This is a genomic window from Plesiocystis pacifica SIR-1 (assembly GCF_000170895.1).
Classification (GTDB): Bacteria; Myxococcota_A; Polyangia; order Nannocystales; family Nannocystaceae; genus Plesiocystis; species Plesiocystis pacifica.
Genome location: NZ_ABCS01000007.1, coordinates 1 through 57,671 on the forward strand (window position 1 = coordinate 1; position 57,671 = coordinate 57,671).

Genomic DNA, 57,671 nt, shown 5'->3' on the forward strand with positions numbered 1-57,671 from the left:
GTTACGAGGGCGGGCTCGCGTAGGCCGCGAGGACCCAGACGGCGTGCTCGCTGCCGTCGGCGTGCCGACGCGTGTGGGCGGCCTGGCCCTCGCGCACGAAACCGAGCTTTTCGTGGAGCCCGATCGAGCGCGCGTTCCAGCCCGGCCAGTAGCCCCACAGCCGCCGCCAGCCGAGGGTCTCGAAGGCCAGACGCAGGACCTCGGCGGCGGCCTGCTTGCCGAGGCCGCGACCCCAGTACTCGGGCTCGCCGATCGCCAGGCCGCAGTACTGCCCCTCGTCGGGCCCGGGGCCGTGGGCGAGCTTGGCGTAGCCGATCGCCCGACCGTCGAGGGTGATGGTCATGAGCGTGATCCTCGGGTCCTCGCGCTGACCCGCGAACCATCGCCGCGTGCCCTCGAGGTCGACGCGCTCGAGGAAGCCGATCCACTCGTTGACCCGGGGGTCGTTGGCCCAGCGCACCTTCGCCGGCAGATCAGCCTCGATCATCGGGCGCAAGGCCAGCCCAACATCCAGCTTGGCGTTCATCGCTCGAGCTCCGCCGTGGGCAGCAAGGCGTGGAGGCTCCGGCGCACGCCGAGCTCGTCGGCGGCTCGGGCCGCGCCCAGCAAGGTCTCCAGCCCCGCCCACAGCGAGCTCGACGAGGGCCCCCGGCTCGCGTCCTCGCGCTCGACGAGGATCGCCGGGTGGCTGGTCGGGTCCAGACCCGCCTCGCCGCACAGCTCCTCGCTCAACTTTTCCCCGGGCCGCAGCCCCGTGAACTCGATCGCCACGTCCTCGCCCGGGATCAGCCCCGAGAGCCGGATCAGGTCGTGGGCGAGGTCGACGATGCGCACGGGCTCGCCCATGTCGAGGATGAAGATCTCCCCGCCGCGGCCCATGGTCCCGGCCTGGAGCACGAGCTGCGAGGCCTCGGGGATGGTCATGAAGTAGCGCTCCATGTCCGGGTGGGTGACGGTGACCGGGCCGAACTTGGCGATCTGCGCCTTGAAGATCGGGACCACGCTGCCGTTGCTGCCCAGCACGTTGCCAAAGCGGACGGTCACGAAGCGGGTCGAGCCGTGGCTGCGCGCCCCCAGATCGCGGACGATCAGCTCGGCGCAGCGCTTGCTCGCGCCCATGACCGAGCGCGGGCGCACGGCCTTGTCCGTCGAGATCATCACGAAGGTCTCGGCGCCGTGCTCCGCCGCGAGCTCGGCGATGTTGCGCGTGCCCTCGACGTTGTTGAGCACCCCCGGCCCGGGGTTCCACTCGAGCATGGGCACGTGCTTGTGGGCGGCGGCGTGGAACACCAGCTGCGGGCTGCGCTCGGCGAAGGCGCGGTCGAGAAAGGCCCGCTCGGTGATGTCGATGAGCAGGGGGACGAGCTCGATCTCCGGGAAGCGCTGGCGCAGCTCCCGGTGGATCTCGAACAGCGCGTTCTCGGCCCGCTCGACCAGGAGCACGCGCCGGGGGCCAAAGCGGCACAGCTGCCGACACAGCTCGCTGCCGATGCTCCCGCCCGCGCCGCTGACCATCACGACCTTGGCGCGGACCGTCGCGGCGATCGCCCCCTCGTCGAGGCGCACGGGCTCGCGGCGCAGCAGGTCTTCGATGGCGACCTCGCGGATCCGGCTCAGCGCGACCCGGCCGTCGACGAGCTCGCCGACGCCGGGGACGATCTTGACGGGCAGGCCGAGGGCCTCGGCGGACCGGCTGACCCGGCGAACCAGGGCGCCGGTGGCCCGGGCCACGGAGATCAGCACCTCGTCGACGCCCTCCCGGGCGCAGACCTCCGCGAGCTGCCCGACGGCCCCGAGCACGCGCAGGCCGTGGATGCTCTGGCCGCGCTTGGCCAGGTCGTCGTCGAGGAAGCCCACGGGCTCGAAGCTGGGTCGACGGGCCAGATCGCGAGCCACGGCGACGCCCGCCTCGCCCGCGCCGATCAGCAAGACCCGCCGCGGACCTCGGCCGGTGCCCGGGGCTTGGGTCCACGCCCACGCGCCCTCGCGCTCGCCGAGCATGCGCCACGCCCCGCGGGTGCCGACCAGGCCGATGAACACCAGCATGACGTCGGCCGCGATCGCGCCGATCGGCACCAGGGTGTGCTGGGCGAGGGGCAGCGCGGGCGTCAGCGCCGGGGCGAGGAAGCGGACGACCAGCAGCCCCACCCCGGACACGCCGGCCGCGGCCGCGATCCGCCGCGCCTCCGGGAAGCCGAAGTAGCGCCACGAGCAGCGCGGCACGTCGAGGGCGAGGAGCACCAGGTACTGCCAGATCATCACCCACGGCAGGACCAGGAGCAGGCGCTTGGGCCACGGGCGCGGGATGGCCCAGTCAAAGCGCAGCGCGAAGGCCAGCCACAAGGCCGCGGCGAGCACGGCCAGGTCGAGGAAGACGCGCACGAGCTGGCTCAGCGCCCGGCTGCGGGCCGCGCTCGCCGCAGTCGGCGGAGCGACGGCGACGGCCTCCTCGCCCTCCGTCTCACTGGCGCGCCTCCGAGGGAGCGAGTCCGCGTAGCTGTTCAACGCAGGCCTCCGGCCGCTGCCGCTGCCATCGCAACCTGCGGACGCGCCCGGCGATGGAGCTCGCGGAACACCGCGATGACCCGCTCCCGATCTTCCGCGCGCAGGGTCGACCCGCTCGGCAGGCACAGGCCGCGCGCGAACAAGTCGTCCGTGACCCCCGCGCCGATCATTCGACAGCCCGCGAACACCGGCTGCAGGTGCATGGGCTTCCACACCGGGCGGGCCTCGATGTTCTCGGCCGCCAGGGCCACGCGCAGGGCCTCCCGGTCCACGCCAAAGCGATCCGGATCGACGAGCAGCACGCTGAGCCAGCGCGTCGACGCAAAGCCCTCGGGCTCGGGCATGAACTGGAGCCCCGGGAGCGCGCCCAGAGCTTCGGCGTAGTGGGCGTAGTTGGCCCGGCGCGCGGCGATCAGCGCGTCGAGGCGACCGAGCTGGGCCAGGCCCACGCCCGCCAGCAGGTTGCTCAGGCGGTAGTTGTAGCCGAGCTGCTCGTGCTGGTAGTGGGGCGCGGGCTCGCGGGCCTGGGAGGCCAGCCAGCGCGCGCGCTCGATGAGCTCGGGGTCGTCGCCCACGAGCATGCCGCCGCCGCTGCAGGTGATGATCTTGTTGCCGTTGAAGGACACGGCCGAGAGCGCGCCGAAGCTGCCCGCGGGGCGCCCCCCCACGCGCGCGCCGAGGGCCTCGGCGGCGTCCTCGAGGATCGCCACGCCGTAGCGCTCGCACGCCGCGGTGATCCGCGGCCAGTCCGCGCACTGGCCGTAGATGTCGACGACGATCAGGACCTTGGGCAGGCGACCCCGGGCCGCGGCCTCAGCCAGCGCCTGCTCGAGCAGCTCTGGGTCCAGGTTCCAGGTCCGCGCCTCGCTGTCGAGGAACACGGGCTCCGCACCGAGCCAGCGCACCGGCGAGACCGAGGCCACGAAGGTCAGCGTCGACAGCCACACCGCGTCCCCCGGGCCGACGCCGAGCAGGCGCAGACCCAGGTGCAAGGCCGCCGTCCCGCTGTTGGTCGCGGCTCCGCAGCGCCGCTGCACGCGGGCCGCGAGCGCCTCTTCGAAGGCGTCGACCTGCGGCCCCAAGGGCGCGATCCAACCGGAGTCGAATGCGGACGCGAGCGCATCGCGCTCGGCCGCACCCACGTCCGGCGGCGACAGGTAAACCCGCGCTGCGGTGGTCGTGCAGTCCATCCCGAACGGCGACTCCATGCCGCGACGGATCCGTCGCCTTCACGTTTTTTCGCCCGAGGATTTTTTTGCCCGCGCCGTGAAGGACCCGCGCGCCGGTGCCATGCAATCACGAAGGCCCCCTCATCCGCGCGCGCCGAGCGTTTCCCCATGCACGCCCGTGAGCGGGTCCCCGCTCGGGCCAATCGGGGCTAAGATCAGCACCGGATGAAAGCGACGACGATGGACCCGACCGCCCCCCTGGCCAGACTCGGCCGAGCTGCTCGCAGCGCGAGCGTCACGGGAACGCTAACCACCGCGGGACTCGTGGGGATGCTGGCCGCGGCCGGGTGCTCTGGCGACGACCTCACCGAGGTCGTCGGCGACGAGGCCTCGACCACGGGCACGGACACCGCGGACACCGGTACGGAGACTGACACCGAGACGGACACCGACTCCGAGTCCGAGTCCGAGACCACCGGCATGCCCTGCCCCGCCGGGACCGAAGACTGCCCGTGCACCGCCCAGGGCGAGTGCGACCCCGGGCTGAGCTGCGTCGGCGGCACCTGCACCCCAGAGGTCCCGCCGCAGTGCGGCAACGACATCGTCGAGGGCGACGAAGAGTGCGACGACGGCAACTTCGTCGACGACGACGGCTGCACCAACGCCTGCACCCTGCCCGCCTGCGGCGACGGCGTGGTCCAGGCCGGAGAGGGCTGCGACGACGGCAACACCGTCGACGAGGACGAGTGCACCAACGCCTGCGCCCTGCCCACCTGCGGCGACGGGATCCTCCAGGCCGGGGAGGAGTGCGACGACGCCGACCCCGTCGACGAGGACGAGTGCACCACCGCCTGCACCCTGCCCGTGTGCGGCGACGGCTACATCCAGCTCGGCGAGGGCGAAGAGTGCGACGACGGCAACTTCGAGGACGACGACGCCTGCCCGAGCACCTGCCTCCCCGCCACCTGCGGCGACGGCTTCGTGTGGGCCGGGCAAGAAGAGTGCGACGACGGGGACAACGGCGTCGAGACCGACGCCTGCCTCAGCGGCTGCGTCGCGGCGAGCTGCGGCGACGCGCTGGTCTGGGAGGGGGTCGAGGCCTGCGACGACGGCAACGACGCGCCCGCCGACGGCTGCAACCCCGACTGCGTCGAGAGCGGGAGCGTGCGCTGGGAGCAGGTCCTCGACACCGGGCCCGACAGCTGCGACTACTTCCTGGGCGTCGCGTCCGCGAGCCTCGACGGCGTGGTCGCGGTCGGCTCGACCAACAAGGTCTCCGACGTCCTCGCCGACTGCCAGATCGTCGTGCGCAGCTACACCGCCGACGGCACGCTGATCTGGACCGACAGCCCGCTGACCGGCCCCAACTGCGACGAGGCCTGGAGCGTCGCCGTCGACGACGACGGCCGGGTGTGGGTCGCGGGCTTCGTCTACGACCCGGTCAACGAGCGCGACCAGTGGCTGGCGGTCTACGCCCCCGACGGCGAGCAGCAGTGGTCGCAGACCTACGACAGCGGGCTGTCCGACTGGGCCTACGGCGTGGCCATCGACAGCGCCGGCCGGGGCGTGATGGTCGGCGCCGAGCAGTCCGCGACCCTCGGCTTTGACCTCCGCGTCCGGGTCGTGACCGACAGCGGCGTCACGGCCTGGACCTCGCTCATCGACGACGCGACCACGGACTTCGCCCGGGACGTCACCACCTTCGGGGACACCACCTACATCGCCGGCTTCGCCGGCCCCGCGGGCGACGAGGACGGCCTCGTGCTGGCGCTCGACCTCGAGGGCAATTCGCTGTGGAGCCAGCTCCACGCCGGGGCGGCCGCAGGCACCGATCGCTTCGGGGGCGTGGCCGTCAACGCGGGCGGCGAGGTCGTCAGCGTCGGCTTCGAGACCGGGCCCGTCTACCACGACGTCGTGGTCAAAAAGCACGCCCCCGGCGGCGCGCCGGTGTGGACCGAGGTCTGGGACAACCCCGACCTCAACTGGGGCGACCGGGCCCAGGAGGTCACCATCGACAGCCTAGGAGCGATCGTCGTCGCCGGCCAGACCTGGACCGCGGGCCAGGACTTCGACGACTACGACACCTGGCTGCGCAAGTACGACACCGACGGCAACGAGCTGTGGACGCGGACCGAGGCCGGGCCCGTCGACGGCGAGGACGTGTGGTGGGCCGTCGCCGCCGCGCCCAACGACGACCTGCTCGTCGCCGGGACCATGACCTCGGAGACGGGCTGCAAGGACGCGGTCTTGCGCCGCTACGCCCCCTGACGAGGACCATGCCGAGGATCGATCCACGCAGCGCTCGAGGGCGAAGGCCCGCCCACGCCCGAGCGCGACGTGGATATGGGCATCGACGCGCCCGCGGACCGGTGAGCGCGCTGCGGGCCGAACACCTCGCGGGGGTCGCCCTCGCCCTCTACCTGCTCTCGGGGACCTGGAGCGTCGATCGCATCCTGGCCGTGGAGCCCTCGATCGCGTGGCAGCCCCGCACCTGGGCCGTCGCGGCCTTGCTCGTCCTCGCCTTCCGACCGGGCTCGGGCTCGCGCCGCGGCGGCGGGGTCCGCCCGCCGAGCCCGACCTTGTTCGCCGCCGAGCTGGGCTGGCTGGGGCTCTCGCTCGTCGCGTTGGCCTGGGCGCCGGAGCTCGAGCTGGGCACCCGCGCGGCGATCGATCTGGCCCTGATGATCGCCGTCGCCGTCGCCCTCCGCCGGCTCCTGGTTCACGGTCGCGTCGACGCCCTGCTACAGGGCTTCGAGCTCGCGCTCCTGGGTCTGCTCGGCCTGCTGGCCGCGGCCGCCGTGGCGGGCGGCCTCGGCTCGGGTCGCCTCGCCACGCTGGGCGGCGGCCCCAACGTGTTCGGGCGCAACATGGGCCTGCTGTGCGTGTTCAGCTTCGAGCGCGCGCTCCGGAGCCCCTCTTCCACGACTCCCCGCCGCGCCAGCGCGCTGTGGCCCCTGCTCGCCGTGTTCGCGGCCATGCTCATCGCCCTCTCGGGCTCGCGCGGCGCGATGATCTCCACGGCCGTCGCCCTGTTCGCCCTCCTCGCCCTGGGCCACGCGCGCCCCAGCCGGCGGCTGCTCGTGCTCGCCGGCGCGGTCATCCTCGGCCTCGCCGCGGTCACCTTCACGGAGCTCGGCGCCAAGGTGGCCGAGAGCTTCGCCACCCGGGTCCTCGACCTGCTGCTGCGCGATCGCTACGTCAGCAGCCGCGACGAGATCTACGCCATCGCCCTCGAGCAGGGCGCCCGCCGCCCGGTGCTCGGCCACGGCCTGGCGAGCTTCGCCGCCAACACCCTGTGGCCCTACGCCCACAACATGATCCTCGACGCCTGGTACGAGACCGGCGCCCTCGGGGTCGCGTGCCTGGGCCTGTACCTGAGCCTGTGGGGTCGGGGCGCGTGGGCGTCCTGGCGCTGTCCTCCGGCGCGCCAACCCGGCCTCGCCGGCCTCGACGCGCTGCGGGCCGCGGCCCTGCTGATCCTGGTCGCGTCCCAGTTCAGCGGCGGCCGCTACGACCTCCGCGGCCTGCTGGTGTTCGCCGCCCTCACCTGCCTACGGCCCGCAGCGAGCTCGCCGTGGCGCCGCCCTTCGCCATGAAGATCCTCTACCTGCACCAGTACTTCCTCACGCCCAGCGACCGCGGGGGGACGCGCTCGTGGGAGCTCGCCCGCCGCCTCGTCGACGCCGGGCACGAGGTCACGGTGATCACCAGCGACCGCTTCGTCGATCGGCCCACCTGGGAGGTCCGCGAGCAGGCCGGCATCGAGGTCCACCGCCTCGGCGTGCGCTACGACAACCGCCAGAGCTACCGCGAGCGCGTCGCCGCCTTCCTGCGCTTCGCCACGGCCGCGGGCGCCCGGGCCCACCGAGCCGGCGGCGACCTGGTGTTCGCCACGAGCACCCCGCTGACCATCGCCATCCCCGGCCTCTACGCCGCCCGCCGCCTCGGCGTGCCCTTCGTCTTCGAGGTCCGCGACCTGTGGCCCGACGTGCCCATCGCCATGGGCGCCCTGCGCAACCCCGCGCTGATCGCCGCGGCCCGGGTGCTCGAGCGCACCGCCTACCGCGAGGCCGCCCACGTCGTCGCCCTGTCCCCGGGCATGCGAGCCGGCGTCCTCGCCCAGGGCGTGCCCGCGTCGCGGACCAGCGTGATCCCCAACGCCTGCGACTTCGAGCTCTTCGAGGTCCCCGCCGCCGCCGGGCGCAGCTTCGCCGAGACCCACCCCGAGCTTGGGGTTGGGGACGATGGCGCGCCGCTGCTGGTCTACGCCGGCACCCTCGGCAAGGCCAACGGCGCCAGCTGGCTCGTCGACCTGGCCGCGGCGCTCGCCCACGCCGCCCCCGAACGCGGCGCCCCCACCCCGGTCATCGCCGTCGTCGGCGACGGCTGGGAAGAGCGCGAGATGAACCGGCGCGCCCGCCAAGCCGGCGTCCTCGGCCGCAACTTCCACATGCTCGGGCCCAAGCCCAAGGCCGAAATGCCCGCGATCCTCTCGGCCTCGACCGCCGCGCTCTCGACCTTCATCGACGTGCCCGCGCTGCGCGACAACTCGGCCAACAAATTTTTCGACGCGCTCGCGGCGGGGCGGCCCGTGGTCGTCAACCACGAGGGCTGGATCGCCGACCTCATCCGCGAGCGCGCGTGCGGCCTGGTCCTGCCCCGGAACCCCGAGCGCGCCGCCGCGGCCCTGCTCGACACCCTCGCCGATCCGAGCTGGCGCGAGCGCGCCGGTCAGGCCGCCCGCGAGCTGGGCAAGGCCCGCTTCGACCGCGACGCCCTCGCCCGCGAGCTCGAGCAAACCCTGCGGAGGGTCGCCGCCGCGTGAACGAGGGGGCGCAGTCGGGCGGCGGCTACGGCCGCAGCGTGCTCGTGTCCGTGGCCACGGTCGCGACCATGAGCGCGATGGCGCTGGCCAACAACGTCGCCATCGCGCGCCTGGCCGGGCCCGAGGCCCGCGGGCTCTACGGCGTGGTCGTGGCGATCGGGGCCCTGGCCGTGCCCGCGGCGTCCATGGGCCTGGGGCCCGCCGCGACCTGGCAGCTGGGCAAGCGCGCCGACTCGGAGCCCGCGCAGCTCGGGCGAGTCGTCGCGCACCTGCGCCGCGTGGTCTTGCTGAGCCTCGCCCTCGGCATGGGCCTCGGCGCCCTCGCCCTCGGCGTCCGCAGCTTCGCCCCCTCCCCGACCCACGCGACCTTGCTGGCGATCGGCTGCGCCGCGTTGACCCTCCCGGCCCAGGTCACCAACGAGCTCGGTCGCGGGGTCGCCCTGGGCCGGCGGCGCGCGCTGACCTACAACCTGCTCGCCGTCGCCGTGCTCGCCGGGCTGCTGAGCCTCAACCTGCTCACGGCCCAGCGCGGGCCGGCGCAGGTCCTGGTCAACCTCGGCGTCGCCAACTGGATCGTCGCGCTGGCCGTGATGGTCCGCGGCTCCAGCCTCGCGCGCGCTCCCGAAAAAGAAGAAGACCCCGGGCCCCTCGACGCCCTCCGAGCCTACGGCGCCCGGGCGACCCTCGTCGCCCTCGGCGACGCCGCCCTGCTCCGCGCCGACTACCTGCTCGCCGCGCCCATCATCGGCCTGACCAAGCTCGGCATCTACGCCATCGCCGATCAGATCAGCCACCTCATGGCCATGGTCGGCCTGCTCGCCGGCAAGATGATGCTGCCCGAGAGCGCCGCGGACTCCGAGGGCGGGCGCAGCCTCGCCAAGCTCGGCCTGGCCTGCCGCCTGCTCGTCCTCGCGTTGAGCCTCGGCAGCCTCGTCGCCATCGCCGTGGGTCCGTGGCTGATCCCGGCCCTGTTCGGCCCCGAGTTTGCCCCCGCCTACGCGGCCATGCTGATCCTGCTTCCGGCGGCCCTACTCAAGGGACTCAGCGCGCTGATCTCCACGTGGCTGGCCGGGCGCGGCGTCCAGCGACCCACGGTCCGCGCGGGCGCCCTGGCCCTCGGCGCCCAAGCCCTCGGCGTCGTCGCCCTCGGCCTGAGCCTGGGCTGGCTCGGCGTGGCGATCGCCAAGACCCTCGGCTACCTGGTGCAGTTCGTCGCGGTGCTCCGCGCCCTCGAGCGCCACCGCCCCGGGGCCGCCGCCAGCCTCGGCTGGCGCCCCCGCCTCGACGATCTACGCGCCCTCAGCCGTTGGCTCGCTGCCCGCCTCGGACGCTGAGTCGTGGACGTGGGGTAGGGAGGGCGTGGCGTCGTCCACGACGGCTAAAATAGTCAGAGACTGTGAGTTACTCACAGTCTCTGAGCTCGAGAACCACCCGAGGTCGTCGACCTCGGTCATGGCCTGGCCCGTCTCCTGCCCCGAGCCGACCACGACCTGGGCGACCGTGCGCGCGAGGATGTCCAGGTCGACGCGCAGGCTGTGGTGGTCGACGTACCAGACATCGAGGACCAGGCGGCGAGAGAAGGGGATGGCCTGGCGCCCGTTGACCTGGGCCCAGCCCGTGATCCCCGGGCGCACCTCGTGGCGCCGCGCTTGCTCCGGCGTGTACTTGTCGAGGTACTCCATGAGCAGAGGCCGCGGGCCGACCAGGCTCATGTCGCCGATCAGCACGTTCCACAGCTCGGGCAGCTCGTCGATGCTGGTCTTGCGCAGCGCTCGGCCCACGGCCGTGACCCGGGCGCCGTCGCTGTGCCAGCGATCTTCGCCAGGGCGCGGCTCGACCATGGTGCGGAACTTGTAGATCGTGAACGGCCGACCGCCGCGGCCGGGACGGCGCTGGCGAAACAAGATCGGCCGGCCCATGGTCGCCCAGATCGCCAGCCCCGCGCCGACCAGCACCGGCGCGCCAGCGACCAGCCCCGCGCTCGCCCCGAGCACGTCCATGCCGCGCTTGAGCCCAGGCCACAGCCGACTCACGCCTCGTCCTCCACTTCTTTTTCAGAGGGAACGACCGGCACCTGGCGATACGCCGGGAAGAAGCCGCTCGTCGCGTCGACGCCTTGGGCCCGACACAGCGCCGCGTAGGCAGAGGGATCGGCGATCCACTCCCAGGTCTGGAACACCCCGCGGCGCTTGGAGAAGCCGCGCTTGAAGCGGAGCAGCTCGTCCTCGGCCGAGCCCAGGCCGCCGCCCAGGTTCAACTTCGAGAGCCCCGCCGCGGCGCAGCGCTGGCGCACGGCGTGGATCAACGGGCGCGTCGGCGCGGCCCGGCGGTGGGCGCTCGCCGTCCCCGAGAAGTGGTACTGGACCATGCCGCAGCTGCGCGTGAACAGGGCCCCGGCGGCGACCTGCCCCTCGTGCTCGACGAAGGCCAGGAAGGCGCGAGAGCCCAACGCCGCGAGCAGGCCCTCGAGGTAGGGCCGAGCGAAGCCCGACCAGCTCGCGTCGAGGCGGGCCATGGTCTCGGCGTAGACGGCGTAGAAGTCGTCGAAGCGGGCGCAGTCGTCCTCGACCACGGCGACGTAGCCGGCCTCGACGCTGCGCCGGATCTTGCGGCGATCCATGCTCCGGTACTCGCCCCACTGCGCCTCCTCGGAGCCCTCGAGGTCGATCCACACCAGCGGACCGCGCTCGCGCAGCTCCTCGCCCAGCGCAGGCGCGAGGGCCTCGTTCAAGAAGGGGTGCAGGCGCACGAAGGCGCTGGCCAGGCCGAGCTGCGCCATGCCCCGGCGCCAGGCCGCGAGCAGCTTGGCGACCACCGCGGGCGCGTCGCTGCTCATCAGCGGCCCCGGGTAGCCGTAGGGCGAGAGCGCGTCGTGGCTCGCCGAGCTGACCGCGCGCAGGGGCTCCGGCAAGGGCCGGCGAATCAGGGGCAAGAGCCCCACCTCGCCGTCCACCTCGACGCGCAGCGCCCCGCCCTCGCCGCCGAGGCGCGCGGCCTCGAGGGCGACGTAGTCGGGGAGCTGGTGAAAGTCGTGCACGCAGCGCGCGAGCACCTCGTCCCAGCGGCCGCGATCGTCGGCTGCGCTCGCGTCGAGCCATGCCAGCTGGTCTAGCTGAGAAGCGGGCGCGCTCACCCGCGACGCGACCCTCCGCGACGTGCCATCCACGGCCCCAGGCTAGCACGCAGCTCCCGACCGGGCGCCGGGTCCTCGCCGTGCGCAGACACCAAAAAATTCCGTGAAGGTTCGGGCCGCGATCGCCATGGACGAGGACGACGGCTGCGCTGCGCCGCCGCACCCGACATGACCGAGCACCGCGACCTCGGGCCTGTGGCTGGGCCGCCCGGCCATCCCAGTCACCTGGCCACGGCGAGCGCCCCGAGCTGGACCGCCCCGCCCCCTGGCTGGGGCCCCTCGCGCCCCGGCTGGCCGAGCCACCGCCCGCCGCCCTACGCCGCCTACGAGCTCGACGAGTCCGCGCACGATCCGGCCATCACGTCCATCTTCGACGTGCTCGCGATCTTGCGTCGGCGCTGGCTCCTGGTCGCCAGCGCCACCGCGTTGTCGCTGACCGTCGGCGTGCTCTTGCTGACCCTGCTGCCCAAGCAGTGGCGCGCCGAGGTCAGCCTGCTGCTCAACCCCTCGGGCCCGGAGGTCCTCGACGAGGTCGACGGCGTCGAGGAGGAGCTCGACAGCTTCGGCTACCGCCAGTACTACCGGACCCAGCGCGAGGTCATCTCGAGCCGGACCGTGGCCGAGGCCTCCATCGCGCGCCTGGGCCTGGCCGAGGACCCGGAGTTCCTCGGCGTCGACCACATCCACGACGCGAACGAGCGGGCCGAGGCCGCGGCCGAGATCGACCCCGTCGAGCGCCTGCGCGAGATCGTCTCGATCCGCGAGGTCAACGAGTCCCGGGTGGTCCGCATCCGCGTCGAGTACCCCGACCCCGAGCGCGCCGCCGAGATCGCCAACACCCTCGCCGCGACCTACCTCGAGTACATCACCGGCGAGCGCGTCGACGACGGCGCCCGGGCCCAGCGCGACCTGAGCAAGGAGCTCGGAGAGGCGCGCACCCGCCTGCGCGCCGCCGAGCGAGCCCTCGCCGACTTCAAGACCGAGCACGCGATCACGACCATCGCCCTCGAGGACCGCCAGAGCGTGGTCACCACCAAGATCCTCGAGCTCAGCGAGCAGGCCCAGGCCGCCCAGGCCGCCCGCATCGCCGCCGAGGACCTCTACGACGAGGCCAAGCGCCTCCACGCCAAGGGGGCCTACTCCGGGGCCGCGGCGCTCCTCGACCCCAGCCAGCAGACCATCTTCGACGACCTGCTGCGCGAGCGCCTGGCCGCGCAAAAAGACTTCCTGGCCCTCGACCTGCGCTACGGCGATCAGCACCCGCGCTGGCGCGAGGCCAACGAGCGCCACGCGCTCATCGACGCGACCATCGAGGCCGAGGCCGACAGCCACCTGGCGACCTTCGCCGCCCGCTACCGCGCCGCCAAGGCGACCCAGGTCAAGCTCGAGGCCGCGCTGAAGGCCGAGCAAAACCGGGCCCTCGAGCTCAGCGAGCTCGAGCCCGAGTACCGCGAGCTCGCCCGGACGGTCGCCGACGCCGAGGACATCTACGGCGTGCTCGCGCGCCGCGACACCGAGGTCGGGCTGACCAACCGCGTCGAGGGCCGCCCGCCCGTCGAGATCCTCGATCCGGCCACGGCCGGGCGCGAGCCCGTGCGCCCGCGCATGGCCCTGGGCCTCGCCGCCGCCGGGCTCATCGGCCTGGTCCTCGGCGGCCTCGGGGCCGTCGCCGTCGACCTGCGCGACTACACCATCCGCGAGCTCGGCGACCTCGAGCTCGCCGTCGCGGGCTGGGACCTGCCCGTGCTCGGCCAGCTCCCGCGCATGCCGCTGGACCCCAAGCTCGGCGGCGCCAACCACCGCGACCAGCGACGCCACCGCGACCTCCACACCCACGCCCATCCGCAGTCGCCCATGGCCGAGCAGGCCCGCGGCATCCGGGCCGCCGTGGGCTTCGCGCTCTCGCGCCAGGAGCAGCACTGCCTGCTCGTGACCTCGCCGGCGAGCTCCGAGGGCAAGAGCTCCACCGCCCTCAACCTCGCCCTGAGCTGGTGCCAGGCCGGCAAGCGCGTGGTCCTGGTCGACGCCGACATGCGCCGGCCTCGGCTCCACGAGGTCTTCGCCATGCCGCTCGCCAGCCTCGACCACGGCCTGGCCACGGTGCTCACCGGCGGCTCCTCCCTCGACGACGCCCTGGTCCCCGGCGAGGCCCTCGACGGCGCCCCCGAGAGCCTGAGCATCCTGCCCTGCGGCCCGCTGCCGGCCACGCCCGCCGAGCTCCTCGACGGCCACGGCTTCCGCCGCACCCTCGCCGAGCTGCGCCAGCGCTTCGACGTGGTGATCTTCGACACCCCGCCGCTCATGCCCGTGGTCGACGCGCTGATCCTCGCCCGCCAGGTCGACGGCGTGGTGCTCGTGGCCCGCTGCGGCGCGAGCTCCCGCGCCGACGTCCAGCGCAGCCTCGGGCTGCTGCGACGCCACGACACCAACTTGCTCGGTCTGGTGCTCAACGACGTCGAGCTGCGCGAGCGCAGCGGCTACTACCGCTACGGCGAGTACAGCGCTCCCTCGGCCTGAGCGTTCTTGGGCCTCAGAGACTGTGAGTTACTCACCGTCTCTGTCGATTTTAGCCGTCGTGGACGACGCCACGCCCTCCCCGCCCCACGCCCACGACTCAGAGACGGTCAACGAATCCACGCCCCCGCTCGCGGGGGCGACCACCAGCCTTCTCGAAGGCACGAACCCCATTGCCCACCAAGCCATAGCGGAGGAGCGGATAGCGACGAAGCGCCCCCGGTCTTCAGATGCCTGTGGGGGTAGAGCAGAACTCAGTTCTCCAGCGCTCGCAAGCGCCGCTCGAGGTAGCGCCGCTCCGCCGCGTTGCTGACCAGCTCCAAGGCCCGCGCGTAGGCCTTCGCCGCCCCATCCAGCACGCCTTTGCGGCGCAGCAAGTCCGCCCGCGCGGCGTGCAGCAGGTGGTAGCGCGTCAGCGATCCGTCCGCCTCGATCGCGTCGAGCTCGCGCAGGCCCGCGTCGAGGCCAAAGTGGGGCCCGCGGGCCATGGCGATCGCCGCGGCCCGGTTGAGGCGCACGATCGGGCTGGGCTCGAGGCGCATCAACAAGGTGTAGAGCCCGACGATCTGCGGCCAGTCCGTGTCCTCGGGGGCGCGCGCGGTCGCGTGCAAGGCCGCGATCGCGGCCTGGAGCTGGTAGGGCCCGGGCGCGCGCAGGCGCATGGCCGCCTCGAGGGCCGCGGCCGCCTCGGCGATCTCCCCGTGGTGCCAGCGCGTCCGGTCCTGGTCCTCGAGCAGGACCAGATCCCCCGCGGCGTCGACTCGGGTGTCGCGGCGCGCGTGGTGCAGCCGCAGCAGCGCCCACAGGCCGACGACCTCGGGCGTGTCGGGCAGCAGCCGGCGGGTCACCGCGGCCAGCCGGATGGCCTCGCCGCACAGCTCCCGGCGCAGCAAGGCGTCCCCGCTCGTCGCCCGGTAGCCCTCGTTGAAGATCAGGTAGACCACCCGCAGCACCCCGCGCAGGCGCTCGGGCAGCTGCTCGGGCGTGGGCACGGCGTAGGGGATGCCGGCGCGCTGGATCTTCTTCTTGGCCCGGACCAGGCGCTGGGCCATGGTCGCGTCGGGGACCAGGAAGGCCCGGGCGATCTCCACGGTGCTCAGGCCGCCCAGGGTCCGCAGGGTCAGGGCGACCTGGGCCTCCGTGCCCAGGGCCGGGTGGCAGCAGGTAAAGATCAGCGCGAGGCGCTCGTCGGGATAGGCCGGCGCGGACTCGGGGTCGTCCCGCTCGCTCCGCTCTTGCGCGCTGAGCTCGGCCAGCTGCGCGACCGCGGGGGCCTTGTCGCGGGCCGTCCGCTCCCGGCGGTGTCGATCGAGGATGCGATTGCGTGCCACGGTGGTCAGCCACGCGCCCGGCCGAGCGGGCACGCCTTCGGTAGGCCAGCGCTGGATGGCGAGGGCGTAGGCCTCCGCGGCCGCGTCCTCGGCCAGCTGCAGGTCGCGCTGGGTCAGTCGCATCAAGCTCGCGATGATCCGTCCATGCTCGGACTTGAACGTCCGAGCGATGGCAGCCTGCGTGGGATCATCGGCGCGCGCGCTCACGGGGCGCGGAGATCAGTTCCAGACCATGACGGGCCGGACCTCGATGCAGCCGGTCTTGGCCGCCGGGATGCCCGCGGCCAGCTCGATCGCCTCGTCGAGGTTGGCCGCCTCGACCATGTAGTAGCCCCCGAGTTGCTCCGCCGTCTCCGCGAAGGGTCCGTCGGTGATGGTCCGCTCCCCGCCGCGGATGCGCACGGAGGTCGCCGTCGCCACGGGCTCGAGGGCGTCGCCGCCGACGTAGTTCCCGCTGTCTTTGATGTTCTTGGTGTACTCGGCGTAGGCCTGGATCACCTGAGCCTGGCTCTGCTCGTCGCGGTTGGCGATGATGGATTCGTTCTCGTAGATGAGGAGGAGGAACTGCATGACGGGGTCTCACCAAGGCGACGATCGGGCGACGGAGAGATCGACAGGGCCCAGGCCCGATCGACAATTTTTTTCCTGGGCGGATCGGGGGCCGAGTGTGCCACACGCGCACACCCACCGCCGGACGAGGTGTAGGATCCGCTCAGGTGTCCTCCATCGCCTCCACGCGCCCACGCAGGCGCATCTGCGTGCCCTTGGCGCTCGCCCTGCTCGCCGCGGGCTGCCCGGCGGCGACGGAGGAGGATCCCGCGAACACCCCGCCCTCGCTGGTGCAGCAGTGTGAAGCGGGGCGCGGCGAGGCCTGCATGCTGCTGGCCGCGGACCTGCGCGATCGCCAGGGCGAAGCGGCGGCCCTGCCCTACTCGATCCGAGCGTGCGACGCCGACGTGGCCGAGGCGTGCGAGGCCCTCGCCGCCCACTGCCCGACCACGCCAGCGGCCGGCGAGGTCCCCGGGCGGGGGCGTCGCACGGGCGAGGCTTGCCGCAGTCGGGGGCAGGCGGCCCTGCGCGCCGTCGAGTTCGAGCTGCGCAAAGATCGCCCGGCGATCCGCGACACCCTCGACCGCGGCTGCGCCCTCCGCTCGGCCCCGGCCTGCGCGAGCCTAGGTCAACTCGAACTCGAGGACGGGCGCCACGATCGGGCCCGCGTCAGCCTGCACCGCGGCTGCGCCCTCGAGTCCGCGCTGAGCTGCCATCGGCTCGCGCTGATCTTTCGCCAGGGTTTGGGGGTCCCGATCGACGAAGACTACGCGTCCAAACAACTCGAGCGCGCGTGCTCGCTAGGCCATCGGGACAGTTGCAACCCCGACCCCTGAGCGTGACGCGATCTGCTTGGTGCAACCGATTACATCGATTGCGTGCCCGCCGGCTAGTTCCCGGCTGGGTAGCCGAAATGCTAGTCTCGCAGCCATGCAAGCCGAGGACTCGGACCTCGACGGGCTGCTCCACCTCCACGCCCCGTCGACCGCGCTCCATGACTCGGGGCCGCGCGTGATGACGCTGGACCCGGGTGCACTGGGGTCTCTGCGCCACAGCCTGGTGTCTCAATTTGGCCTGCGCACCGCTCGAAATCTGCTGACGCGCGCGGGCCATGACGCCGGCACTCGAGCCGCGCGACGCGTGCTGCGAGAGAGCCCCCGGAGCGCGACCGCGACCCACGACCTCGACGCCCGCCGGCGGGTGCTCGCGACCTTGCAGCGCCTGCAGGGCATGGCGACCCTCGAGTACCTCGACGAGGGCCAGCGCGAGAGCGCCACCGCCCTGCTCGAGATCACCTGGCACCACAGCTACGAGCAAGAGCAGCACGTCGAGCACCTCGGCCAGTCCGACTCGGGCGTGTGCTGGATGCTGTGCGGGTTCATCAGCGGCTTCCTGAGCGCCATCTTCGAGCGCCCGCTGATCGCCGTCGAAGATCAGTGCATGGGCAAGGGCGACGCCCTGTGCAGGACCCGGGTCGAGACCCGCCAGCAGCTCCAGAGCGAGGGCCACCCCGTCCTCGCCGACTACGCCGAGCCGCGCCTCGAGGGCGCCCTCGCCCGCGCCCGCGAAGAGCTGCGCGAGGTCGAGCGGCAGCTGAGGGCTCGCAACCTCGAGCTCGGCGAGTTCACCCGCGAGCGCCAAAACGAAGACGGCGGGGTCATTGCCCGCAGCCCAGTCATGCGCGCGCTGCTCGACACCTCTCGGCGCGTGGCCAAGGTCGACGTGCCCGTGCTCCTGCGCGGACCCACGGGCTCGGGCAAGGAGCGCATCGCCCGGGTCATCCACGCCCGCTCGGCCCGCAGCGCCTCGCCCTTCGTCGCCATCAACTGCGCGCTCATGTCGGAGCAGCTCCTCGACAGCGAGCTGTTCGGCCACGCCCGCGGGGCCTTCCCCGGAGCCTCCCGCGAGCGCGTCGGCCTGCTCGAGGCCGCCCACACGGGGACCATGTTCCTCGCCGAGATCGACACGCTGTCCCGGGGCACGCAGGCCCGCCTGCTCGAGTTCCTCGACTCCCGCGTGTGCCGTCGGCTCGGGGAGATGCGCGGGCGCCCCCTCGACCTGCGCATCGTCAGCGCCAGCGACAAAGACCTCGACGCGGAGGCGACCGCCGGCCGCTTCGACGCCGGGCTGCTCCGGGCCCTGCGCGGCGTCGAGCTCCGCGTCCCCGCCCTCGGCGATCGGCCCGAGGACATCCTCGCCCTCGCCCGGGCCTTCCTCGCCGAGTCGGCGCTGCGCATGGGTCGACCGGTCCGCCGCCTCGGCCCCGCCGCCTGCGAGGCCCTCCTCGCCCACCCCTGGCCCGGCAACGTGCGCGAGCTGCAAAACGCGATCGAGCGCGCCGTCGCCCTCGCCCGCGGCGAGCTCGTCGAGGTCGGAGACCTCCCGCGCCTGGGCAACCGCGGGCGCGGCAAGGCCAAGCACGAGGTCAAGGAGGCGAGCGGGACCGCAGCTGGCACCGCCGCGCGCGAGCACGCCCTCGCCCACCGCCGCCTCGAGATGAGCCTCGCCGACATCGAGCGCGAGCACATCCTCGCCGTCCTCGACGCGACCGGCGGGAACAAGGCCGAGACCGCCCGGCGCCTCGACATCGGCACGGCGACCTTGTTTCGCAAGCTCAAGAAGTACCGCTCGGACAGCTGAGCGGGCCCTGCGCATGGGTTCCGATGGGGTGTCAATCACCCCTCGCGGCCCTCCGGCCCGCCCTGGACTCGACGGCAACGGCCGAGTAAGGTAGCCCACCTTCATGCCCGGCGGCGCGGCACCCGAGATGACTCGGGACGAGATCGAGCGCGAGCTCAAGGTGCTGATCATCAGCGCCCTCCAGCTCGATGAGACGACGCCCGATGACATCGACAGCGCGGCTCCCCTCGCGTCGGCGGGCATCGGCCTCGACTCCATCGACGTGCTCGAGCTCGCCATGGCCGTGCACCGGCGTTTTGGCGTGACCAGCCAGGCCGACGACGAGACCAACCAGCGGATCTACGCGAGCGTCGACAGCCTGACGAACTTCCTCGTCGAGCAGCAGCGCGCGGGCGTCGTGCTTGGCCCCAGGCCGGCCTGAGCCCCGCTCTCGCGCGGCGCACCGAGCCTCCCGCAGGCTCCGTCAACTTCATCACAACGGTGACGAATCTGAGACGCTCGGCCCGTGCGGGCCCCCGCGCCAAAGTGCTAGCGATGGTTTGTGAACCGCGACTTTGACGGACAGCCTGCCGAGAGCGTCAACGACGGCTACACGCGGCGCACCGAGCGTGCTCGCGGCGCCAAGGCCCTGTTTGCGACCACCTGCCTGCGCATGGGCGGCTGGAAGGTCGGCGGGCCCCCGCCGCAGATCGACAAGTACGTGATCATCGCCGCGCCGCACACGACCTGGTGGGACGGCTTTTGGATGCTCGGCTTCGCCTGGGTCTGGGGCATCGAGCTCAACTGGATGGGCAAGGCCTCCCTGGTCAACCATCCCCTCGGCTTCATCCCGCGCTGGGCCGGGGTCGTGCCCGTCGACCGCAGCTCTCCCCAGGGCCTCGTCGCCCAGATGGTCGAGCAGTTCGAGAAGCGCGAGACCATCCTGCTTGCCATCCCCCCCGAGGGCACCCGAGCCAAGCGCGACTACTGGAAGTCCGGCTTCTATCAGATCGCCCGCGGGGCCAAGGTCCCGATGTGCATGAGCTACCTCGACTACGACAAGCGCGAGGCCGGCTTCGGCCCGATGATCGAGCCCAGCGGAGACCTGTCCGCCGACATGGACCGCATCCGGGCCTTCTACAAGAAGGTCTGGTCCCGCCACCCCGAGCTCTACACCGAGCCGCGCCTGCGCGAAGAGGACGTGGTCGTCAAGCTCGACACCTCCGAGCGCAGCGAAGTCGTCGACACCGACGCCCCCCTCGCCGTCGGCCAGTAGCTAGCTCAGCTGCGACTCCGCTCAGAAAATTCGCCCCCTCTGATACGAAACTGACCGCTCGGTAGTCCGCGGGGGGCTGTTTCATCCTTGGTAGGCCGAAGCCTCGACTTCGGTGATGGCTGATCTGATCTGGGGCGACCACATGCCCCCTCGCAGGCACGAACGAGTTTGAGGACAAGCCAAAGCGGAGGAGCGGAGCGACGAAGCGCCCCCAGTCTCCAACCGCCTGTGGGGGCATAATCAATAGAGTTCGACGGCACCCGCGGTCTTCGGCGCTTCGTTGTCGCCGATGTCGTGGGTGAAGCCGTACCCGAGCTGCCCGAACTGGTTGAGGCCCCAGCAGCTGAGGGTGAAGTCCTCGAGCACGGCGCAGGTGTGGGCCACGCCGCCGCCCATGATCGCCACCGCCGGCTTGCCCAGGTCCACGGGCTCGAGCATGTCGGGGGTCTCGTCGTCGCCCACGTCTTCGTCGTCGCCGTAGCCACACTGCCCGGCGGAGCAGTCGCCCCAGCAGCGCACGTTGCCGTCGTTGAGCAGGGCGCAGGTGTGGTCGTAGCCCGCCGCCACGTCGACGGCGCTGGTGCCCAGGGCGATGGGCTCGAGCATCGCGGGGGCCTCCCCGGGGTTGTCGCCCCAGGTCACGGTGTTGCCCTGGCCGAGCTGGCCGCGGTCGTTGTGGCCCCAGCACACCAGCTGCCCCGAGGTGAACAGCGCGCAGCTGTGCGACAGGCCCAAGCTCAGCTTCTGGACCGTCGCGCCGCCAGGTACGGCCGCGGGCTTGATGTCGGCGGCGGGTGAGGACGAGGGCACCTCGTCGTCACCGATGTTTTGGTTGCTCTGGATGCCGAGCTGGCCGCGGTCGTTGCGGCCCCAGCAGCGCACGTCGCCCGTGGTCAGCAGCGCGCACACATGGTTCGCGCCCTGGGCGATGTGCTGGGCCTCGCCGCCGAGGAACACGGCCTCGGCCATGTCCGGGACCTCGTCGTCGCCGATCGTCGTGGTGTTGCCCAGGCCCAGCTGGCCGAAGTTGCTCGCGCCCCAGCAGCGGACGATGCCGCCACCGCGCGCGCAGGTCTGCAGCGCGCCCATGGACACCTCGTCCACGGGGAAGCCCACGGGCACCGCCTCGAGGCCCACGAGGCTCTCGTCGTCGCCGAGGGTGGGCACCACGAAGGAGTTCCCGTAGCCGAGCTGGCCGGTGGCGTTGAGGCCCCAGCAGCGCAAGCTCTGGTCCTCGAACAGCGCGCAGGTGTGGGTGGCGCCCGCGGACAGGCCGATCGCGCCCTCCGCCAGCTGGATCGGGCCGACCTCCGCCGGCGTCTCGTTGTCGCCGACGGTCTGCGGCATGCCGTTGCCGAGCTGGCCGACGACGTTCTCGCCCCAGCACAGCACCTTGCCGCCCTCGATCAGCACGCAGGTGTGGCCGCCGCCGCCGACCGTGTCGAGGATCTCCGTGCGCGTGCAGTCGCTGTCGCAGCCGTCCCCGTCGACGGAGTTACCGTCGTCGCAGGCCTCGTTGGGGTCGAGGGCACCGTTGCCGCAGTCCTCGCCAATGCACACGCCGTCCTCGCAGATGAGGCCGGGGTCGCAGCTGCCCGGCTCCCCGTCGCACTCGCAGCCGACCTCGGTGCACTCGCCGGTCTCGCCCTCGGTCTCCTCGGCGGTCTCGGACGTGGCCTCGCCCTCGCAGACCTGGTCGATGCACATCAAGCCCGGGTCGCAGCCGCCCCCGCCCGTGCACGGGCAGCCCTCGGAGCCGATCGGGCAGTTCGCCTCGTCGCCCTCCGAGTCGTCCGTGGACGTGTCGTCGACGTTCGCGTCGACGAGCCCCGAATCTCCACACCCGAAGGTCAGAGCAGCCAGCGCCAGCAGCCACGGTTGGACCCGCACCGGCACACGGTAACATGGGGCGAAGCCCGCGAGCGCTCGGGGATGCGCGCTCGCGCGAGGCTCGCGGAGCCTGCGCGAGAGTCACATCCCTTTGCACGGGACAAAAGCCGAAGGCGGGACTCGAACCCGCACCCGCCTGGACTTGAATCAGGCCGCTCTTCCCTTTGGCGCACTTCGGCAAACATGGGACATGGTGGACTCGAACCACCACCCTCTCGGCTCGGAACCGAGTGCTCCTCCACTCGAGCTGATGCCCCTCGACAGCCGCGCCTGGACGCGGCCTCACAATGGTTACTGCTGGGACATGAGGGACTCGAACCCCCGACCTCGCGCTTCGCACGCGCGCGCGCTTCCGCTGCGCCAATGTCCCAAAAAAATGTGGATGCCGAGGGCGGGAGTCGAACCCGCAGAATCACCGCATTCTGAGTACGGCCGCTTTACCAACTTGCGTACCTCGGCAGATGGGGCGTGAGGGACTCGAACCCCCGCCGTGTCTCGGTCCGTAGCCGAGTGCTCTTCCAACTGAGCGAACGCCCCTAGAGATGGAGTCCCGAGAGCGGGAGTCGAACCCGCAGAGTCACACAGCGCTCAACTGTGCCGCTTTGCCAGTTTGCGTACCTCGGGATGAGGATGCGTGGCCGCGCGAGGCCACCAAACGCGCCGCCTCCGACCGCCGCGGCTCGACCTCGAGAAGCGGGCACTCATGCCCTCCTCGAAGGTCCTCCGCGCGGTCGCTCGGCTCGCGTCAGCTCGGTCGCTCGCGTGCGCTCGTCGACCCTCAGGGTCGACTCCGCTGGTCCCTTGGCGCTTCGATTGGAGTCACCGAAGACGCCGCAGACGCAGCCCGAGGCGCGCGAGCTCACCGAGCTCACTACGTAGTCGCAATCGCTGCATCGACACGGTCATCATCCAACTCTCCAACTCGATGACTTTGAATTAATGCACCTCCCCCGCGGACGCAAAGACATTTTTTGATTTTTTTTCGAGGCCCCCCAACGAGCCCCACCGAACGCTCAGCTCCCCGTCGCGCCGAGCCTCGAGCGGACCGCGGGCGGCGGACCGAACAGGTCGATCCACACGCTGTCGATCCACGCGCCCATGTTCTGCCAGGGCCGCGCGTCGATGGGCGGCACGACGCGAATGCGCGCGGGCCAGCTGCGCGCGAAGGCCAGCTCGAGGCCCACCCGGGTCCAACCCCGACCGCGGGTCGTGGGGACGCCGAGGGCGTCGCCGCCGAGGGCCCAGTGGAGCTCGCCGAGGGTCAGGAGCAGCTCGCGTCGACGCCCCCCGCGGGCGGGCGTGGGCGGCGGGGTCCAGGCCGAGTCGACGAGGTGCTGGGCCACGCCGAGGAGCAGCTGAGCGCCCCGCTCGACCCACGCCTCGGGGAGCTCGGCGAGCTCGAGCTCGGGGAGGCCAAAGCGCTCCATCCCCCGGGTGCTCAGCCACCGACGTCGACCCGCGCCCGCCGTGCTCGGCAACCGCAAGTGGTGGACCACGCGCACGCGCGCGTCCGCGGGCGGGCGCGGCCGCGGGGGACCTCCGAGCGCGCCCACGCCGAGGTCGACGAGCTCTCCGCCGAGGATGGCCGCGAGCGCCTCTGCGACGATCAGCGCCGCCCACAAGCCTGGACGCCGGGGGCCGCGACGATCGACGCAGCGGACCACGAAGAGCTGACTCGAAGCTCCGCAGACCCGCCTGCCGCTCACGCTCAGCCGCGGAAAGGCCAGCACCGTCCCGCCCTTCGAAGCCGCCTCGACCCGGGGCCGGGCCAGCGAGGCCGACACGTCCGCGTGCCACTCGACGCTGCCGTCCGCGATGAGCTCGAGGATGACCAGCTGCACCCAGCCCCCGAGGGTCTCGAGCACGTGGCGCTGCAACAGCGGGACCAGCTCCGCGCGCGGAGGCAGGCGCAGTCCCGCGGCCGCGCGCAGGTAAAAGGTCGGCTGGGGCCTCGCGGCCTCGTGAGGCTCGGCGGCTGGAGGCGCGACGGGCAGGCGGGGATCGGTGTCGGCGAGAGCGCTCATGGCCCAGAGCGATTGCAGGCCGCGGACCAGCCCGCGTCCCAAGGATCTCGGGGACTTGGACCGACCCTGGCCCCGCGCTCCGGCCCACCTCCGGGACGCCGGCCCGCACGCAGGCCGGCCGGTGTCAGTGCGCGGTCTCAGTGCGCTTCAGCCCAGGTATCGCCCACGCCCACGTCCACGACCAGCGGCACCCGCAGCTCCACCACCGACTCCATCTGGCCCCGCACGATCGCCACGACGGCCTCGACCTCGGCCACGGGCGCCTCGAACACGAGCTCGTCGTGGATCTGCAGCAGCATGCGCGTGGTCAACTTCTGCGCCCGCAGCTGCCTGTCGATGCCGAGCATCGCCAGCTTGCAGATGTCCGCCGCCGAGCCCTGGATGGGGGTGTTCGCGGCGATGCGCTCCCCGGCCTGGCGGTCCTGCCAGTTGTTGCTCGACAGCTCCGGGATGTAGCGCCGCCGACCGAGCAGGGTCTCGACGAAGCCGTCGACGTTGGCCTGCGCCATGGTCCCGTCGAGCCAGTCGCGGACCCCGGAGTAGTAGGCGAAGTAGCCGTCGATGTAGGCCTGCGCCTGCTTGCGCGGGACCTTGAGGATCTGCCCGAGGGCCGTCGCGCCCTGGCCGTAGATGGTCGCGAAGTTGACCAGCTTGCCGACCCCGCGCTGCTCCCGGCTCACCTTCTCTGGACCGCCCCCGACCTCGAAGAGCTGGGCGGCCGTGCGCGCGTGCACGTCGAGGCCCTTGGCGAAGGCCTCGACGAGGTGGGCGTCGCTCGAAAAATGCGCCAGCAAGCGCAGCTCGATCTGCGACCAGTCGGCCGAGATTAATTTATAGCCCGGGCGGGTCACGAAGGCCTGGCGGACGCGCTTGCCCTCCGGGGTCTTGATGGGCGTGCGCTGCAGATCGGGCTCGGTGGTGATCAGCCGCCCGCTCACGCCCGCGGTCTGCTGGAAGGTCGCGTGGATGCGCCCGGAGTCGGGGTTGACCGCGGCCTGGAGCACGTCGGTGTAGGTGTTGATCAGCTTGGCGAGCTTGCGGTGCTCGAGCAGGTACTTGGCGATGGTGTGCTTGGGGTGCTTGGTCTTGCCCGCGAGGCGCTCGAGCACCTCGGCGTTGGTCGAGTAGCCCGTCTTGGTCCGCTTGATCACCGGCAGCTCGAGCTCGTCGAAGAGCACGGCCCCGAGCTGCTTGGACGAGGCGATGTTGAACTCGCGGCCGGCGATCTCGAAGATGGTCTTTTCGAGCTTGGCGAGGCGCTCGCCGAACTCCTCGCTCATCTTGCCGAGGTCCTCGCTGTCGATGGCCACGCCGTCGAGCTCCATCTGGCCCAGGACCCACGACAGCGGCAGCGAGACCTGCTCGAGGGTGTCGCGGTGGCCCTCGGCGTCGAGGCGCTCGCGGATCTCGACGAACGCGGCCGCGACGGCCTCGACCTGCGTGCAGCACCACGGCGCGAGGGCCTCGGCGTCGAGCTGGCTAAAGCGCTTGAGCCGCTTGCCCGAGCCCAAGATCCGCTTTTGCGGCGGGATGGTCCGCTGGAGGTACTCCTTGGTCAGCTGGTCGAGGCGGTGGGGGATGAGCTTGTTGGGCTCGACGAGGAAGGACTCGATCATCGTGTCCCCGACGATCCCCGCCAGCGCCACGCCCTTGCGGCGCAAGGCCACCCAGCTCGCCTTGCAGTCGTGGCCGAGCTTGTAGCGCTTGGGGTCCTCGAGCCAGGGCCGCAGCTTGGCCAGCCCGGCCTCGCCCAAGCCGCCCTCGCAGTGCAGCGGGATGAAGCGGCCGTGGCCCGCCCCGACCGAGAGCGCCAACCCAGCGAGCTCGCCCCGCACGGCCGAGGGCGCGTCGACGATCGCCATCGTCGCGACCGCGCCGTCCTCGGGCCCGGGTAGGCTCGCCAGCAAGGCGTCGAGCTGCTCGAGGCTGGTCACCGCCCCAAAGTCCGCCCCCACCTGGGCCTTCGCCTCGCCCTTGGCGACCTCCTCCTCCGAGAGCAGGGAGTAGAACTCGAGGCGCTTGTAGAGCGCGTTGAGCTCGGCGGCCGCGACCGGCACCAACTTTAGATCCTCGAGGCCGAGCTCGAGCTCGACCTGGGTGTCGATGGTCGCCAGCTTCTGCGACATCCGGGCCTGCTCGGCGTTGTCCTCCAGGCGCTCTTTTTGCTTGCCCTTGAGCTCGCTGGTGTGGGTCAGCACGCCCTCGAGGTCGCCGTAGGCGTCGAGCAACTTCTTGGCCGTCTTGGGCCCGATGCCCGGCACCCCCGGGATGTTGTCGACCTTGTCGCCGACCAGCGCGAGGTAGTCGATGAACAGCGAGGGCGGCACGCCCCACTTCTTGCGCACCAGCTCGGCGTCGAAGGTCACGTCGCGGAGCGTGTCGATCATTCGCACCGTCGGCCCGATGAGCTGGGCGAAGTCCTTGTCGCCGGAGATGATGTAAACCTCCATGCCCGCGTCGACGGCCTGGCGCGTGAGCGTGCCGATGATGTCGTCGGCCTCGTAGCCCGGCACCCGCAGGTGCGGGAAGCGGTGGGCCTCGACCAGCTTGTCGACCCAGGGCAGCTGCTCGCGCAGCTCCGGATCCATGCGCGGGCGCTGGGCCTTGTACTCGGGGTACTGCTCCTCGCGGAAGGTCTTGCCGGGCGCGTCAAAGACCACCGCCCCGCGCTCGGGCTGACGGCCCGAGAGGATCTTGCGGAACATCGTGGCGAAGCCGTAGATCGCGTTGGTGTGCAGGCCGTCCGCGGTCGAGAAGTTGGCCGGGATCGCGTAGTAGGCCCGGTAGATCAGCGAGCTTGCGTCGATGAGGATGAGGCGCTCGGGCGTCGGCACCCCCGGAGCATACCCGCTAGACCGTGCGCCCACGCAGCTGCCAGCGCGCCCCGTCGAAGGCGAGCAGGTTCGCCTCCGCGTTGCCCAGCTGGAACTCGGACCAGCGCTCCAGCGGCTCGCCGGTCAGCCGACAGATCGCCGTCGCCTGAGTCATCTGGTGGGCGACCACGGCGATCACCCGCCGCGGGCCCGACCGATCCGCCACGTGCCGCAGCCCCAGCGCACGGATCACCGCCGCCCCTCGATCGCCGAGCTCCCCCAGCGTCTCCCCTCCGGGCACCCGCACCGCCGTCGGGTCCCGGCGCCACGCCGCGAAGAACTCCTGGTGCTCTGCCATCGCGTCGCGAAAGCGCAGGCCTTCGAGGATCCCCTGCTCGAGCTCGCGAAGATCGGCGAAGGCCTCCACCTCCGCACGCGCGAGCGCCCGAGCCGTCTCCAACGCGCGCAGCTGCGTCGAGCTGTAGACCCGGTCGAGCTCTCCCCGCAGCCGCACCCCGAGGCGCTCGACCTGCTCGCGCCCCAGCGCGCTCAGGGGCGGGTTCGAGCCTGCGCCGCAAAAGCGATGCTCCGCGTTGAGGGGCGTCTCGCCGTGGCGGATCAGCAGGACCGCCAGCGCTCCCTCATCTCCCAGCGCTCGCCACGGTCGCTTCGCCTCGCTCACGGGCCATTGATAGCAAATCACCACGCCCGCGACCCCCTGGGGCACCATTGAACAACCGCTGCTGCATGCGTCGGGGTTCTACGGCCACTGCTGCATGCGTCGGGGTTCTACGGCCACTGCTGCATGCTTCTCAGGTTGGAGAGCAGGCTGGTTTTCCCCAAGAGGTTCTATCGGGAGGTCGTGGGACACGCTCGCCCCGACGAGGAATCGTGCTCGTTCGCTTCGCTCTCTGCGCGCGTTTCCTCCACCTACGCTCGCTTCGCTCGCTACGGCTCGAGGTCGGGGCGACGGGAAGAATTGCTCTGGCGGGCTTCCAACCATCAGTGGTTGGCAAGCCCGCCAGAAAACGCTCCCTCACCCCCGCCAGAAAACGCTCCCTCACCCCCGCCAGAAAACGCTCCCTCACCCCCGCATCGGGATAGGGGCGCCGGGTCTCCCCGGCGACCCCTCCCACACCACCTGGCATGCGGGTCCGCACCAGGCGGTTCGACGCTTGAGGTCACGAGGCCAGGGTCGGGACTCCCAGCCGTGCGAGATACGAGTTCGACAGGATGCGGTTCACCACGCCCTTCGAGTTCCACCACCACCTGCTCACGTGAGCCGCTACGGCTCGCGCCTGCAAGTCTCGGGCTCCCAACGCCCGCAGTGCTCGATACGCCCGCCTCGGGGTCCGATACTGGTACAGGATCAGACACCGTACCCGGCGTCGGATCCACCCCTCGACGTCTCGGAAGCCCCACCGGCTCTCCGTGAGCCCGTAGTACCTCCACCACCCCTGCAGGTAGCGTTGCAGCTGCCACACCACCTGCTCCACACGTCGTCCGCGGCGCTTGTTCGTCAGCTCCCGGACGCGCTCCTTCATCCTCTCCATGGACTTGCTCGATACCCCGATCTTCGTCTCGCCCTTCTTGTTCATCCACAGACGGAATCCCAAGAACGGCCGCTCGTAGACCCGGGCCACCGTGCTCTTCGACTCGTTGACTCGCAGCCGCAGCTTGGCGAAGCGCTTGATGAGCGCGCCCATCACCCGCTCCCCCGCTCGCTTCGACCGCACGAGCACCCGGAGGTCGTCCGCGTAGCGGACAAACGCGTGACCGCGTCGCTCGAGCTCCTTGTCCACCTCGTCGAGGTACACGTTCGCAAGTAGAGGCGACAGCGGGCCGCCTTGCGGCGTCCCTCGCCTCAGCTCCACCTTCACCCCGTTGACCATCACGCCGGCCGAGAGGTAGCGGCGGAGCGTCCTGAGCAGTCGACGATCCTCGAAGCGTTTGGCTAGCCGCCCCATCAGCATGTCGTGGTTGACCCGGTCGAAAAATTTCTCCAGGTCGATGTCCACGACCCACACTCGCCCTTCGGTCACGTAGTCCCGCATCTGCGAGACCGCGTCGTGGGCCGAGCGGCCCGGCCGAAAGCCGTAGCTGTGGTCGCTGAAGGTTGGATCCAGCCGCGGCTGGAGGACTTGCAGGATCGCCTGCTGGATCACACGGTCGCCCACCGTCGGGATGCCGAGCTCGCGCTCGCCTCCCCCGCGCTTGGGGATCTGCACCCTTCGCACCGGCTTGGGTTCGTAGCTGCCCGCGAGCAGCTGCTCGCGGATCCCAGGCCACTGCTCGCGCATCCACCTGGGCAGCTCTTCGACCGTCATCCCGTCGATACCAGGACTTCCACGGTTTTGCCTGACTCGTTTCGCCGCGCGCTCGAGGTTGCGGTGGTCGACCACCTCTTCCATGAGCGCGCGCGTGCCTGGGCCCTCGTTTCCGGTCCTCGCCGACGAAGCCTCCCCGCTCCCCTCGGGCGTCCCGGATCCACCGGTGGCCCACAGGGGGAGCTCCATTTGTTTGGACGTCTGAGGCATGGTCTCGTCGAGATTCTCGGGCGTCGTGCCCTCGCTTTCGTTCGGTCCTTGTGGCGCCCTTCGACGCCTTTCGTGACCTCTGCTGACTTCTCGCTCCGCGTGCGTGACCACGTGGCCCTTTCAGGCCCCTAGAGCGAGATCTCCCCGGGTAAGGACACCGGCCTTCCCAGCGCGATCGCCGGATGCACGTGACGCCGTGTTCGGCCACGAGGAGCTTCGCGTTCTCTGGCACGCTCGCCCCCGGCGCCCCGCCTCTGATCCGGTTTCTGTGCGTCGACCCGCTGGTTCGTTTCACGCTTCTTTCAGACCCTCAGTCGCCCTTGGGCCCTTGCGCTTCCCTTTCTTCGTTCGTGGCTCCTTGGAGGAGGACTTTCACCTCCAGGTCGGTGTCCATGCCGGGCACACCAGAAAACGCCCCCGCTTGCGGGGGCGACCACATGCGGTCTCCCAGGCACGAACCCCATTGCCTTACAGCCAAAGAGGAGGAGCGGTAGCGACGAAGCGTCCCCGGTTCGAGGAGCCTGCGGGGGCCTAATGGAAAAGGAAAACCCCGGGACCATTCCCGGGGTTCTCGACGACACGAAGAAAGACGGCGACGAAGTTCAGCGCTTGGCCACCGTTGGCATTGGCTACGACGCGCCGCTTCCTCCGGCATTCAACCGATCGAGCAAAAAGCTTCGTAGTCGATGAGCTCGATGTCCTCGGGCTGCTTGGAGCAAACCCGGCAATCGGGATCGCGGCGCAGCTTCATGGTCCGGAACTTGGTGCCGAGGGCGTCGAGGACGAGCAGGCGACCCGAGAGGGTCTTGCCCACGCCAAGGATGATCTTGAGGGCCTCGTTGGCCTGGAGGGTCCCGATCATGCCGGGCAGAACCCCCAGCACGCCGGCCTCCTGGCACGAAGGCGCCATGCCGGGCGGGGGCGGATCGGGGTAGAGGCAGCGGTAGCAGGGCCCCTCGTCGTCGGCCATGAAGGTCGTGACCTGACCCTCGAAGCGGAAGATCGAGGCGTGGACCACGGGCTTTTTGAGCTTCAGCGCGGCGTCGTTGAGCAGGTAGCGCGTGGGGAAGTTGTCGGCCCCGTCCACGACCAAGTCGTAGTTGGCCAGGATGTCCATGATGTTGGAGCTGTCGAGGCGATCCTCGATGGGGATCACGTTGACGTCGGGGTTGAGGGCCTGGAGGGTCTTGCGGGCGCTCTCGACCTTGGGCATGCCCAGGCGCTCGATGTTGTGCAGGACCTGGCGCTGGAGGTTGGACTCGTCGACCACGTCGTCGTCGACGATGCCGATGGTGCCCACGCCCGCGGCCGCGAGGTACAGGGCGCTCGGCGAGCCCAGGCCGCCGGCGCCCAGGCACAGGACCTTGGCGTCGAGGAGCTTGCCCTGCCCGACCTCACCGACCTCGGGCAGCATGATGTGCCGGCTGTAGCGCTTGATCTGCTCGGCGCTCATCACCCGCGGGCGCTCGAAGGCGTGGCCCGCGTTCTTCCACGCCCGGAAGCCGCCGGCCATGGAGTAGACCCTCTCGTAACCCATCTCGACCAGGGAGCGCGCGGCCAGGGCCGAGCGCACACCGCCGGCGCAGTAGATCACCACCTCGCGGCTGCGGTCGGCGACCAGGTCCTCGATCTTGAGCTCGAGGAATCCGCGGGGGATCCACTCGGCGTGGGGGATGAAGCCCTGCTCGTACTCGTCGCGCTCGCGCACGTCGACGAGCACGGGCGAGTCGCTGCGGTTGTCGAGCACCCGCGCCTTGGTCTCGTCGACCGAGAGCTCGCGGATGTCCGCCTTGACCCGAGAGAGCACTTCGTTGAAGGTCGCCATATTTACTCTTTCCTCACCAGATTTTCCGCGCCTCTGAAATCTGCTCAATTCGCGGGCCTACTGGCTGCTGAGACTGTGACTGACACTCGGGCGGGCGTCAATGACGACAAAACAGCGCTATTTACAGCAGATACTCCGGAGCCCCCTCGATGGGTGGCGCCGGTCCCGTCAGCCAGGCTGAGGATCGATCTGAGAGTCGATCAGGAGCGGTCGTGCAGCAAGACCTTGGTCTCGGCCTTGAAGCGAACGCGGATCTTGCCCTCTTCGAGGGCCACGACGACGCCCTCCCCGAACTTCTTGTGGCGCAGCTGCTCCCCCGCGGCGAAGCGCTCGCGCATGGAGTAGGCGCGGACGGGGGCGCTCGGGTCCCAGCTGAAGGTCGGCTCGTCGGCGCCGCGGCCCCGGGCGCTCTTGCTGGCGCCGCGCTTGGCCGAGGACTTCTTGGGCGCGACCTTCTTGCGCGTCGGGTTGAGGTTGGCCTCGGGCGCATCCCCCGTCGGCTTGAGGCGGTGCTGCTTCCCGCACTGCTTGCACTGCACCTTGGTCACCTTGGGGCCGACCTTGGCGACGATCACGTGCCACACGTCGCCACACGACGAGCACATTCCCTCGATGTCCGAGCCGACTTCAAAGGCCATGGGTGGCGCGAGTCTAGTCGGGGCAGCGCCCGGGTCGAGACCTTTGCGACGTCCGTGAACGTGCGCGAACCCAGCTCATGTTGGATCCGTGGCCCGACTCAGAGCTCGAGGCCCTCGAACAGGTCCCGGCCCATGACCGACTCGTAGCCCGCGGCGATCGCCTCGGCGCCGCCGCGAGCCAGGCCCGCGTAGGCGAGGCCGTCCCCGCCTGCGCCTCCCTCGCGCACGACCTCCAGCCCGGCCTCCCGAGCCAGGGACTCGAGGCCGTGGAGGAGCGCGCGGGTGCGGCGGGGCCGGAGGCGGAACACGCTCTCGCGCTGCCCTTCGGGGAGCGGGGCCGCGCCCAGGAGCACCATGGCGTCGACGGCGTAGGCCCGGCCGAGCTCGAGCAGGCCTGCGGCCGAGAGCTCGCGGGAGACGTCGACGATCTTGGTGACCTGGGCGCCGTGCAGCCGGCCGACCTCGAGCACGACCCGATCCAGATCGGCGGCGGCCACGGTCCGCAGCAGGGGCATGAAGCCGTTGCCCTGGTCGTGGATGCCCGGCATCAGCGGCGCCAGGCGAGCGATGACGGGCAGCTCGAGGGTCTCGAGGTGCTGGGCCTGGAGCAGCAGCGCCGAGGGCGACTCGGCCTGCGGCCCGAGCAGCGCGCGCTGGACCGAGAGCTTGTGGTGGGCCAGCTCGAGCTCGACCACCGCGCCCGCGCCCTCGAGCCCGTGGGCGTCGACGAGGGCGTTGACGAGCTCGCGCGGGAGGACCACGCGCGTGCGGACCACGACCCGCCGACCCCGCGCGCTGAGCCACCGCACCGCGCGTTCGACCCACTTGCCGTCCTTGCGGTGGCGCATGAGCAGCGTCACGACTGGCACCCGGAGACCGCGGGATTCCCGCGCAGCGAGGATCTCCTCGAGGGCCGCGGGGACGCTCGACTTTTCGGCCAGACCCCAAATGGCCAGATGCAGGGATGCGCTGTCACCGCTGCCCACCTTGCCGAGGGTTTTGACGCCGTGTTCGTTGCTCATGACGAGTCCTGATTAGTTGTATAGTACCCTCTGAAAAGCCGCGCCAGTGGGCAATGGGCACCTGATCCAGCTCAGATAAGGGGCCAGAACAAGTCTCCGAGGCCGCCCCGGCGGTGGGCTGGAGCCACCGGGGAAGCCTGCGCGCATTTTTCGCAAATCGGTGGGAGTGATCGCCTCCCGACCCGTCTAGGGGGCGCGGCGACCCCGCGAGCGATCTCGGCCCGATCGAAGTCGCGCGCACCGGCCGGCGGGCAGAGGCCGAGGCAGGCCCTTCGCTCGGGTTTGGCCGGCGACTGTGATAGACGACGGCCAGACCGTGACCGAACAGGGCCATTCAAGCTCGACGACCGCCGCCGAAGATGTCGGTACCCCGCCTGCGCGCGCCCTCGAGGCCCGCGACATCGACAAAGACGCGTTGAAGGTCGTCCGCAAGCTCCTCGCGGCCAACCACGAGGCCTACCTCGTGGGGGGCTGCGTCCGCGACCTCTACCTCAACCGGAAGCCGAAGGACTTCGACGTCGCGACCTCGGCGCGGCCGGAGCAGATCCGTCGGGTGTTCCGCAACAGCCGGATCATCGGGCGCCGCTTCAAGCTCGCGCACGTGTTCTTCGGCTCGAAGATCATCGAGACCAGCACCTTCCGGACCAACCCCAAGGAAGAAGAGCACGCCGCGACGAGCGAAGGCGACGCTGCTGCCGAAGGTGGTGGAGGTGGCGATCTACTGATCACCCACGACAACTCCTGGGGCGACATCAAAGATGACGCCCGGCGTCGGGACTTCACCATCAACGGGTTGTTCTACGACATCGAGCGCCGGGCCATCGTCGACTTCGTCGACGGCGTGCGCGACCTCGATCGCGGGATCATCCGGACCATCGGCGAGCCCGAGGTCCGCTTCCGCGAAGACCCCGTCCGCATGATCCGGGCGATCAAGTTCGCCGCCCGCCTCGACTTCACCGTCGAGATGGACAGCTGGCAGGCGCTGCTGCGCTGCGCGCCCGACATCGCGCGCTGCAGCCGGGCGCGCCTGGTCGAGGAGCTCTACAAGCTGCTGCGCGGCGGGAGCTCGCGCCGGGCCTTCGAGCTGATGATCCAGGCCGAGCTCTTCCAGCACATCTGGCCGGACTACATCGCGCTCTACGACGCCAGCGGCGGCCTCCACCGCCCGTCCCGAAAAGACCCGCCGGACCTGCCCAGCGCCCTGTTTTGGCGCTACCTCGCGGCCCTCGACGACTACGTGCTCGAGACCGGTCAGACCCCGAGCAACGGCGTGATCCAGGCGATCCTGTTCGCCCCGCTGCTCCACGGCCAGCTGCTCGAGGCCAACCGGGCCGAGCTCGACGCGCTCATCGAGGACACCATGACCCCGCCGTGCGCGGCCCTGGGCGTGGCCCGCCGCGACCGCGAGCTCGCGCGCCAGATCTACATGGCCCACCGCCGGATGATCCAGCCGCGCGGGGGCAAGCGAAGCCGTCGCAAGAACTCCCTGGTCCAGCGCCAGTACTTCCACGACGCCCTGCTCTTCCTGGGCTTCTCCGTCGAGACCCGCGAGTTCGACGGCGACTCGGCCCTCGAGCACTGGCGGCGGCTGGCCCTGCAGTCGGCCGCGCCCGCGCCCAAGTCCAACGGTGAAGGCGGCGGCGGCGACAAAAAGCGGCCCCGCAAGCGTCGACGCGGCGGCCGAGGCCGGCGCAAGAGCAAGTCTAGCGGCGACAAGGCCCGCGCGAGCGAGGGCCCGGCCGCGAGCGAGAGCTGACCGAGGCCATGGCTCGTCGACGCTCCCGCGCCCGCGAGCGCGAGCTGACCACCCTCCTCGCCCGGGGCACCGACGACCACTACCTCGACCCCCTCCTCTACGACTTCGAGTACGGGGATCAGACCGCCGACGTCGAGTGGTACTGCGCGCTGGTCGACGCCCGCGTGCCCGACCGCGTCGAGCTCGGCGGCAGCGGGACCGTGCTCGAGCTCGGCGCGGGCAGTGGCCGGGTGACCATCCCCCTCGCCCGCGGCGGCCACCGCATCATCGCCCTCGACCGCATGGAGCCCATGCTCGAGCACCTCGCCCTCAAGGTCCGCCGCCTCGAGCAGGCCGACTACCCCATCGAGGGCGAGATCGAGGCGCTGGTCGCCGACATGACGGCGATCCCCCTGGCCGACGACTCGGTCTCGCTGGTCGTCGCGCCCTTCAACTGCCTGATGCACCTCTACACCTGGCAGGAGCTCCTGGCTTGCTTTTGCGAGGTCGCCCGGGTGCTCGAGCCCGGGGGCACCTTCGCCTGCGACGTGCTCATGCCGGACCTCGAGTGGCTGCAGTGGGACCCCAACGAGCGCCACGCGGTCACCCCCTTCGAGCACCCGCGGACCGGGCGCAAGATGATCTACTCGACCAACCACGAGTACGACCACGACACGCAGGTCTGCCACATCCGCATCTACTACGACTCGGCCAAGGGCGGCCGGCTGCGCCCGCGCACGACCCCCGACCACGTCGTCCACCTCGCGCACCGCCAGATCTTCCCCGAGGAGCTGCGCATGCTCGTCGGCGTGGCCGGCTTGAAGCTCGAGAGCCACACCGGCGACTTCCTGAACTTGAGCCTCAACGAGGACATCGAGGCCCAGGCCCTGATCGCGCGCAAGCCGGTCCGCGAGTGATCGACAGCGCCTGCGAGAACTTTACGCCCGTCGAGTGGTCGTAGCCTGGATGGGGCCTGCGAAGGCGCCCAGGCCCGACTTCGAGGCCGCCCGGCGCGGCCCCGCGAGCCGTGGTCGGCCGCTCGAGCCGAGACCCGGCTGAGCCGGGCTCAGCCTACGTTCTGAGCCATCCGCCGGACTTTCCGCCGAGCTGCGCTAGCGTATTGGGGTGCGCTCCCGCGGTCGCTCTTCTCTGGCCCCATTGACCATCCCCGCCGCGCTCGCCATCGCTCTCGGGGCCAGCCCCTCGGCGACGGCCGACACCATCGACGCGGACCCGGCCCTGGGCTACGTGCCCGTCGAGGAGCTCAGCTACGAGGCGATCATCCGCCCGCCGGCTGGGGCCAACAAAAAGAAGAGCTCCGCCTTCGAGACCGAGCTGGCGTTGCGCGTGGCCCTGCGCAACGCCAGCGTCTCGCCCCAGGACGCCGTCGAGACCCTGATCCTCCCGCGCGGGGCGGAGCTCGTGGGCATGGCGATCAACGAGGATGGCGCCTGGGTCGAGGCCGATCCCAGCCAGGTGATGCGGGCCTCGGAGTCGAGCGACCTGGCCGTGCGCACCGGTCGGCGCGATCCGGGCAGCGTGTGGGCCCGGCCCCTCGAGCCCGATCAGCCCGGCGACCTCCCGGCCGTCGAGCTCGTCGCCTTCGGCCTGCCCTCGCAGACCGCCGTGCAGATCGAGCTGCGCGTCCGCGTCAACCCGGTGCTGCGCGGCGATCGCTGGCAGCTCGAGCTGCCCCGGCGCAACGTCGGGCTGCCCAACCTCGTCGACCAGCGCCGGGTCATCGTCCAGGGCCTGCGCGCCGGCGAGGGCTTTTGGATCGACGGCAGCTCCAACGCCGGCACGCCCTACATGGTGACCCGGGCCGAGGACGTCGTGCTGGTCTCGTGGCCGGCGCACATCCAGGACAAGGCGCGCCTGGGCGGGAGCCTGGAGACCCGCCCCGACGCCGACGGCGAGGGCGGGACCGTGCGCATGGTCCTGCGCCTGGGCCCGAGCCGCGCCGTCGCGCCGGACCACGTCGTGCTGCTCCTCGACAGCTCCCGCTCCGGCTCGAGCGCGACGCCAAAGGAGGCCGGGCGCGTGTTCGGGGAGCTCCTCGACAGCCTGCCCAAGGGCGCCACCTTCGACGCCGTCCGCTTCGCCCGCGACGCCTCGCCCCTGCTGGCCAGCGAGTCCAACGGGGTCGGCGACAAAGAAGCCCGCGACGAGCTGAGCAAGGCCCTGCGCCAGGTTCAGCCCGAGCAGGGCACGGACCTGCGCGCCGCCCTGGCCAGCGTCGGCGAGCGCCTGTCGGCGCGCGGAGCCAAGCGGCCCCTGGTCGTGATCGTCACCGACGGCATGCTCCCGCCCAGCGTCCCCTCGGACGCGGTCGCCGACGCGCTGTCGAGCACCCTGGGCAAGCAGGCCCGCCCCGAGCTGCTCTTCGTCGTCGACGACCCCCTGCTCAACGCCCGCGGGCTCCCGGCCGACCACAGCGTCGCCAGCCTGGCCGCGGACCTGGGCGCGCGCCTGTCCCTCGAGACCCTGGCCAACCTCGACGCCGAGGGTGCGCGCAGCCTGTTGTCGGCGCCCAAGGTGCTCGGCGACCTGACCCTGGGCCTGCCCGACAACCTGGTCCTCGACGACGCCCTGCCCACGGGCCTCGTGTCCGGCGACTTCGTCGTCCTCGAGGGCCGCTACTACGGCCGCGCGCCCTCGAAGATCAGCGTCCGCGGCCGCCTGGGCCGGGCCAAGATCTCGACCAGCTTCGCCGCCAAGCGCCGGCCCAAGGCCGCCGAGGTCCTGGTCGCCAGCGCCACCGCCGAAGATCACGAACAGGCCGTGGGCGAGGGCCTGGTCCTGCCCAGCTGGTACACGCCGAGCATGCGCCGGATCGCCGCCATGAACCTGACCCAGGCCAGCCGCACGGGCTGGCAGGCCACGGGCCAGCTCGACTCCGCCATCGTCCACCGCCAGCTGCGGACCCGCGTCCTGCCCCGCGCCCGCGCCTGCTACAACCGCGCCCTGACCCGCAACCAAATCCTGTCTGGCGAGGCCTCGCTGGTCATGGAGATGGGCAAGGGCGAGGTGATGATGGCGGGCGTCGAGGGCGTCGAGCTCAACTTCGACGACCCCAAGCTCGTCGACTGCCTCGAGGCCGCCGCGTGGTCCATGGACGTGCCCGCGGGCAACCTCGACGCGCAGGTCTACGAGGTCCGCTACCCCCTGGTGTTCACGGCCCCCGAGGGCGGCAAGGCGCCGCAGTTTGGCGAGCAGAGCGACCCGATGTTCCAGCGCCTGCTCGACAGCGCCGACGCGCTGTCCGAGTACCAAAACCACCACGGGACCGACGACGAGGACTAATCCGAGTCCCGAGCCCGGTCCTGCTCCCGGTACCAGGCCTCGATCGTCATGATGTGCTCGAGCTTCGGCTCGACCTTGGGTCCCATCCTCGACAGCGCGATGGCCTCATTGAGCTCGGTGAGCTCCGCATCGGAGGCCACCGCGAGCCCGCTGTCCTCGAGCATGCGCTCGAGCGCGGCGACGCCGGCACGCCCCTGATGGCAGGGGTCCCCCGCGTCCGGACACGAAAAGGCCAGGCTCGCCGCCCCTGCCTGGGGCTCGGCCCCCGCCTCGATGCGGACCTGCCCAGACCCCTCGAGGGTGAGGTCCTGGCCTCCAGGCACGACACCGCTCGCGTCGATCGTCACGCGCAGATCGCTCGCGGGCAGCACGTACGCGCCGTGGGTCGTGAAGGAGACGTCGCTCGGACATCCCGTGCCGCACACGGCGACCATGAGCGCAACGAGGCAAGCGCGGCCGTCGATCATCGCTGGAGCTTAGCGCCGTCGCCCCCGCGGACAAGGCTGGCTTTCAGCCGACGATCGACGCGCGCATGTTCGGCAGGCGCTCGCGCAGGTCCGCGAGCAAGGCCTCGCGCTGCGTGGCGACCGTGGCCTTGACCCCCACGCGCAGGTCCAGCCCGCGCAGCAGATCGGCGTGATCGGTCAAGGGCTCGAGGGCCGCGCCGCGCACCGGGCTGAGCTCGAGCACGCGCAGGTCCGGCAACCTCCCGTCGCGCAGCTCGGTCAACAGCGCGTCCATGAAGCGACGCTCGACCGGCGACAGGCGCAGCGCGAGGAGGCCCGGCGGGAGCTGCCGGAGCATGCGGACGAAGCCCTCGACCTCCTCCTCGCCGGGGCGCGGACCCATGGGCAGCCCCAGGTCGAGGGCGCGCAGGTCGGGCAGCTCGAGCTCGACCCCGCTCAGCCCCCGGGACCACTCCGAGGTGTCGCCGTGGCGCAGGCGCAGATCGACGAGCCCGGGCCAGCGCAGCCGACCCTCGAGGAGCTTGGACGTCCCGTAGAGCCCGAGGCTCGTCACCCGCGGCAAGGCAGACGCGGCGGCCTCCAGGGCGGCGGCGGGGAGCTCCTGGCTCACGCGATGGACGACCAGCCGGCGCAGCGCGGGCGCGGTCGTGGGCCCGACCGTCATCGCGTGGACGAAGGCCGGCAGGCTGTCGCCTTGCAGGTGCAGCTCGGCCAGCAGCGGCTCGGTGCGCACGAGCTCGGCGGCCCCGCGACCCAGGTACGCGTCCATGTTGCGGTGCACGCCGCTGTAGACCAACCACCGCGGCGCGTTCAGGCGCGCGGCGTGGACCCAGCCGTGGGCGCGCTCGACGAAGCCACCTCGGAGGCTGCTGGGGCGCGCGAGGGCGAAGGGGTCGGCGACGTGCAGCGGACCCTCGAGGATCGGCGCGAGCTCGGCCTCGGCCTCATGTAGCGCCCGGCTCAGGTCGGCCGCGCCCTCGGCCCGCCGGCGCCGACGCCCGGCTCGGGTCCACGCGATCGACAGCGCGCTGACCCGGCCCCGGGGGTGCCCCTGGCGCTGCAGCCAGTCGGCCCACACCGACCACAGCTCGAGGGTCTCGCGGCTGCGCCAGCGCCGGTCCCCACCCCGCCCCGCCCACTCGAAGGGCGCGTCGAGGCGCCAGTCGGGCACGCGCGCCTGCGTGAGCGCGTCGACCAAGGTCGGGTCGTAGCCCGCCATCGGGGACTCGCGCAGCCCCGGCCCGGCCGCGATCGCGCCGACCGAGCGCAGCACCGACGCGACCGGGCTCGACGAGTGCGCCTCCGAGATGTCCATGGGCGTCCGCCCCCAGCGATCGCGGCTGGGCACCGCCCCCGCCCGAAGCAGGCGCCTGCCCACGGCCTGCCCGCGGCTGCTCGAGGACGCCGCCGCGAGGTAGTGCAGCGCGCTCCAGCCCTGCGCGTCCCGGGCGTCCGCGTCGGCGCCCGCGTCGAGCAGCGCGCGGACCAGCTCGACCTCGGCGTCCGCCGCCACGGCCAGCATCAAGGGCGTCCGGCCGAGGTGGTCGCGCGCGTCGACCTCGGGGCGAGGCGAGGCGGCCAAGAGCGCGCGCACGCTGGCCAGGCGTCGACCGGCGGCGGCCCAGTGCAAGGCTCCGCGCCCCTCGTGGTCCCGCGCCTCGAGCTTCGCCCCCGCGCGCAGCAGGTGCTCGCAGGCGGCCGCGCCGACGATCTCGCTGATCGGCACCGACACCTCGCGCGGCTCGCAGCCCGTCGGCCCGGCCTCGGGCAAGCTCGCCGCGAGCATCAAAGGCGTGCGCCCGTGCCAGTCCCGAGCCTCGAGAGCCAGCATGCCCGCGCCAGCGAGGAGCTCGAGCACCTCCGACCCGCCGTAGACCGCGAAGTGGGCCAGGCGCGGCTCCCCGGGCTCGTCGTCCGCGACGGGCTCGCGCAGGCGCCGACGGACCCAGCCCAGATCCCCGCGGGCGCAGTCCCGGCGCAGCTCGGACAATCGCTGGGACCACACCGCCCGGACCGGCTCGTGGCGCAGCGCGGGGTTGGAGGGCGGCGGCGTGACGCGGCGCACCCGGGCCGGCGGATGGGGAGCGCCCAGCAACAGCGTGACCTCCCGGCTCGCCCCGCTCGCGTGGATCGCCCGCAACCAGTAGCCAGTCTCGATCAGCGCCAGCCAGGGCGTCAGCGGGTCGGGCAGGCTGCCGAGGGGGCGATCGACCAGCGCGTCCGGGATCCGCCGCCGCGTCCCCTCGACGAAGACCTCCCGCGGCACGGGGACCTCCGCCATCTGCCGCCAGCGCTCGCGCCAGGCCAGCAGATCGACGACGTGCTGAAAGCGAAGGTGCGGGTGCGGGGTCTCATAGATCCGCCGGGACGCGCTGGCCAGCACCGCCCGCAGCGGCGCGAGGGTCCGGGTCAGGGCGCTCGCCGGCAGCCCGCCCGCCGCGAAGCGATCGACGGGGTTGCCCGACAGCTGCCAGCTCAGCACCGTCGGCCCCGGGCAGCCCCAGACCGCGAGGGCCTGCGCCACCTCCCGCGCCCGCGCCTCGGCCTCGAGCATGCCCGCGGGGTCGCTGGCGAACAGCAGCGCCGCGTGGGGGCTCGGCGGCGCCGGGGCGGCGAGCGGGGCCCGGCCGGGCTGCCCGCGCGCGCGCCCGCTGACCAGGAAGCGGCGCGGATCGTCGAGCCAGGTCGCCGGGATGCAGCCCGCGTCCGCGGCCTTGGCCCACACCCGCGCTCCCCCCTGGGCCAGGCCCTCCCGGGCCAGCGGACCCAGGCGCGTCAGCCCCAGGGTCTCGCGCAGGGCGTCGAGATCGACGCGGCGCGGTCGGAGAAAGCGACGCTCGAGCGCGGCGAGCGAGAAGGGCCGATCGCGCTGCCCTCCTGCCTCGATCACGCGCCCGCTTCCTTACCCGAGGGGTCGACGCTCAAAAGGTCGTGGGCAGGTCCCAGGACGAGAGCGGCAGGGCGTTGAGGTAGCCCACGGGCACCCACCACAGCTTGCCGTCAGGGCTGACCGTGACCCGGCCGATCGCCGGCATGGTCTCGAAGGGCTCGACCTCGCCGGTGAAGGGGTCGACCTCGACCACGGACAGGTCCGCGAGCGAGGCGTAGACCTTGCCGGTGTAGCTGTCGTGGCTCAGCGTGGTCACGCCGACCTCGAGATCGATGACCGGCGTGCTCGTGTGCAGGTCGGTGTTGAAGCGCAGCAGCTCGCCGGTGTCGAGGGCGATGAGCAGGTGGACCGCGGTCAGGGGCGCGGCCGCGGTCACCCGGTTGTCGAACTGGTCGAGGGTCTGCTGGGTCTGGGCGAGGAGGTCGACGGTGTCGAAGTCGCCGTTGGCCATGGTGTTGCCGACGTAGAGCTGCAGGTCCTCGCCCCAGGTCAGGCCCATGGGCCCCGCGTCGGCGGCGGTGCTGCCGAAGGGTCCGTTGGTGCCCTGGGTGGCCACGGCCGGGAGGACGATCGGCAGGGGCTCGGGCTCGCCCTCGAGCAGGCGAGCGACGCCCTGGGGCGGGTCCACGAAGCAACCGCAGGTCGGGCAGCAGGTGTAGGTGATCGCGACCTGGCCCAGGTTCTCGCCGCCGTGGGTCTGGGGCGGCTGACCCGAGCCGGGGGCCTGCACGTCGTCGGCCACGGGCGGCGCGTACGACTGCGGGTTGAGGGCCTTGAGCACCTTGACCTCGCCCATGTTGAGGTTGGCCACGCCCGGCCACTCGGTCACCGTGCCCTCCGGGGTCAGCCGGCGCACGAAGTCCGTGCCGCTGCGCAGCGTGACCATCCAGGCGGTGCAGTCGTCGGCGAACTCGAGGTCGAAGATCTCGACGGAGAAGGGCCCGTTGAGGTCCTCCTCGCTGGCCGTGCTGCACGAGATGGGTCGCTCGCAGGGGCAGCCCGTGCCCCAGCACTGGCTGCCCTCGCACAGCACCTGGCCGCAGGGGGCGACGGGGATGCAGCTGCCCTGGTCGTCGCAGACCGTGCCCGGCCCGCACTGGTAGGCGCCGCAGGGCGTGGACCCTCCGGCGAGCACGCACTCGTCCTCGGGGTCGACGCAGTCGCCGGTGATCACGTCGCAGACCGTGCCGGGCTCGCAGATCTCCGGATCGGGCTGGCAGTCGGGATCCCCCGTCTCCGAGCTCGTGTCCTCGGTGTCCGTCGTGTCCTCGCTCGAGCTGTCCGCGTCCGTCGTGTCCTCGCTCGAGCTGTCCGCGTCCGTCGTGTCCTCGCTCGACGAGTCGCTCGAGCCAGACTCGTCGGTCCCCGCGTCCGTCGAGCTCGAGCTCTCCCCAACTTCGTCCGAGCCGCCGAGCTCATCTGCGCGGCCGTCGTCCGAGTCGTCGCCGCAGCCCAGGAGTAGTCCCGCCGCAACTACGGCGCTCACCAGCGAAATTCGCATGGCAGCACGCTAACAGCCCGAGCGCTCGCGCGTCGATGATGGTCTGCTCAGGGGTGGACGACCCCCACGTCCACGGTTCAGGGCTCGCGCACGCAGCGAATTCGGAACGGCTTGCGGTCCCGCGGCACCGTGGTCGTGTAGCTCGCGTTGCTCGGATCGACGATGTAGACCTGCTTGGCGTCCTCTTCGAAGGGCGTCTGCGTCCAGTGGTGTCCCTCGGTGGCTGCCAGGCCCTCGGCGCCGGCGAAGCGCGCGACCTCGTCCTTTTTGGGCAGCCGCCACGGGGAGACCTCCCCGAGCGCGAGCTCGCGGCAGTGGGCCTCGCCCGCGGGTTGGAGCATGTCCGGGCAGGGGTTGGCCTCGTCGCAGGTCTGCACGTACAGCCAGGGGTCCGCCAGGGTCACCGCGCCAGCGGGCGCCGGGGGAGGCTCGGGCTTGGGATCGGCGAAGCTCGGCTGCTCCTCTTTCGCCTCGGGCTCGTCCGCCTTCGCGGCCTCAGCCTCGGCCTGCTTCGCGTCGGCCCCCTCCGCGCTGGGCTCTTGCTTGTCACACGCCGGACTCACGACGAGGGCGAAGACGCCCACCGCGAAGCCTCCGGACACACAGATCGAGCCGCGACGCCACTGCACGCGCCGATCCTACCTCAGAGGCTCGGCCAAAACGAGTTCTGGCCCCTCCTCTGTCCGTTTGCTCGTCGTGGACGACGCCACGCCCTCCCTGCCCCACGTCCACGACTCAGAGAGGGTCGGCCAAAACGAGTTTGGCCGACCCTCTGTCTACTCTAGCCGTCGTGGACGACGCCACGCCCTCCCTGCCCCACGTCCACGACTCAGAGACTGTGAAGTTTTCACAGTCTCTGACCACTTTAGCCTTCGTGGACGACGCCACGCCCTCCCTGCCCCACGTCCACGACTCACCCCTCCCGATAGTTGTGCGCCAAGCGGATGTACTTGCCCGCGAGCTTGCGGTGAAACTCCTCGTCGGTGGCCGTCAGGGTCTTGACCACCTTGCCCGGCACGCCGAGCACCAGGCTGCGCGGTGGGACCTTCGTGCCAGCCGTGACCAGAGCCCCCGAGCCGATCACCGAGCCCTCGCCGATCTCGGCGCCGTCGAGGATCGTCGATTGAATGCCGATCAGGGAGCCTCCGCCGATGCGGCAGCCGTGCAGCACGGCCCGGTGGCCCACGACGACCTCCTCGCCGACGATCGTCGGGTCCAGATCCCCGAGGTGGACCACCGCCCCATCTTGGATGTTCGAGCGCTCGTGCACCTCGACCCGGTTGACGTCCCCGCGCAGCACGCAGCCGTACCAGACGCTCACGTCGTCCCACAGCAGGACGTCGCCGACGATCGCTGCTCCCGGAGCGATGTGGACGAATGCCCCCACCGCGGGCACCTTGTCGAGGTAACGGTCGAAGATCGCCCCGGGAAAACGATCCCGGAGCTCGTCGAGCTCATCTTCGAGGGCGTCGACGTCCGGCGGCGGTCCTGCGACTCGCGGAACCGTGTCGACGATGGTCCGAGAGGCCATGGGCCCAGGATATCCCAGGGCGCCCTCACGGACATGAGAACTGTGTCGCGCACCTGCGAAGGGCTCGACCCCGACCACCTCTACACTTGCCAGCGGACCGCCGATTCGCGTAGAAAAACCCCGTGGCCGCCACCAAAGGACGGAAAAAAGCAACCGGTGCGAAGAAGGCTCCCGCCAAAAAGGTGAGCAAGCCGAAGGTCGCGGCCGCCCCGAAGAAGCGCTCGACCAAGAAGAGCGCAAAAAAGGCTCCCGCCAAGAAGGCGCCCGCCAAAAAGACCTCGGCCAAGAAGACCTCGGCCAAGAAGACCTCGGCCAAGAAGACCTCGGCCAAAAAGACCTCGGCCAAGAAGACCTCGGCCAAGAAGACCTCGGCCAAAAAGACCTCGGCCAAGAAGACCTCGGCCAAACGAGCGCCGTCCAAGAAGCGGTCGGCCAACAAGAGCGCCGCGACTCGTGTCGCTCCGCCCAAGACGAGCCCCAAGAAGTCGTCGAAGGCAAAGGGCTCCAAGCGGGCCAAGCCGGCGGTCGAAGGCCCCACGCAGGTCGAGGCGCCCAAGCGCGAGGTCCAGACCAAGGTCAAGCCCGACGCCGTCGCGGCGGCGACCAAGAAGAAGAGCTCGGGCAAGAAGACCGCGTCCAAGAAGACCGCGTCCAAGAAGACCGTCGCCGCCAAGAAAAAGAGCGCCAAGAAAGCACCCGCCAAGAAAAAGAGCGCCAAGAAAGCGCCCGCCAAGAAAAAGAGCGCCAAGAAAGCGCCCGCCAAGAAAAAGAGCGCCAAGAAAGCGCCCGCCAAGAAAAAGAGCGCCAGCAAGAAGGCCGCGTCCAAGAACACGGTCGCCGCCAAGAAAAAGAGCGCCACGAAGGCTCCCGCCAAGAAGGCCGCGTCCAAAAAGACCGCTCCCGCCAAGAAGACCGCGTCCAAGCGCAAGGTCGCCGCCAAGAAGAGCTCCGCCAAGAAGAGCTCCGCCAAGAAGAGCTCCGCCAAGGAGCGCGAGCAGGCCAAGAAGGCCAAGGAGCGCGAGAAGGCCAAGAAAGCCAAGGAGCGCGAGAAGGCCAAGCAAGCCCGCGACAAGGCCAAGGCGCAGGCCGCCAAGGCCAAGGCCCGCGAGAAAGCCAAGAAGACCCGCGAGCGCGAGAAGGCCAAGGCTCAGGCCGCCAAGGCCAAGGCCCGCGACAAGGCCAAGAAGACCCGCGAGCGCGAGAAGGCCCAGGCCGCCAAGGCCAAGGCCAAGGAGCGCGAGCAGGCCAAGAAGACCCGCGAGCGCGAGCGCGCCAAGGCCAAGGCCGAGGCCGCCAAGGAGCGCGACGAGGCCAAGCGCCTGCGCGCGGCCGAGCGCGCCGCCCAAAAGGCCGAGGAGTCTCAGGCGCGCCGTGAGGCCCGAGAGGCCGAGCGCGCCGCCAAGCGAGCCGAGCGCGAGAAGGCCCAGGCCGAGCGCCTCGCGGCCCGACAAAAGAAGATCGAAGCGCGCATCGCCGCCCGCCGCAAGAAGGCACAAGAGCGCGCCGCCAAGCGAGCCGCCGCCAAGGCAGCGCGCGAGGTCGAAGAGGTCGAGACGCCCGAGGTCGTCGAGGAGGCCGAAGCGGTCGAGGAGGTCGAGGAGGTCGAGGAGGTCGAGGAGGTCGAGGCCCCCGAGGCTGCAGAGGCCGAGGCCCCCGAAGCCGACGCGCCCCAAGACATGAGCGCCGGCGCGACCGAGCTCCTCGGCCAGGTCCGCACGGTCCTCGAAGCCCACGAGACCCTCCGCGTCCAGGCCAGGGCGCTCCGCAAGCGCCTGCGCACCTTCGCCGAGGAGGGAGCCGCCGCCACCTTGATGGCCCTGCTGGCCAAGGACGGCGACCCCTTCAGCCTGCGCACGCACCTGCTCCTGGCCCTCGAGCGCCTGCCCGAGGATCTCTACTTCGCCACCTTCATCGAGGCCCTCCCCGACCTCTACGAGCACGCCCCCGAGTGGGCCTTCTCGGCCATGATCCGCATCATCAACACCCGGGGCTCGCGCGACGACAGCTCCGCGCGCTTCGAGGCGGCCGTCGACGCGGCCGGGGACGACGCGGCCAACACCGTGATCGACCTGCTGTTCGAGGGCGCCGAGGACCTCGGGCCGCAGCTCAAGGAGCCGATCGCCGTCACCATCGAGAACCTCGGCGGCGACGCGAGCGACCTGTAGGCCAACGCCAAGCACGAAAAAGAGCAGGTGCCCGCGGGCGCCTGCTCTTTTTTCGTGGTGGGTGACGCTAGCTCAGGGCGGCCTTGATCCGGGCCTCGACCTCGTCGGGGGCCCCCAGGCCGTCCACGCGCTTGAGCAGGCCCTTGCCCGAGTAGAAGGGCACGACCGGCGCGGTCTCCGAGTGGTACTTGGCCAGGCGCTTGGCGCAGGCCTCGGGGGTGTCGTCCTTGCGCTGAACGAGGCGCGCGAGCACGGCCTCGTCCGCGGGCGGGTTGAACTTCAGGTGGTAGATGGCGCCCGTCTCCGGATCTTGGCGACGGTGGATGATGCGCTCCTCGATGAGCTCGTCCGCGACCTCGATGAGCACCACGGCGTCGAGCTCGATCTTCGCCTCGCTCAGGGCCTGGTCGAGGGCCTCGGCCTGCGGCGTGGTCCGCGGGAAGCCGTCGAGCATGAAGCCCTTGGCGCAGTCGTCTTGCTGGATGCGCTCGAGGACCATGGCGATGACGAGAGAGTCCGGGACCAGCGCGCCGTCCTTCATGAACGCGTCGGCCTGTTTACCCAGCTCCGTCCCCGCCTTGACCGCGGCGCGCAGCATGTCGCCCGTGGAGATGTGGGAGATTCCGTAGGTGTCGATCAGCCGGGCAGCCTGGGTGCCCTTACCGGCCCCGGGGGGCCCTACCAAGATCAGTCGCATCGTGCTCTGCTCGCTCGGGTTGGGAGCGGACCGTGCCTATTCGGTCTCTCGGGCACGGTCGCTCGGGCTGGCCACCGTCGCACGCCATCCCCCACCCCGCAAGCGAGGTCGAGAGGGTGCAAGCATTCATTCGTGCCATACCGTAATTTCTAGTGGGGAGCCCACGAGCGGCCTCTGAGCCCGTCGTTTTTAGTAGTCCTCGAGTGCCAGCCTGGTCTAAATTCGCTCCATGGTGCGACGTGGATTGAATCTTGGCTCGATGACCGTGGCGATGCTCTCGCTGGCTGCCTGTCCCGGCGACGACGGGCCAGGAGGGGGCACTTCTCTCGGCGATGACGAGACCTTACCCACGGGTGACGACGAGGTCGGGTCCGAGAGCACGGGCGAGTCGGGAGAGACCGGCGACACCGGCTCGACGAGCGGGACCGAGACGGAGACCGAGACCGACTCCAGCACCGACGCCAGCACCGACACCGACACCGACACCACGGAGGAGACCGGCGAAGAGCCGTGCACGACCAACGAGGAGTGCGAGGGCGACCCCAACGGCCCCATCTGCGAGATGGGGGCGTGTGTCGAGTGCACCGAAGAGCAAGACCCCTGCGACGTCGGCCTGTACTGCGTCGACAACCTCTGCGAGGTCGGCTGCGCCGACGACGAGGACTGCCCCGACGGCCTGCTGTGCGACACGGAGGAGAACAGCTGCACGGGCTGCGTCGTCGACACGGACTGTCCCCTCGGCTCGGTCTGCGAGGAGGGCGACTGCGTCGCCGGGTGCACCGACGAGCAGCCTTGCCAAGACGGCTTCACCTGCTGCGCCGGCGACTGTCAGGACCTCCTCAACGACCCCAACAACTGCGGCGACTGCGACGAGGTCTGCCCCGACTTCCCCAACGCCGAGGACCTGTGCACCGACGGCGGCTGCATGATGGGCGAGTGCGAGGACGGCTTCTTCGACTGCAACGGCGACCCCGTCGACGGCTGCGAGTCGAGCTCGCAGTGCGCCTGCACCCCCGGCGACACGATCTCTTGCTACGACGGCTTCCCGCCGGCGACCGAGGGCGTGGGCGAGTGCCAGGCCGGGACGCGGACCTGCAACGACCAGGGCACGAGCTACGGGCCGTGCGAGGGCCAGGTGCTGCCGGTCCAGGAGATCTGCAACAACGGCCTCGACGACAACTGCAACGGCCAGACCGACGAGAACCCCGACGACGACAACGACGGCTGGGGCGTGTGCGACAACGACTGCTGCGACCAGGTCGGCCCGGACTGCGCGACCCCGGACGTGGTCAACCCCGGCGCCTTCGAGGTCGACGGCGACGACGTCGACAACGACTGCGACGGTCAGGTCGACAACCCCGTCCCGCTGTGCGACGCGGGCCTGGCCAGCAACTCGAGCAACCCCCTCGACTACGCCCGGTCCATCGATCTTTGCCAGTTCACCTCCGAGAACCCGCCGCTGAGCCAACGGATCTGGGGAGTGATCGACGCGGACCTCCAGCGCGCCAACGGCACGGGCTCGCCCAACGCCAACAGCCGCTCGATCCGGCCCGGCTTCGGCAACAACAACAGCCCCCAGGCGGGCTCGAGCTTCGCGCTGATGTCCTCGGGCTTCGCGGCCGCGCCCGGCCAGACCAACCCCGCCCACGCCGGCTGGGAGACGGGCAACGACATGGGCGCGGACGTGGGCGCGCCCGCGGACTGGCTCGCGGCCAACGGCGGCAGCTTCCCCAACGCCCCGGGCTGCACCATCTCGGGCAATACCAACGCCAACGACTCGGTCATGCTCAAGGTCCGGGTCCGCGTGCCGACCAACGCGAACTCCTTCTCGGCCAAGTTCAACTTCTTCTCGTCCGAGTACCCCGAGTACGTGTGCACCAGCTTCAACGACTTCTTCATCACGCTGGTCGACTCCACGGACCCGGACAACCCCAACGACAAGAACATCGCGGTCTACGACGACGGCAACAACACCTGGCCCGTGTCCGTGAACATCGGCGCGGCCGCGGACGGTCTGTTCACCCAGTGTGACAACGGCACGATCAGCTGCTTCGGCACGCCGCAGAACTACAACGGCTGCGTGAGTGAGAACGGCCTGCTGGGCACGGGCTTCGACGCCTTCGCCAACGCCTGCAACGGCAACGATGACGTGGGCGGCGCCACGGGCTGGCTGACCATGTCCGGCAACGTCACCCCGGGCGAGACCATGGAGATCCGCTTCGTCATCTGGGACACCGCGGACAGCGTGTGGGACTCGCTGGTCATCGTCGACGACTGGCAATGGTCGGTGCAGGGCGCCACCCCTGGCGTCCAGCCTCCCGGTTGAGCTGCGACCAGGCCGCGCGCGCTCCCGGGCCTCTCCCGCGGACGCGCGAGCTTTCCAAGCGGAAACGCGACGGCGTCGAGCCAGGTCCACGGACCCGGCCGGCGCCGTCGGCCGTTGGCGGGCGCGCGCGCGCCACCGCGCCGCGCAGGGTCCTCCACGCCCCAAATTGGGACACTTTATGCGCATCGTGATTGTTTCATTCATGAGCATGACCATTTTAGCCTTGCTGATTCGAGATACTGGTCCATAGAACGATTTGAACTGGAATGATGCTCTGCACATACCAGTTTCCGCTTTATCCAGGATTCCTGCGCAATGATCTCCGACTCGCAGCCACGCATGCGTACAGATGCCATCTTCGGCGGCGCCGCTGATTCATCACAGTTCTTTTTACCCAGAGCCCGTGAGCGCGCGAGCCGCTACGGCGCGATCAAGCTGACCGAGCTCATCCAGGACCACCGCCGCGGCGAGCTCGTGCCCATGCCCTGGCCGGAGCTGTGCGGGGTCCAGGCCCGGCTCGCGCCCTCGCCCGGCATCGTCGTGCGCGAGGGCGCGGTGCGGCTGTGGAAGAGCGAGCGCCTGGTCCGGCGACTGTTCGCCCACTTCGAGCTCGGCACGACCGAGATCGGCCTCGAGGTCCGCGTGTCCAACCCCGTCGCCCCGGGCAAGGGCGCGGCGACCTCGACGGTCAACATGCGCCTCGTCGCCGAGGCCGTGGCCGAGCTCTACGGCCTGCCCCTCGACGCGCGCTGGCTGGTCCGCGAGCTCGCGACCATCGAGGCCACGGACGCGATCATCCCGGACGGGCGCACCTGCGTGTGGGACTTTCGCCGGGCCCGCCAGGCCTCGCCCCTCTACACCCTCCCGCCCGGGGTCTACCTCGGCGTGGTCCCGCGCGCGGCGACCCTCGACACCGAGGCCCTCGAGCGCAAGGGTCGGCCGCGCTACACCCGGGCCGAGCGCGCGAGCTTGTCGACGGCCTTCACCTCGATCGGCGCGGTCCTGCGCCGGCGCGACCTCGAGCGGCTCGCGCAGCTGGCCACGCGCTCGGCCGAGATCAACCACCGCTACATCCCCAACCCCAGCGTCGAGGCGCTCGAGACCCTGCGCGCCCGCGGAGCCATCCTCGGCTACGCCGTCGCCCACAGCGGGACCGCGGCCCTCGCCCTGGCCGCGCCGGGGACCTTCGTCGACAGCCGCGAGGCCCTGCGCGAGGCCTTCGAAGGTCGAGACGTCGAGCTGCGGGGCTTCGAGTACCGCCTCGAGCACGACACCCTGCCCTTTTTGATCGGCGCGGGGAGGGAGCTGTGGCGACCGTGAGGCCGCCCCCGCAGATCGGCGCCGCCGTGCCCGTCGAGCTCCAGCTCGAGCGCCTCGCCGCCAGCTTGCCCGTGGTCTCCCTCGGCCCCGCGGCGGACAGCGAGTGCGAGATCTGGGCGGTCCTCGGCGGCGCCCAGCCGGGCTCGAGCATCAAGGACCTCCTCGCCATGGGCCTGCTGACCCTCGCCCGCGAGGCCGGAGCCCTCGCCCCCGGCCAGGCGCTGATCGAGTCGACCTCGGGCTCCATGGGCGTGGGCCTGGCCTGGGCGGCGCGCTGTCTGGGTCACCCCCTCACCCTGGTCAGCGATCCGCACATCCCCGCGCTCACGCGCATGAAGATCGAGGCCCACGGCGCGACGCTGATCACCGTGGACGCGCCCCACCCCCGCGGCGGCTGGCAGCAGGCTCGAGCCGAGCGCGTGCGGGCCCTGCTCGCCGCGCGCCCCGAGCTCTACTTCGTCGAGCAAAACCACAGCCCCTTCAACCCGGGCGCCCACGCCCGCTGGCTCGTGCCGGCCCTCGCCCGCCGCGTGGACCCTGCGACGATCGACGCCGCGGTGTTCGTGGTCGGCAGCGGCGGCCACTTCAGCGCCCTGTCCCGGTGGCTCGTCGAGGCCAACCCGAGCTGCCGCTGCTTCGCCGCCGAGCGCCCGGGCTCGCGGACCTTCGGGGCGCCGCGGCCCGGCACCTCGGTGCTGCGCGGCGTGGGCAACAGCGACATCGTGCCCGGGGTGATCGCCCGCGCCTTCGAGCGCGTCAGCGGGGTCGTCAACGTCCCCGACGCCCACAGCCTCGCGGCCTGCCGGCGCCTGCTCGAGGCCCACAACCTGCTCGTCGGGCCGACCTCGGGCCTGGCCTACGTCGCCGCAACGGCCCTCGCCCAGCGCCTGCGCCGGGGCGTGGTCCTGACCTTGTTCCCCGACCGCGGAGAGCTCTACGCGCCCTTGCTGACCGAGGCGCCCAAGGACGTGCCCCTGCGCCGCTGGCGAGAGGGCTCCGGCCCCTGGGTGAGCACCGACGCGCCGGCGACCCGGCCCCAGACCCAGGCCCGGCCCTCGCCCCCGCGACGCGTCAATCCTGGCCGAACTCCGCGATGAACAGGGCGTAGTCCCGCCGCTCCGCGACGTCGAGCCCGGCCTCGGCCTCGGCGCTGGCGAGCTCGGCCGCCTCGACCCCATCCCCCTGGGCCCGCGCAACGGACAGGGCGATCCGAGCCACCAAGGCCACGAGCAGCGGGTCCTCGACCCCCTGCGCCCGCACCTCCAGCAGCTGCGCCGCGGCGTCTTCGTGACGCCCGAGCCGGGCCAGGGCCGAGGCGCGATCGATCCGACAGCGCTGCAGGACGCTCGCGTCCGGATCGACCGCCTTGGCGCGCAGCTCGAGGCTTCGGTCGTAGTAGCGCAGGGCCTCGCCCGGCCGCGACTGGGCCATGCGCGCGCGCCCGAGCTGCGATTGAATGTTGGCGACCTCCGGGTGCTCGAGTCCCAGAGCCTGCTCGGCCACGACCAGCGCCCGGATGCCCAGGTCGTAGGCCTCGACGCTGTCCCCCTCGCGCAGGGCGACGCTCGCCAAGCCGTTGAGCGCCACGGCGTTGAGCACGTGCTCCGACCCGAGGGTCGCCCCCGCCTTGGCCAGCGCCGACGCGTAGGCCTCCCGGGCTCCGGCGAGCTCTCCGTCGTGAACCAAGATCGTGCCCAGGCTGTTGAGCGAGTAGATGACGCTGGGGTGATCCTCCCCGTAGACCGAGCGCTTGATCGCCAGGGCCTCGCGCTGGTGCTCGAGGGCCAGGGAGAGCTCGCCGAGGTCGACGAGGGTCAGGCTCAGGTTGCTCAGCGCGATGGCCAGGCGCGGGTGCTCGGAGCCAAAGGTCTCGCGGTAGATCGCGGCGGCCCGCTCGTGCAGGCCGCGGGCCTTGGCCGCCTCGCCGCGCTCCGTGTAGGCCAGGCCCATGTTGGTCAGCGTGCCCGCGAGCTCGGGGTGCGCCGCCCCGAGCGCCCCCTCGCGGATCGCCAGGGCCCGCTCGTAGCGCTCGAGGGCGCCGTCGAGATCGCCCGCGCGGCGCAAGCTGTTGGCGAGGTTGTCGAGGTCCGCGGCGACCCGCGGGTGGTGCTCGCCGAGCTCGCGCTCGTTGATGGCGAGGGCGTCCTCGAAGGCCCGGCGCGCCGCCTCGGTCTCCCCGAGCCTGGCGTGGTTGATGCCCAGGGCGGTGTAGACCGCGGCCCGCGTGCGCTCGCTCGAGCCGTCCGAGAGGCCGTCGAGCAGCGCCAGCTGGGCGTCGAGGTGGCCGCGCGCCGCCTCGTAGTCGCCCTGGATCCGGGCCAGGCTCGCCCGGTTGCCCTCGAGCTTGACCTGCAGCATGACCTCGGCCGACGCGTCGACGAGGCCCTCGGCGTGGATCAGCCAGTCCCGCGCGCCGTCGAGCTCGCTGCGATCTTCGGCGAGCAGGTCGATCATCTCGGTCGCGCAGTAGCCCGCCTGCTCGAGCAAGCCCGCGCCCAGGGCCGCGCGGTAGGCCGCCTCGAGCTTCGTCTGCGCGGTCTCGTAGTCCGCCCGGCGCCGGGCGATTAGGCCCTCGCGGACCAGCACCTGGGTGATCAGCGGGGCGTAGCCGAGGGCCTCCGCCCGGGGCAGCAAGGCGGCCGCGGGCTCTGGCTCGTACTTGCCCGCGACGAAGCGGACCCGGAGCTCGGCCAGCGCGCGCTCGATCGCCTCGAGCTCCTCGACCTGCCCGGGCTCCGTGGGCGCCCCGTCGACGGCGTCGAGGTAGCTGCGGTCGGCGCAGCGCGCCTGCGGGGGCAGGCCGTCGACGATCGACACCGCCCGCAGGACCGTGGCCCCGTCGGCCTCGCTCAGGGCGTCGACGAGGACCTCGAGCTCGCGCAGGTTCCCGTCGAGGCAACCCATGCGCCGGTCGAGCAGGGCCTGCGACTGGACGCCGCGGGCCGTGGCCAGGCAGGCCTCGGTGCGCGCCTGCGTCCAGCCCTGGGCGTAGTCGTCGAGGCCGGCGAGGACGCGCTCGCGGGTCTCCTCGGCGTAGCTCGCCCCGGTCTCGGCGGCCGTACCCGCCTCGACGATCGCCCGACCCACGGCCTCGCTGCGGGCCTCGCTCCAGACCTCCCGGAGCGCCGCGTCCATGTCCGTGCACACCGGCGCCTCGAGGGCGCGCGCGGGCTCGAGGGCTCGCGCGGCGCCAAAGCCCAGGCCGGCCACGGCGACCATGCCCGCGACCACGGCCAGCGCTCGGCGACGGCGCTGCTGGGGCCGCTGCGACAGCGCCGCGAGCAGGGCCTCCATGGACGGGTAGCGCTCCTCGGGCTCCGTGGCCAAGCCGCGCTCGAGCACCGCCCGCAACCACGCCGGCACGCTCCCTCCACGCGGCGGCTCGCGCAGCTGACCGCCGAGCACCGCCCGCGTCAGCGAGTGGAGGGTCTCCCCGGCGAAGGGCCGCTGGCCGTAGAGGGACTCCCACAGGGCGACGCAAAAGCTGAACTGATCCGTGCGCGCGTCCGTGGCCTCGCCGCGCAGCTGCTCCGGCGCCATGTAGGCCGGCGTGCCCATGATCGCCCCGGCCTGGGTCAGCTCGATCGACGACCACGGCCGGGCGCGGTCGAGGCTGTCCGTGCTCTCCGTGGCTCGCCCGGTCCGCCGCGCGAGGCCAAAGTCCATGACCTTGACCTGGCCGTCCGTGGCGATCATGACGTTGTCGGGCTTGAAGTCGCGGTGCACGAGCTTGGCGGCGTGGGCCGCCGCGAGCCCGCGCCCGGCCGCGATGAACACGTCGAGGATGGCCTCCCGCGCGCGCGCCTGGGTCAGCCACTCGCCGAGGGTCTCGCCCTCGACGAACTCCATGGCGATGAACAGGTCGTCCTCGTGGCGTCCGCTCTCGTAGATCGGCACGACGTTGGGGTGAGACAGGCGCGCGAGGGCCTTGGCCTCCCGCAGCATCCGCTCCCGGGCCTGGCCCGAGTCCTCCCGCTCGACGCCCGCGCGCAGCACCTTGATCGCCGCCCGCCGGCCGAGCTCGGCGTCGTAGCCGAGGTAGACCGTGCCCATGCCCCCCTGGCCGAGCTTGCGCAGCACCGAAAAGCGCCCGATGGTCGGCGCGAGCTCGGAGCGGGGCGAGCCGAACAGCCTCGCGTTGAGGCCGTCGAGGACGAGCTCGCGCTCGAGGGGCGAGTCGAAGGCTGGGGGCGGCGCGGGGCCGGCCTCGCCGCCCTCGGAGGACTCGGGCTCGGGCTCGGGCTCGTCCACCGGCCTCAACCCCCTCCGGGCCCCAGGTCGCGCAGGCTCGCCGCCCAGCCCTCGAGGTCGCCCAGGGTGCTGTCACGCAGCGCCGGGGACTCGGCGACCTGCTCGATCGCCTCGCCCAGGAGCTTGCGCGCCCGGACCAGCCGGCTGCGCATGGCCGAGTGGGAGACGCCGACGATCCTCGCGATCTCGGCCGCGTTGAAGCCCTCCCAGTAGGCGAGCTCGAGGGCGACCTGGTGCTCGATGGGCAGGGTCCGCAGGGCCATGAGCAGCAGCCGCTGCTCGCCGCGGAGCACGGCCACGCTCGACGGGCTCGGGGCGATGTCGACCATCCGGGTGATGCTCATGTCCACCGGCCGGCCGCGGCTGCGCTCGCGCAGGTGACCGCACAGCACGTTGTGCGCCACGGACAGCAGGTAGGCGCGGACGGTGGTGCCCTCGCGGATCCGGTCCTTGCCCTCGATCAGCGCCAGGAAGGTCTGCTGGATCAGGTCCTCGGTGTTGTCCCCGAGCTTGTTGCGAAAGAAGCGGGCGATGGCGTCGAGGTGGCGCTCGACGAGGCGCCGCCCCGCGCTCTCGTCCCCCCGGCGCCAGGCCGCCAGCAGCTCCGCATCGATGCCCCAGTTGTCCGCCACGGCGCTGGCTAGACTACTCGCTTTTGTGGTCCTGCCCACCAACCCGGCGACCGGTTCGCGCCCGACTCTCGCAGACGCACAATTTCCGCCTGGCGAGGCCGGCTGGAGCAGTGCGATGATCGCGTACCGGCGGACGCCTAGCCGCCGACCGGACCACCGGCCCCTCACCCGCGCAGTCGAGACCATGTCGCACCCACGCCGCTCCCCCGCCCCTCGCCCCCACCTTCGCTCGACGCGACGCGCATCCCGCGGATTGCGGATCGCCGCCCTCGCCTCGCTGGTGGGCGCTGGCGCCCTCGCCATCGCCCCCGTGGCCCAGGCCTTTTGCGGCTTCTACGTCGCCGGCGGCGACGCCCAGCTCTACAACGACGCGACCGTGGTCGTGCTCATGCGCGACGGCAAGCGCACGGTGCTGTCGATGCAAAACGACTACCAGGGCCCGCCGGAGGACTTCGCCCTGGTCATCCCCGTGCCCGTCGTGCTCGGCGAGGACGACGTCAAGACCCTCCCCCCCGAGATCTTCGCCCGCGTCGACAAGCTCGCCGCCCCGCGCCTGGTCGAGTACTGGGAGCAAGACCCCTGCGCCCCGCCCCGCCCCGAGTACGCCATGCGCGGGGCCGGGGGCTTCCCGGGCGGCCCCGTCCCGCAGGCGGCCCCCGCCCCCGCGGAGAAGTTCGGCGTGTCGATCGAGGCCCAGTTCACCGTCGGCGAGTACGAGATCGTGATCCTCTCGGCCAAGGACTCCACCGGCCTCGACGGCTGGCTGCGCGCCAACGAGTACAACATCCCCGCGGGCGCCGAGCCCCTGCTCGCCCCCTACATCGAGTCGGGGATGAAGTTCTTCGTCGCCAAGGTCGACGTCGAGAAGGTGAAGTTCACCAAGGGCCCCGACGGCCAGGACCGGGCGACCCTCTCGCCGCTGCGCTTTCACTACGACAGCGATCAGTTCGCCCTGCCCGTGCGCCTGGGCCTGGCCAACGCCAACGGCAAGCAGGACCTGCTCGTGCACATCCTCGGCCGCGAGGCTCGCTACCAGGTCGCCAACTACCCCAACGTCACCATCCCCACCAACCTCGAGGTCCGCGACGCCGTGCGCGAGTCCTTCGGGCCCTTCTACGTGTCCTTGTTCGACCACACCCTCGCGCAAAACGAGGGCGCGGTGATCACCGAGTACAGCTGGTCGGCGGCCTCGTGCGACCCCTGCCCCGAGCCGGCCCTGGACCTCAGCGAGCTCGTGACCCTGGGCGCCGACGTGCTGCCCAGCTACGCCGACAGCCTCGGCCAGGGCGAGCCCGTCGACCCGGGCCTGGAGTGGCGGATCCCCAGCGAGTTCGTGCTGACCCGGCTGCACGCGCGCTACGACGCCGAGGACCTCGGCGAGGACCTGGTCTTCGAGGTCGCCCCGCCCATCGCCGGCGGCCGCGAGCACCTCCAGAGCGACGGCGCCCTCGAGCGCGGGGCCGTGCCCCAAGGCAGCGGCAACAACCAATTCCAGGGGCGCTACATCATCCGCCACGCGTGGGAGGGGCCGGTCGAGTGTGAGAACCCCCAGCGCGGCATCTGGGGCGGCCCGCCCAACAAAGACGGCTCTCGCAACGAGGACAAACCCACGCCCACGGTGGCGCGCCAGCTGGCGACCGCGGACCGCAGCCAGAACCTCGGGAGCTTCGTCACCCCCTCGGCGGGCAAGATCCTCGGCGTCGCCGTGGAGGCCGGGCCCGAGCCGGGCGCGGACGCCAACGCTGGCGAAGGGGCCAACGCTGGCGAGGACGCCAAGGCCGGCGAGGACGCGAAGGCCGAGGCCGGAGCGGAGGCTGGCTCCAGCCCCGACGCGGCAAAGTCCGGGGGGGAGAAAGCCGACGGGGGAGGCTGTCGTTGCGAGGTCGGACCGGAGGGACCCTCCGCCCCGGTCCACCTGGGCCTGGGCCTGCTGGTCCTCGGTGCCCTGACCCAGGTCCGCCGCCGCGCCTGACCCGAGACCCCGCCCCCCGCCCCACGCCGAAGTTCACCGCCATGCACGACCCGCGCCCCGCCTCCCCCCGCCTCCGTCTTTGGGCCTCGCGCCTGACCCTGGCCGCTGCCCTCGCCCTCCCCGCCGCCGCGATGGTCACCGCCCCGAGCAGCGCCGAGGCCTTTTGCGGCTTCTACGTCGCCGGAGCCGACGCCGAGCTCTACAACAACGC

Annotated in this window: 41 protein-coding genes and 6 tRNA genes (1 of these 47 running past the window's edge); 18 read left to right on the top strand and 29 right to left on the bottom strand. The window is 71.5% G+C overall.

Annotation, left to right across the window (positions count from 1 at the left end; genetic code table 11):
- Position 1 precedes the first annotated feature (1 nt).
- From PPSIR1_RS05000 to PPSIR1_RS05010, 3 genes are read right to left on the bottom strand one after another with little or no spacing between them, the layout of a single operon-like run.
- On the bottom strand, positions 2–526 hold the full coding sequence (locus PPSIR1_RS05000; RefSeq protein WP_006969905.1) for a GNAT family N-acetyltransferase: 525 nt from the start codon (positions 524–526) through the stop codon (positions 2–4).
- Positions 523–2,505, bottom strand: coding sequence for a polysaccharide biosynthesis protein (locus PPSIR1_RS05005; protein ID WP_006969906.1), 1,983 nt, complete (start codon positions 2,503–2,505; stop codon positions 523–525). The genes PPSIR1_RS05000 and PPSIR1_RS05005 overlap by 4 nt, the downstream gene beginning before the upstream one ends.
- Positions 2,502–3,713, bottom strand: a complete 1,212-nt coding sequence (locus PPSIR1_RS05010) for a DegT/DnrJ/EryC1/StrS family aminotransferase (RefSeq protein ID WP_006969907.1) — start codon at positions 3,711–3,713, stop codon at positions 2,502–2,504. Before PPSIR1_RS05010 ends, PPSIR1_RS05005 begins: the two co-directional genes overlap by 4 nt.
- 291 nt (positions 3,714–4,004) lie before the next feature.
- Between PPSIR1_RS05010 and PPSIR1_RS05015 the strand changes: the two genes are divergently transcribed.
- The 4 genes from PPSIR1_RS05015 to PPSIR1_RS05030 all read left to right on the top strand — a co-directional run bounded on the left by PPSIR1_RS05015 (position 4,005) and on the right by PPSIR1_RS05030 (position 9,833).
- Positions 4,005–5,942 (top strand): DUF4215 domain-containing protein, encoded by a 1,938-nt coding sequence (locus PPSIR1_RS05015; protein WP_006969908.1) that lies wholly within the window; start codon positions 4,005–4,007, stop codon positions 5,940–5,942.
- Between the two features lie 101 nt (positions 5,943–6,043).
- A complete protein-coding gene (locus tag PPSIR1_RS05020) occupies positions 6,044–7,270 on the top strand; it encodes an O-antigen ligase family protein (RefSeq protein ID WP_006969909.1) in 1,227 nt (408 codons plus the stop codon).
- Complete coding sequence (locus PPSIR1_RS05025) at positions 7,249–8,499, top strand: glycosyltransferase family 4 protein (protein ID WP_006969910.1); 1,251 nt, start codon at positions 7,249–7,251, stop codon at positions 8,497–8,499. Before PPSIR1_RS05020 ends, PPSIR1_RS05025 begins: the two co-directional genes overlap by 22 nt.
- On the top strand, positions 8,496–9,833 hold the full coding sequence (locus PPSIR1_RS05030; RefSeq protein ID WP_006969911.1) for a lipopolysaccharide biosynthesis protein: 1,338 nt from the start codon (positions 8,496–8,498) through the stop codon (positions 9,831–9,833). Before PPSIR1_RS05025 ends, PPSIR1_RS05030 begins: the two co-directional genes overlap by 4 nt.
- Here the strand turns inward: PPSIR1_RS05030 and PPSIR1_RS05035 are convergent.
- Positions 9,789–10,532 carry a sugar transferase gene (locus tag PPSIR1_RS05035; protein ID WP_006969912.1) on the bottom strand — a complete coding sequence of 248 codons (744 nt, stop codon included), beginning with the start codon at positions 10,530–10,532 and terminating at the stop codon, positions 9,789–9,791. The genes PPSIR1_RS05030 and PPSIR1_RS05035 overlap by 45 nt on opposite strands.
- The gene (locus tag PPSIR1_RS05040; protein WP_006969913.1) at positions 10,529–11,632 is read right to left on the bottom strand and encodes a lipid II:glycine glycyltransferase FemX; all 1,104 of its coding nucleotides are present in this window, start codon (positions 11,630–11,632) and stop codon (positions 10,529–10,531) included. The genes PPSIR1_RS05035 and PPSIR1_RS05040 overlap by 4 nt, the downstream gene beginning before the upstream one ends.
- 168 nt (positions 11,633–11,800) lie before the next feature.
- Between PPSIR1_RS05040 and PPSIR1_RS05045 the strand changes: the two genes are divergently transcribed.
- Positions 11,801–14,149 carry a GumC family protein gene (locus tag PPSIR1_RS05045; protein ID WP_006969914.1) on the top strand — a complete coding sequence of 783 codons (2,349 nt, stop codon included), beginning with the start codon at positions 11,801–11,803 and terminating at the stop codon, positions 14,147–14,149.
- Between the two features lie 251 nt (positions 14,150–14,400).
- Here PPSIR1_RS05045 and PPSIR1_RS05050 read toward each other — a convergent pair whose 3' ends face one another.
- A complete protein-coding gene (locus tag PPSIR1_RS05050) occupies positions 14,401–15,684 on the bottom strand; it encodes an RNA polymerase sigma factor (RefSeq protein ID WP_006969916.1) in 1,284 nt (427 codons plus the stop codon).
- A 12-nt stretch (positions 15,685–15,696) separates the two neighbouring features.
- Complete coding sequence (locus PPSIR1_RS05055; protein ID WP_006969917.1) at positions 15,697–16,047, bottom strand: YciI family protein; 351 nt, start codon at positions 16,045–16,047, stop codon at positions 15,697–15,699.
- Between the two features lie 146 nt (positions 16,048–16,193).
- Between PPSIR1_RS05055 and PPSIR1_RS05060 the strand changes: the two genes are divergently transcribed.
- From PPSIR1_RS05060 to PPSIR1_RS05075, 4 genes are all read left to right on the top strand, one after another.
- A complete protein-coding gene (locus PPSIR1_RS05060; RefSeq protein WP_157595208.1) occupies positions 16,194–16,862 on the top strand; it encodes an SEL1-like repeat protein in 669 nt (222 codons plus the stop codon).
- Positions 16,863–16,956: 94 nt separating this feature from the next.
- On the top strand, positions 16,957–18,666 hold the full coding sequence (locus PPSIR1_RS05065; RefSeq protein WP_045115403.1) for a sigma 54-interacting transcriptional regulator: 1,710 nt from the start codon (positions 16,957–16,959) through the stop codon (positions 18,664–18,666).
- A 103-nt stretch (positions 18,667–18,769) separates the two neighbouring features.
- Positions 18,770–19,087 carry a phosphopantetheine-binding protein gene (locus PPSIR1_RS05070; protein ID WP_006969920.1) on the top strand — a complete coding sequence of 106 codons (318 nt, stop codon included), beginning with the start codon at positions 18,770–18,772 and terminating at the stop codon, positions 19,085–19,087.
- Positions 19,088–19,207: 120 nt separating this feature from the next.
- Positions 19,208–19,921 carry a lysophospholipid acyltransferase family protein gene (locus PPSIR1_RS05075; RefSeq protein ID WP_006969921.1) on the top strand — a complete coding sequence of 238 codons (714 nt, stop codon included), beginning with the start codon at positions 19,208–19,210 and terminating at the stop codon, positions 19,919–19,921.
- A gap of 240 nt (positions 19,922–20,161) precedes the next feature.
- Here PPSIR1_RS05075 and PPSIR1_RS05080 read toward each other — a convergent pair whose 3' ends face one another.
- From PPSIR1_RS05080 to PPSIR1_RS05145, 14 genes are all read right to left on the bottom strand, one after another.
- A complete protein-coding gene (locus PPSIR1_RS05080) occupies positions 20,162–21,811 on the bottom strand; it encodes an RCC1 domain-containing protein (protein WP_006969922.1) in 1,650 nt (549 codons plus the stop codon).
- A gap of 105 nt (positions 21,812–21,916) precedes the next feature.
- A tRNA-Leu gene (locus tag PPSIR1_RS05085) sits at positions 21,917–21,990 on the bottom strand.
- A 5-nt stretch (positions 21,991–21,995) separates the two neighbouring features.
- Positions 21,996–22,068, bottom strand: a tRNA-Arg gene (locus tag PPSIR1_RS05090).
- Positions 22,069–22,109: 41 nt separating this feature from the next.
- Positions 22,110–22,181: transfer RNA gene (locus tag PPSIR1_RS05095), tRNA-Arg, on the bottom strand.
- A 13-nt stretch (positions 22,182–22,194) separates the two neighbouring features.
- A tRNA-Leu gene (locus tag PPSIR1_RS05100) sits at positions 22,195–22,270 on the bottom strand.
- A 3-nt stretch (positions 22,271–22,273) separates the two neighbouring features.
- Positions 22,274–22,348 (bottom strand) — tRNA-Arg (locus tag PPSIR1_RS05105).
- An 11-nt stretch (positions 22,349–22,359) separates the two neighbouring features.
- Positions 22,360–22,435 (bottom strand) — tRNA-Leu (locus PPSIR1_RS05110).
- Positions 22,436–22,824: 389 nt separating this feature from the next.
- Positions 22,825–23,835 carry a hypothetical protein gene (locus tag PPSIR1_RS05115; protein WP_006969923.1) on the bottom strand — a complete coding sequence of 337 codons (1,011 nt, stop codon included), beginning with the start codon at positions 23,833–23,835 and terminating at the stop codon, positions 22,825–22,827.
- A 137-nt stretch (positions 23,836–23,972) separates the two neighbouring features.
- A complete protein-coding gene (gene polA / locus PPSIR1_RS05120) occupies positions 23,973–26,669 on the bottom strand; it encodes a DNA polymerase I (RefSeq protein ID WP_006969924.1) in 2,697 nt (898 codons plus the stop codon).
- Positions 26,670–26,685: 16 nt separating this feature from the next.
- Entirely contained in the window at positions 26,686–27,330 is a 645-nt protein-coding gene (locus PPSIR1_RS41840; protein WP_157595209.1) for a histidine phosphatase family protein, read from the bottom strand.
- A 499-nt stretch (positions 27,331–27,829) separates the two neighbouring features.
- Complete coding sequence (ltrA, locus tag PPSIR1_RS05130) at positions 27,830–29,164, bottom strand: group II intron reverse transcriptase/maturase (RefSeq protein ID WP_045115404.1); 1,335 nt, start codon at positions 29,162–29,164, stop codon at positions 27,830–27,832.
- A 676-nt stretch (positions 29,165–29,840) separates the two neighbouring features.
- Entirely contained in the window at positions 29,841–31,010 is a 1,170-nt protein-coding gene (gene moeB / locus PPSIR1_RS05135; RefSeq protein WP_006969927.1) for a molybdopterin-synthase adenylyltransferase MoeB, read from the bottom strand.
- A 200-nt stretch (positions 31,011–31,210) separates the two neighbouring features.
- The gene (locus PPSIR1_RS05140) at positions 31,211–31,648 is read right to left on the bottom strand and encodes a hypothetical protein (RefSeq protein WP_006969928.1); all 438 of its coding nucleotides are present in this window, start codon (positions 31,646–31,648) and stop codon (positions 31,211–31,213) included.
- Positions 31,649–31,746: 98 nt separating this feature from the next.
- A complete protein-coding gene (locus tag PPSIR1_RS05145; RefSeq protein ID WP_006969929.1) occupies positions 31,747–32,670 on the bottom strand; it encodes a hypothetical protein in 924 nt (307 codons plus the stop codon).
- Positions 32,671–32,986: 316 nt separating this feature from the next.
- On the opposite strand from PPSIR1_RS05145, the gene pcnB reads away from it, so the two are divergent.
- The 3 genes from pcnB (at position 32,987) to PPSIR1_RS05160 (ending at position 37,708) form a co-directional block, all read left to right on the top strand.
- Positions 32,987–34,426 (top strand): polynucleotide adenylyltransferase PcnB, encoded by a 1,440-nt coding sequence (gene pcnB, locus PPSIR1_RS05150; RefSeq protein WP_157595210.1) that lies wholly within the window; start codon positions 32,987–32,989, stop codon positions 34,424–34,426.
- Between the two features lie 8 nt (positions 34,427–34,434).
- Entirely contained in the window at positions 34,435–35,322 is an 888-nt protein-coding gene (locus PPSIR1_RS05155; RefSeq protein ID WP_006969931.1) for a class I SAM-dependent methyltransferase, read from the top strand.
- A 241-nt stretch (positions 35,323–35,563) separates the two neighbouring features.
- Positions 35,564–37,708: a VWA domain-containing protein gene (locus PPSIR1_RS05160; RefSeq protein ID WP_006969932.1), complete on the top strand. Its 2,145-nt coding sequence runs from the start codon at positions 35,564–35,566 to the stop codon at positions 37,706–37,708.
- Here PPSIR1_RS05160 and PPSIR1_RS05165 read toward each other — a convergent pair.
- The 5 genes from PPSIR1_RS05165 to PPSIR1_RS05185 all read right to left on the bottom strand — a co-directional run bounded on the left by PPSIR1_RS05165 (position 37,705) and on the right by PPSIR1_RS05185 (position 44,097).
- The gene (locus PPSIR1_RS05165; RefSeq protein ID WP_006969933.1) at positions 37,705–38,175 is read right to left on the bottom strand and encodes a hypothetical protein; all 471 of its coding nucleotides are present in this window, start codon (positions 38,173–38,175) and stop codon (positions 37,705–37,707) included. The two genes, PPSIR1_RS05160 and PPSIR1_RS05165, sit on opposite strands and share 4 nt — an antisense overlap.
- A 43-nt stretch (positions 38,176–38,218) precedes the next feature.
- Entirely contained in the window at positions 38,219–41,065 is a 2,847-nt protein-coding gene (locus PPSIR1_RS47390; RefSeq protein ID WP_006969934.1) for an ankyrin repeat domain-containing protein, read from the bottom strand.
- Between the two features lie 31 nt (positions 41,066–41,096).
- Positions 41,097–42,566: a hypothetical protein gene (locus PPSIR1_RS05175; RefSeq protein ID WP_045115405.1), complete on the bottom strand. Its 1,470-nt coding sequence runs from the start codon at positions 42,564–42,566 to the stop codon at positions 41,097–41,099.
- 77 nt (positions 42,567–42,643) lie between these two features.
- Complete coding sequence (locus PPSIR1_RS05180; protein ID WP_157595211.1) at positions 42,644–43,195, bottom strand: hypothetical protein; 552 nt, start codon at positions 43,193–43,195, stop codon at positions 42,644–42,646.
- Positions 43,196–43,479: 284 nt separating this feature from the next.
- Positions 43,480–44,097: a gamma carbonic anhydrase family protein gene (locus tag PPSIR1_RS05185; RefSeq protein WP_006969937.1), complete on the bottom strand. Its 618-nt coding sequence runs from the start codon at positions 44,095–44,097 to the stop codon at positions 43,480–43,482.
- Positions 44,098–44,279: 182 nt separating this feature from the next.
- Between PPSIR1_RS05185 and PPSIR1_RS47395 the strand changes: the two genes are divergently transcribed.
- Complete coding sequence (locus tag PPSIR1_RS47395) at positions 44,280–46,262, top strand: hypothetical protein (RefSeq protein ID WP_006969938.1); 1,983 nt, start codon at positions 44,280–44,282, stop codon at positions 46,260–46,262.
- A gap of 67 nt (positions 46,263–46,329) precedes the next feature.
- Here the strand turns inward: PPSIR1_RS47395 and PPSIR1_RS05200 are convergent, their stop codons facing one another.
- The gene (locus tag PPSIR1_RS05200) at positions 46,330–46,959 is read right to left on the bottom strand and encodes an adenylate kinase (protein ID WP_045115406.1); all 630 of its coding nucleotides are present in this window, start codon (positions 46,957–46,959) and stop codon (positions 46,330–46,332) included.
- A 259-nt stretch (positions 46,960–47,218) separates the two neighbouring features.
- Between PPSIR1_RS05200 and PPSIR1_RS05205 the strand changes: the two genes are divergently transcribed.
- The 3 genes from PPSIR1_RS05205 (at position 47,219) to PPSIR1_RS49125 (ending at position 51,702) form a co-directional block, all read left to right on the top strand.
- The gene (locus PPSIR1_RS05205; protein WP_006969940.1) at positions 47,219–49,285 is read left to right on the top strand and encodes a choice-of-anchor L domain-containing protein; all 2,067 of its coding nucleotides are present in this window, start codon (positions 47,219–47,221) and stop codon (positions 49,283–49,285) included.
- A 339-nt stretch (positions 49,286–49,624) separates the two neighbouring features.
- Positions 49,625–50,605: a hypothetical protein gene (locus PPSIR1_RS49120; RefSeq protein WP_006969941.1), complete on the top strand. Its 981-nt coding sequence runs from the start codon at positions 49,625–49,627 to the stop codon at positions 50,603–50,605.
- Complete coding sequence (locus tag PPSIR1_RS49125; protein WP_198154461.1) at positions 50,602–51,702, top strand: PLP-dependent cysteine synthase family protein; 1,101 nt, start codon at positions 50,602–50,604, stop codon at positions 51,700–51,702. The genes PPSIR1_RS49120 and PPSIR1_RS49125 overlap by 4 nt, the downstream gene beginning before the upstream one ends.
- Here PPSIR1_RS49125 and PPSIR1_RS05220 read toward each other — a convergent pair.
- Positions 51,677–54,856, bottom strand: coding sequence for a serine/threonine-protein kinase (locus tag PPSIR1_RS05220; RefSeq protein ID WP_006969943.1), 3,180 nt, complete (start codon positions 54,854–54,856; stop codon positions 51,677–51,679). The two genes, PPSIR1_RS49125 and PPSIR1_RS05220, sit on opposite strands and share 26 nt — an antisense overlap.
- 5 nt (positions 54,857–54,861) lie before the next feature.
- Positions 54,862–55,488 (bottom strand): RNA polymerase sigma factor, encoded by a 627-nt coding sequence (locus tag PPSIR1_RS05225; RefSeq protein WP_006969944.1) that lies wholly within the window; start codon positions 55,486–55,488, stop codon positions 54,862–54,864.
- Between the two features lie 253 nt (positions 55,489–55,741).
- Here PPSIR1_RS05225 and PPSIR1_RS05230 point away from each other — a divergent pair, with 253 nt between their 5' ends.
- Both PPSIR1_RS05230 and PPSIR1_RS05235 read left to right on the top strand, forming a co-directional pair.
- Positions 55,742–57,460: a DUF2330 domain-containing protein gene (locus PPSIR1_RS05230; protein WP_006969945.1), complete on the top strand. Its 1,719-nt coding sequence runs from the start codon at positions 55,742–55,744 to the stop codon at positions 57,458–57,460.
- A 41-nt stretch (positions 57,461–57,501) separates the two neighbouring features.
- A protein-coding gene (locus PPSIR1_RS05235; protein ID WP_006969946.1) for a DUF2330 domain-containing protein crosses the window boundary here: on the top strand, positions 57,502–57,671 show its start. Its footprint extends 1,507 nt past the window's final position; 170 of the gene's 1,677 nt are visible here — the first part of the coding sequence; it begins with the start codon at positions 57,502–57,504; its stop codon lies beyond the right edge, outside the window.

Coding starts and splice junctions, on each gene's coding strand:
- PPSIR1_RS05175 (WP_045115405.1), bottom strand. CDS start 42,566: ATGCGAATTTCGCTGGTGAGCGCCGTAGTTGCGGCGGGACTACTCCTG.
- PPSIR1_RS05000 (WP_006969905.1), bottom strand. CDS start 526: ATGAACGCCAAGCTGGATGTTGGGCTGGCCTTGCGCCCGATGATCGAG.
- PPSIR1_RS05055 (WP_006969917.1), bottom strand. CDS start 16,047: ATGCAGTTCCTCCTCCTCATCTACGAGAACGAATCCATCATCGCCAAC.
- PPSIR1_RS05155 (WP_006969931.1), top strand. CDS start 34,435: ATGGCTCGTCGACGCTCCCGCGCCCGCGAGCGCGAGCTGACCACCCTC.
- PPSIR1_RS05205 (WP_006969940.1), top strand. CDS start 47,219: ATGACCGTGGCGATGCTCTCGCTGGCTGCCTGTCCCGGCGACGACGGG.
- PPSIR1_RS05200 (WP_045115406.1), bottom strand. CDS start 46,959: ATGCGACTGATCTTGGTAGGGCCCCCCGGGGCCGGTAAGGGCACCCAG.
- PPSIR1_RS05010 (WP_006969907.1), bottom strand. CDS start 3,713: ATGGAGTCGCCGTTCGGGATGGACTGCACGACCACCGCAGCGCGGGTT.
- PPSIR1_RS05165 (WP_006969933.1), bottom strand. CDS start 38,175: ATGATCGACGGCCGCGCTTGCCTCGTTGCGCTCATGGTCGCCGTGTGC.
- PPSIR1_RS05045 (WP_006969914.1), top strand. CDS start 11,801: ATGACCGAGCACCGCGACCTCGGGCCTGTGGCTGGGCCGCCCGGCCAT.
- moeB (WP_006969927.1), bottom strand. CDS start 31,010: ATGGCGACCTTCAACGAAGTGCTCTCTCGGGTCAAGGCGGACATCCGC.
- PPSIR1_RS05145 (WP_006969929.1), bottom strand. CDS start 32,670: ATGAGCAACGAACACGGCGTCAAAACCCTCGGCAAGGTGGGCAGCGGT.
- PPSIR1_RS49120 (WP_006969941.1), top strand. CDS start 49,625: ATGCGTACAGATGCCATCTTCGGCGGCGCCGCTGATTCATCACAGTTC.
- PPSIR1_RS05185 (WP_006969937.1), bottom strand. CDS start 44,097: ATGGCCTCTCGGACCATCGTCGACACGGTTCCGCGAGTCGCAGGACCG.
- ltrA (WP_045115404.1), bottom strand. CDS start 29,164: ATGGAGCTCCCCCTGTGGGCCACCGGTGGATCCGGGACGCCCGAGGGG.
- PPSIR1_RS05015 (WP_006969908.1), top strand. CDS start 4,005: ATGCTGGCCGCGGCCGGGTGCTCTGGCGACGACCTCACCGAGGTCGTC.
- PPSIR1_RS05115 (WP_006969923.1), bottom strand. CDS start 23,835: ATGAGCGCTCTCGCCGACACCGATCCCCGCCTGCCCGTCGCGCCTCCA.
- PPSIR1_RS05070 (WP_006969920.1), top strand. CDS start 18,770: ATGCCCGGCGGCGCGGCACCCGAGATGACTCGGGACGAGATCGAGCGC.
- PPSIR1_RS05065 (WP_045115403.1), top strand. CDS start 16,957: ATGCAAGCCGAGGACTCGGACCTCGACGGGCTGCTCCACCTCCACGCC.
- PPSIR1_RS05140 (WP_006969928.1), bottom strand. CDS start 31,648: ATGGCCTTTGAAGTCGGCTCGGACATCGAGGGAATGTGCTCGTCGTGT.